Here is a 55,905-nt window from a genome sequence, read left to right on the forward strand (position 1 = left end):
ATTCGGGTTGGAACGAAGCATAAGACCACCGCCTTTACAGTATAGTTATATTATATCATATTAACGCGGTAATTTGATAAAGATATTAAAGATAAAAGTAGCCTGTTGAAGTTTTTCAACAGGCTGAACAAACATCCCGAACGTAACGGTTCGGGATGTTTGTTGTAAAGGGACGGTACGGCAGAGGGTTGTCTCATAAGGGAGACAGCGAATGAATTCGTTCCCAATCGACAGCGTATTCTTGGAGTTGGACAGCCTCGCGAGCTTACGCCGGCAATGGGGATTTAGCTGCTAGTTTGAATCCGATGCGGTGCCGAAGCGTTTGGCCGATCGCATGCGGGCGCGTTCGATTTCGACTTCACGGTTGCGCGGCTCGGCGTTCGTGACCAGAGAACTCATCAACTGCCGGGCAGCGGCGGCCACCTCTTCAACGGCGCGGTTGAACGCTTCCTCATTGGCCTTCGACGGCTTGGTAAACCCGGAGAGCTTCCTGACAAACTGAAGCGACGCGTCTGTAATCTCATTTTCGGTAGCCGGAGGGTCGAAGTTGAACAATGTTTTAATATTTCGGCACATAACAATCTCCTTTCAAAGCGCTTTTCTTATGTTCATCTTACTACAGACGAATTCCCCCATGCCAGCGAAAAGACCGACATTGAAATATTAGGCAACACCTAATATAATTAGTCAATAACTAATGAACTCGAGGTGACTTGCCGCATGTTGATATGGATGCTGCGAAACGTAATGGCGGAGCGAGGGATATGGACCGGTGCAGCGCTAGCCCGTCTGCTGAAGGAGAAGGCGAACTACAGCTTATCCGCGCCCTCGATCAGCGCTTTGCTCACCGGCCAGCCGAAGCAGATGAAGTCGGATACGCTGGATGCGTTATGTACGGCGCTGGAGTGTACGCCAAGCGATTTATGGGTACATACCCGTCCAGAGCAAGTGAGAGGAGCATAAACCGATGACAGTAAAACAAATTTTGCCTTTCGGCGATACCGTGCTGCGAAAGACGGCCAAAACGGCCGACCCCGTTTCGCCGAAGACGCACAAAATCCTTGATGACATGGTAGAGACGCTATATGACAAAGAAGGGCGGGCAGGGCTCGCCGCGCCGCAAATCGGTCTGCTCCGAAGGCTGATCGTGATGGACTGCGGAGACGGGTTGATCGAGCTCATCAATCCGGAAATATTGGAGATGAGCGGAACCCAGACCGGGTCGGAGGCTTGCTTGTCTTTCCCGGGTTACTACGGGACGGTCACAAGAGCGAATGCGGTTCGCGTCAAAACCTACAACCGGCAGGGCGAAGAAGTGATTTTGGAAGGCGAAGGCTACCTTGCCCGCTGCATGCAGCATGAGATCGATCATTTGAACGGCGTCTTGTTCGTCGATCATGTCAAGGAACCGTGGCTGTACCATGAGCAAACGAACGATCGCATCGGCCTTCTGGACGTCATCCGCCTCAGCAACCAAGGGTAGCGGGGATCGCCGGGAAAGTCCGAGCGAAAGTAACGATAATTTGCGAAGCGGAACAACTCCGAGACTCCGGTCAGGAGTTGTTCTTATTTTATCAGGGTAGTTTATGGAATTCGGACGAATGTGATGAAAACGAATGAAAACTGTGCTACGATAGGGGAATTGAAATTTCAGCGGATGATTAAACGGATAGAAAGGTGACATCATGAGTACCACTGCATCGAAAAACGCGGCAGCCGCTCGCGAAACCGAGGGCTTTAGCTTGTTTGCGCTCACTTGGCCGATTTTTTTGGAGTTGTTTTTGTTTATGCTGATGGGTACCGCCGATACGCTCATGTTAAGTTCCGTATCGGATCAGGCGGTGTCTGCGGTAGGCGTGGCGAATCAATATATTTTCATTGCAATCCTCGTCCTTGAGGTGATCGGCAACGGCGCGTCGATTGTCGTCGCGCAATATATCGGCGCGAGAAAGCCGATAGAAGCGGCTCGCATTTCGGCGATTTCCGTTACGCTCAACCTGATGATCGGCTTAACGTTAAGCGCCTTGTTTATCGTGCTCGGCAAGCCGCTGCTGAGAGCGGTCCACTTACAGGGAGACGTGCTGGCCTATGCCGAGTCGTATCTGGTCATTGTCGGCGGCGGACTGTTTTTGCAGGCGTTGATCAATACGCTCTCCAGCATTATTCGAACGTACGGATATACAAGACAATCGATGCTCGTTTCCCTGGGGATGAACGTCATTCATGTCATCGGCAATTATTTGCTCATCTTCGGCCACATGGGATTCCCGGAAATGGGCGTCACCGGTGCGGCCATATCGACGATCGTCAGCCGCGGCATCGCGCTGCTCGTGTTCTTCTGGTTGTTTTACCGGCTGATGGAAGTTCGGATCGCGCTCGCGGATTACTTCCGCATGTCACGCGAATATATTCGCAAAATATTGAAAATCGGCATTCCATCGGCATTGGAGCAGGTCACTTATCACAGCTGCCAATCGGTGTTCTTGTATTTTGTAACGTTTCTTGGGGTGGAGGCGCTCGCTTCCAGGCAGTACGCCATGAACATATCGACGTACATTTATTTGTTTAGCTCGGCGGTCGGGATCGGCACGGCGATCATTACGGGACGGTTGATCGGCGCGGGGCGGAAGGAAGAAGCTTATAACCGCGTATGGAAAAGTTTGAAGTGGGGGCTGGGCATCACTGTCTTGATCGATGCGGCTGCCGTCGTGTTCCGCGAGCCTTTGATCGGCTTGTTTACGAACGACCTGGTGATCGTTCGGCTTGCTTCGCAGGTCATCGTGCTCAGCATGCTTCTGGAGACCGGGCGAACGTTCAACCTGATCCTGATCAACTCGCTGCGGGCCGCGGGCGATGCGAAATTTACCGTATATATGGGTTTGCTCTCTATGGTAGGAATGAGCTTGCCGCTCGGGTATTTCCTTGCTTTCCGGCTCGATTTGGGGCTAGCGGGCATATGGCTGGCGATCGCTGCGGACGAATGGCTGCGCGGCGTCATCATGTTTTTCCGCTGGCGAAGCCGGGCATGGGAGAAAAAAGCGCTCGTCGACCATGCGGGGCAAGGCGCGCTCGCCGTTTCCGGCACATGACCTAGCGCCACAATGAAGAAAATATAACGGACGAGCCGTCGGACCGTGCTATAATGATGTCATCATGCACTATATAACGACTCGGAGGGAACCATGACGAACAACGGTTATGCCGTCCAAGACCCGAACGGCAGCAATAAAAAGGCGATCGCAGCCGTCATCGTCTTTATCATTATCGCGATTGCCGGGCTCACTTATGTGAAATGGCTGCCCTATTATCACAAAGCGTTCGATGCGGCAGTCAAGCATTCCATCGGTGCTTCCATCGTGTCCGGCAAAAGCCCGACAGCCCCCGGTCCTTCGTGGAATGCGGCATGGGAGTACGCCAAGGCGTACTATAATTCCGTTTGGAAGGCCGCTGTTCTCGGCATCCTGCTCGGCTCGCTCGTCCAGGTGCTTATTCCGGGGCAATGGCTGCTGCGGGTGCTCGGCAAAACGACGTTCAAAAGCACCGCGATCGGCGGTCTCGCTTCCCTTCCCGGCATGATGTGCACTTGCTGTGCCGCGCCGCTGGCCGTCGGGCTGCGCAAGAAAAACGTTTCCGTCGGCGCGAGCCTCGCGTTCTGGCTCGGCAATCCGACGATCAACCCGGCCACGCTCATCTTCATGACGTTTGTGCTGTCATGGAAGTTCACGCTGCTGCGGCTTATATTCGGACTCATTCTTACGTTCGGCGTGAGCTACTTCGCTAACCGGTTCGCCGGTACTGTAGAGCTTCCGGCGGAAATCGATGCGTATCAGAAGGAAACCGGCACGGAGCAGTCGAAGCCGCTGCTGCACCGATGGCTTCGAAGCATGTGGACGATGACTCTGCACATCGTCCCCGCCTACGTAATCGCCGTCCTCGTTCTCGGTGCCGCCAGAGCGTGGCTGTTCCCGGCGATGAGCGAGGGCATGGCGAGCAGCCTGATTGCCATTGTCGGCTTCGCGATTGCCGGCATGCTGTTCGTCATCCCGACGGCGGGCGAAATTCCGATCATCCAGACGATGATGTCTTTCGGCCTGGGCGCGGGACCGGCTGCGGCTTTGCTGATCACGCTGCCGCCGGTAAGCCTTCCATCCCTGATGATGATCTCCAAATCGTTTCCGCCGAAAGTGATTTGGTTTGTCGCCTCATCCGTCGTTGTCCTTGGTATTGTATGCGGGTTGATCGGGGCGTGGATTTTATAAAATACGGTGTGACGAAAGTCCTGCTGACGGCAGGACTTTTTTGTTGCAAAAAAGAATTGACATTTCTCCTAATTCCGATAAAATAGGTGGGTATAATCCTTTTGCATACAACCTATTATTGAAGGACGAGACCGCTTGACTTCAAGGAGTGATAAACCGGATGATTGAAATTTCGAACGTCTCGAAAACGTTCCACCAGCGAACGGGCGGCAGTTTCACCGCGCTGGATAACGTTTCTCTGACGATAAATAAAGGGGAGTTCGTCTCCTTGCTTGGTCCTTCCGGATGCGGCAAATCGACGCTGCTTAACTTGGTTGCAGGGCTGGAGCAGGCCGAGCAAGGGTCGATCACCGTAAACGGCAAGCCGTGCAAGGGCCCGGGTCCCGACCGTGTCGTCGTGTTTCAGGAGCATGCGCTGTTCCCGTGGTTGACCGTTCTGGATAACGTCGCCTTCGGGCTGAAGCAGAAAGGCATCGCGAAGAAGGAACGCGAAGCGCTTGCGATGGAGCAGATCAAGTCGGTTCATCTGAGCAAATTCGCCGACCGATACCCGCATGAGCTGTCCGGCGGCATGAAGCAGCGGGCGGCGATCGCCAGGGCGCTGGCGATGGACCCGGAAATTTTGCTGATGGACGAACCGTTTGCCGCGCTGGATGAACAAACAAGGCTGATCCTACATCAGGATCTGGAAGAAATTTGGATGCGTACGCGCAAGACGATCCTGTTCATTACGCATAATATCCGCGAAGCCGTCGTTCTGTCCGACCGTGTGCTCGTGATGTCCACCCGGCCCGGGAAAATCAAGAAGGAATTTGCCGTGCAGGCGGCGCGGCCGCGCGACATCTCCGATTCCGTACTGCATCACGTCGAGAGCAGCATCATGGAAGCGTTAGCCGATGAGCTCGATAAAGTGGTAAAGGAGGAGATGGGCGATGAGTACAGCATTAAGAAGAACGCTGTTTCTGATACTGCTTCTGATAGCTTGGGAAGCGGGATTTAGAATATTCGACTGGGGCTGGAAATTCCCGTCCGTCCTCCAAGTGCTACAAGCGTTTTACGACGGGTTCGTTCACGGCCAGCTGCTCGAAGCGACAATCGAAAGCGTTCGCCGCTTGCTGACTGCATTCGTATTATCTATCGTGATCGGCGTGACGCTCGGCTTTTTGTTTGCGCGATACCGGTTCCTTGACGATACGATCGGGTTTCTGGTCGTCGCGCTGCAGACGATTCCGTCGATTGCGTGGCTGCCTTTTGCCATCATTTGGTTCGGCATGAACGACTTCTCCGTTATTTTCATTACGACGCTCGGCGCCACTTGGACGATGGCCATGTCAAGCCGTACCGGGATTAAGAACATCCCTCCGATCTACATCAAGGCTGCGCAAACGATGGGTACGGGCAACGGCTTCAAAATGTTTTACCAAGTCATGGTGCCGGCCGCTTTTCCTCATATGATGACCGGTGTCCGCGTCGCTTGGGCGTTCGCCTGGCGGGCGCTGGTGGCGGGCGAGCTGATCGCCAAGGGCGTAGGTCTCGGCCAACTGCTGCAGGACGGCCGGAACTTGGCGGATACGGCGCTCATGCTTTGCATCGTTATCATTATCTCCGTGCTCGGAACGATATCCGACCATTTCTGCTTCAAGCGGATGGAAGATAAAATCCTGATTCGTTATGGTCTTGCCAATCAAAAGAAATAATAGATTTTGTCATATCAAAAAGGTGGAGAGAAAACATGAGAAAAAAATGGTCATTCCCGATTGCCCTGCTGCTGATCGCATCGCTCTTGCTTGCAGCCTGCGGCTCGAAGAAAGAAGAAGCGCCGAGCGGCGCAGCCGCCGGCAATCAAGCGGCTCCTTCCACGGTTCGTCTCGGTATTTTCAAGAACGTGACGCATGCTCCGGGCTATGTCGCCCTGGAGAACAAGCTGTTTGAAAAATACTGGGGCCAAAACGTCAAAATCGAAGTTACCGCCTTTGACAATGGCTCGGACTTTTCCACGGCGCTGGCAACCGATCAAATCGATCTTGGCTTTGTAGGTCCCGGTCCGTCGACGAACCAATTTTTGAGAAGCAACAACTTCCGCGTGGTCTCCGGCTCCAACAACGGCGGCGCCGTGCTGGTAGCGGCGAAAGATTCCGGCATCAACAGCGTGAAGGATCTCGTCGGCAAAACCGTCGCCATCCCGACCAAAGGCAGCACCAACGAAATTTCACTTCGCCTGCTTCTTGCCCAAAATAACGTAAAAGTGACGACGGACAAGAGCGGCGCGCAAATTATCGCCCGCGCTCCGGCCGATACGCTCATCGCCATGAGACAAAAAGAAGTCGATGCTACGCTCATTCCCGAGCCATGGGGCACGCAAATGGAACAAGAGGGCATCGGTAAAATCATCGTCGACTGGGACAAAATCCCGCCGAACAACGGAAACTATCCGCTTACGATCTTGGTAGCCAGCGACAAGTTCCTGAAATCGAACCGCGAAGCGGTGAAAGGCGCGATTAAGGCGAATATCGAAGCGATCGATTTCATTAAGAAAAATCCGGACAAATCGTACGAATTGATCAACAACCGGTTGAAAGCGCTGAGCGGCAAAGGCATGGATATTAACTTGATCAAAGCCGCGATCTCCCACTTGAACTTGACTCCCGACGTGAGCAAGGAAGCGATTGAAGAGATGGCTCGCGTATCGATCGATGCCGGATATATTAAAGATGTGAAGAAGGAACAGCTGGATCTGAGCAAGTTTTTGGATTTAAGCTTACTGAACGAAGTAAAGCAAGGGAAATAAACGATAGTCCGCTGTTCGAAAGCGGACGCGCTGGAAGGGCAGGAGCATCCGCACCTGCTTTTTCTTTTTGTCCGCACATCGGTTATGATGGAAAATATAGAAGGCACAAGGCAGGTCAGCTTGGAAGGAAGGATGGGAACGGGAACGATGAAGCATAAGGTTTTGCTGGGGGGAGCGCTGCTGCTGGGCGTTTGCGCCGGCATATTCATCTACGAACAGCGGACGCCCGCGGAGGAGCAGGGTGACGGACGAATCGTTGCGGAGAAGAAATCGCCGGTTCGCCGGGAAATGACGGAATTTCGCATGAAAGACTTTGACCGCGGCTGGATCCGGTACGCGGACGGTGGAACGCTTGTCACGGAAGACGGGGGCCTCACATGGCGGGAAGGGGCTGTACCCGAATCGGAAGAAGCATCGGTCGAGCCTGCTGTCTGGAGCGGAATGCTACCGGAAGAGCGGAAGCCGGATACGGTCGTGTTTCAATCCAGGGAGTATCCGGTCAAGCAGTCCCAGTTCATGACCGACCGGCTCGGCTGGGTGCTGCTGCCTCACAGTGCGGAGCTGAAGCATTCCGTATTGGTCACGACTGATGGGGGTAACACTTGGTACAACGAAGTAACACCGAGTATCCGCACGGCCATGCAGGAGGAAAAGAAGCGGCAGCAGCAAATCAAGGACGAAGCCGCGCGCTATGCGTCCGAGGGCAACGCCAAACTGGCCATCGGCTCGCAGTGGACGCTGTTGCCCGATACAGTGTCACCCGGGGATGTTGTGCTTGTGCGGCATAGCGGGCCGGGCGAAGTATCGTGGCAGGGGAAAACATTTCCGCTTGAGCCGTCGGGAGCAGGTTACTTTACCTATGTACCCGTTTCGATGCAGGTGAAGCCCGGATCGTATGCGATCGGCGACCAGACATTGACCGTGAAGGCGAAAAAGTTCGAAACGCAATATTTGCAAGTGACCAAGCAAATGGAAGCCATGAAGCAGGATACGCAGCGCATTCAGGCCGATCAGAAAGCAATCGACGCCGCGCGGAGCAAGTCCGAGCCGGAATTTTTGTTCTCCGAAGCGTTCATTCAGCCGATTGAAGGGATACTGACGACCCCGTACGGCTATACCCGTTACGTGAACGGCAAGCTCGACAGCACCCACACCGCGCTGGATCTCGCGGCCAAGCAAGGGACGCCGATCAAGGCGACGAACGACGGGGTTGTTGCGCTGGCGGACAGCTTGTATTTAACCGGCAATTCGATTTATATCGACCACGGCATGGGACTGTTTTCGCAATATGCGCATTTATTCGAGCTTCACGTAAAAGCCGGGGATCGTGTAAAAAAGGGTGACATTATCGGTACGGTCGGCACGACCGGATTTTCGACGGGACCGCATCTGCACTTTACGTTCTGGGCGCACAATACGCCCGTCAATCCGAACCTGTTCTTTAATACGACGCCGTTTCATTGGCTGCGCAAAGAGACATAAACACTAGTGGGAGGGATAGCGATGATTCAAGTGTATCCGGCAAGCTCGCGCGTGTCGATCGATCTCGGATGGCTGAAGGGCAGCCGCAGCTTCTCGTTCGGGGAGCCTTTCGATCCCGAGAATACGAGTTTTGGCGTCATGAGGGTGTGCAACGACGACCAGGTGGCACCTGGGAGTGGCTTCGGTCCGCATCCGCACAGCGACATGGAGATCGTGTCCGTCGTTCTCAGCGGTCAGATCAAGCACGAAGACGATTTGGGCAATACGGAGATCACCTCCTACGGGGAAGTGCAGCGAATGACGGCGGGCACCGGTGTCATTCATGCCGAGTATAACGCCTCCGAGACGGAGGAGCTCAGCCTGCTGCAGCTTTGGTTTATGCCGCGCGAACGCGGGCTTCCTCCTTCGTACGAAACGGCCGGCTACGACCCGGAGCAATTGCGCAATGCGCTGCTGCCCGTTGTCACTCCGGATGGAGAGGGCGGCACGGCGAAAATTCATCAGGACATGACCATCTATTTGAGCAGGGCGGAGCAAGGAAAGACGATCTCCTTCCGGCAGGAAGCAGGCAGGCGCATCTTCCTGTTCGTCATCGAAGGCCGGGTTGTATTAAACGGAGCCGAAACGCTCGGAACAAGGGATACGGCGCGCATTACCGATACGCCGGATCTAGCGATTCAGGCGGCCGAGGACTCGTTTTACATGCTGATCGACTTGCCATAAAGGAGGAGCCGAAATGAAGGAAACGCTGCTCATTAAGCATGCGGTAGGCGGCAGGACGTTTATCGATACGGGGAAGCAGCCACGCGAATACCGGGTGGAGAGCGACGGCGCATCATTCAAGTTTACGGTGAAGGCGCCGATGGACCGCAGCATGGAAGAGCTGCTGGAGTGGAAGCAGGAGCTGAACGTGTTTTTGTTTCAGGAATTTGACGATCGGCCGACGAAAAAAATATGGTTTTATGTCAACGACGGCTCCGTACATTATAATGCCGAACGGGAGCAGCTGACGATCGTTGCGCAATCCAGCATCGAATACGTGCCTGACCTGTTTGGCGGCAGCATGTAGTCCACGCTCGTTCTATAGCAAATGGTAGAGGTGGGCGGCGAAACCCGTCATCAAAGCCCAAGCCTAAACACAAACGTCCCGTTACACTCCTGCGAGTGAACGGGACGTTTTCGTTATTCGATTTAATGTTACCTTACGTTAAGCCGATGGATGGATTGGCGTTGCTTTGGCGTTTGCGCTAGCGCCGGCACCGGCTTTCAAATGCTCTGGATAGCCGTAGCTTCCATGCTCGCTCAAGTCCAGACCGATGGTCTCTTCCTCTTCCGTAACACGCAAGCCGATAACTGCCTCGATGATAGCTAAGATGACATAGGAGATCACGAATGCGAATGCGCCGCAGACGACGACGCCCATCGCTTGGACACCCAATTGTTCAAAACCGCCGCCGTATAGAAGTCCCGGCTTACCGATGCCCACTTTCTCGACCAGCTCCGGTGTGGCGAAGAAGCCGTTGGACAGCGTGCCCCATACACCGGCCGTACCGTGAGCGGAAAGCGCATAGATCGGATCGTCGATACGAAGTTTTTCGAAGAAGCGCATGCTGGCGAATACGACCACGCCGGCTATGAGACCGATGACGATAGCGGCCCAGGAGTCTACGAATGCGCAGGAAGCCGTGATGGCGACCAAGCCGGCGAGAGCGCCGTTCAGCATCACCGAAATATCTGCCTTGCCGTTTACAGCCCAAGCGATCAGCAAAGCGGCTACCGCACCGGCGGCTGCGCCAAGCTGCGTATTGATGGCAACGAAACCGAAGAAACTGCCGTCGCCAACGGTAATCGTACTGCTTGCGTTGAAACCGAACCAGCCTACCCACAGCAGCATCACGCCGAGCGTCGTAAATACTTGGTTATGTCCCGGAATGTCGTTAGGCGTACCGTTCTTGTTGTATTTGCCAAGACGCGGCTTGAGCAAAATCGTTGCAGCCAGTGCAGCCATAGCACCCGTCAAATGAACGACCGTCGATCCCGCAAAGTCTTGTTTGCCGTGCTCTGCAAGCCAGCCGCCGCCCCATACCCAGTGCGCGATGACCGGATAAACGATAATCGAGAAGAAGATGGCGAAGATCAAGTATGCGGACAGCTTCGCTCTTTCGGCGAAACCGCCGAACGCTACCGCCATCGAGATGGCCGCGAAAGCGAGCTGGAATATAAACATCACCGTCGGAGCCACCGGACTGCCGTCCGGAACATTTTTCATATCAAATCCGAAATAATCACCCCAGCCGATCAGGGAGTTGCCTTGCGAACCGAAGATCAAAGCGTAGCCTACCGCCCAAAAAACCAAGGAAACGATGCCGAGTGTGAAGATTGTTTTACCGGCAATGTGACCGGCATTTTTCATACGAGTGGAACCGGCCTCCAGTAAGACGAACCCGCTTTGCATAAAAATGACCAAGATGGCACCCAGCATGACCCAAATCGCATTCAATCCTAATTCCATGTCGCTCAACCTCACTTTTAATAGTAGATATGATTACGTGTAGTACAGATTACCTACGTCTTTCCCCCTGACTTTCGTTTGGTTTCTTCAATGTTATTTCTTATGTACACATTTTATGACACAAACCACTTATACGTCAATATATCTAACACAATTTTCTTAACATTGGTATCAATTTCTTTTTCCATTGTTCGTTTTCTTGTTGTAGACAACCGAAACCCGGATCAAACATAACATAAATATTACATATGACATTTAGAGCGAATGGGGCTCCATGACTATCTTAAATTTATTAAGGTTCGAACATACTTTGATAACATGTTTTCAATAAAATAGAGGCAGTGCGCTAAGGTTACTGTATCCTATCTATTGCCGAATGGAGGTATACGCAAGCTGTGACGACTTTGACGCAAACAGGTTCGTTTTCATTGAATGATTTTTTCAAAATTCCCGATCTTGATATTTACCAGCAAATGATTTGTATTGTACTTAGCACGTTAACGAGCGAGAAGTCCGGCATGATATCGGTCGCCGATATTGCTGCTTACGGCCGGATGACCAGCAGGCAGGCGACAAGCGCGCTGCAGGGGCTTGTGGACAAAAAGATCGTGACGCATAAAGCGTTCCGCGAAATCGTCGGAGATTTCGGCGATGACCGCTTGTCGTGGACGGCGAAAGGGCTGCTTGTGTATTTGAAGCGCTACCCTCATGTAACTATGGAGGAGCTTGCGGAATTGTCGGGACAATCGGGTGACGACGAGCAAGCGGTGCGGGAAGCGCTGAACGATCTGAAGCTGTTCGGCTATTTGGATGAATTAACAGACAGCGGGGCTTTGTTGACTAGTTGATCGGCAAACGACTCCATCTGCCGTGAAACTAACTTCGCATGGAAGTTTTTCTTTTTACCTTTCCGGTGTTACCGGACATAACTTTGTATGAGGAGGAATGACTTTATGCCGCTTCATTTATTCGTTGGCAACGATAACGGAAACAGCGAACATGATATCGTGATCGACGGGAAGCTGATTCGCCAACCTAACGTCAACTGCATGGTGGACAAGCTTCCCTGGAGCGATGAGCAAGCCCCGGAGAGCTTCATTAAACATTTGCAGGATCAATTGATCGTTACCGTCGACTCGCCCGCCGTACGCCCCGGGATGTATTACATAGGCAAGTTTGCGCTCGACAGCGGCGAGCTGGTCGATGCCATTCAGGTCGGCATCGACGATAAATGCGATGTCGATTTGCCGGTCGTCAACACCTTGGCGCAAATTGCCGCGGCATCCGTTCAGAAATCATATGAGGAAGAAAAACGAATCCCCGAGCAGATCGAAGCGGAGATCGACATGGCGACGGCGCTGCCGGTTACGCAGCATTCCGACGAATCGTCATTGAAATTCGAAAAAAAGTTTATGGACGGCCTTCATCATGTTACGGTTCATCTTGGAAAGCAGCGGGTGTCGGTTCGAATGACGTTCCGCTTCGCAAAGGCAATTCCGGAAGCGACGCCGGTTGCGTTCGCGCTGCAGAAGGATGCGGAGGGCCGCTGGCGGGAAGGAGACATCTTCAGCGAATTTGTCGCCACCTACGGGCTGCCCGCGCAGTTCAACGGCAGCTACTTCAAGGATAAGCGGATCCTGCATACGGACATTGGCGACGGGTCGACGGAATATCCGATCACGGAGGGCAACAAGTTTTTGCGCCAATTCGTGCACGGCAGTCATCACGGGGCCGGACATGCGATTGAGGAAGCGCTCGACGCGTTCAATAAGCTGATTTATTTGCCTGACAGCCCTCGCCAGTTTTTCAGCGACGTCATCAAAAATCCGCAGCATAAATACCATGCCAAGGCGATCCGGACGCTGTCCCGTCCGCTCGAAGGACAAGCCAGACATATTCTGCACAACATTCGTAAGCAGTTGACCAAAGCGCGCAACGAAATCGATGTGATTTGCGTTTACGGCGGGGGCAGCATCTTGATGCGGTCGATCTTATATCCGATGCTCAAAGAATTATGCGACGAACGGGAAATCAAGCTGCTGTACATTCCGACGCAATATGCGGTAACGATGAACGCCGAGGGGCTGGACAATTTTGTGCGCGGCAAAATATATGAAACACTGAAAACGAAAGCGCAGCAGACCGGATAACGGGCGGGTCAGGAGACGCCAGTGAAAAAGAGCAAACAACCCGGCGAAAACATCAGCTTGAAAACGAAAAAATCCGAATCCCCTGCTGTCATGGAATGGATCAACAGCCAGACGAACTTGATGGATTCGATCCGTTACTTGATCGAGAACGAAGTTCGAGCGAATGGCGTTCGCAATTTGCAGCGGTACGTTCCGGCCGACAGGACGGCCGCGCCGGTCGCTGTATCCTACCCCGAAATCGCCCCGGTCTCCTTGCCGGCGAATGCACGGAAGGAAGAGAGGACGGCGGATGACGAGATTGACGAGGACGATATTGAGACGTGGATGTAGCCGTTGGAAAATAGTGAGAGCAACACATTAAAAAATGCGTAAGAAAGCGGGAAATTCCCGCTTTTTTTGTTTCATTTTTCCTGCTTCTGTTCTATTATTATGATAATAAGTATGGGTCAAAAGTCACGATGAGAGGAATGGTCATGGAAATGAGATACCACGGTCTGATTGGGCCCCTTGCTGCAATGATCATGCCGTACCTTTTGTTTGAGTATGTCAGAGGTAACAGTACTCTCGATGTGAAGCTTGATGTGCCGACGGGACATTTTTATATCGTCAGTTCGGTCGCCATTCTGGCAGCCGTCATCGCAGTAGCCGTCGGCATTGCAGGCACCCGGCTCCGGAATATCAAAGTATTATTCCTTTCGTTATCATTCCTGTCTTTGGCATCCAGCTTTGCGGTGCACGGCTTATCGACGCCGAACTTTCTGCTGCACGCAACCCATTTGCCCGGCGTTGCGGCACCGCTCAGCGTAATACTGGCAACATGCTGGCTCGGACTTTCTTCTCTCCCTTCCGATCATCCATGGGTCGGGGCGATTTCAAAGTACGAGAAGCTGCTATTGCCCGTGTGGACGAGCCTCGCGATGGTTATGGGAACCTTAGCCATGGTTTACCCCGACCTTGTCAATTTCATCACGCTGAACTCCCATCCGATGAACTGGGTTGTTTCCGTGACGGTCACGCTCGTCAACGGCTTTGTCATGCTCCGTTATTACCGTTCCTACTTGTATTCGCGGTTTCCGCTGCAGCTTTCGATCGTATACAGCTCCGGGTGGCTCATCGTCTCGCAATGGATTATGGTGCTCGGCGAGACGTGGCGCATCAGTTGGTGGATGTACCACTTTTTATTACTCGCTTCCGTCATCGGCATGCTGTTTGGGCTCATCCGGCAATATGCGGAGAGTGCTTCCCTGGTCGGCGCGGTACGCGCATTATATACGACCGATCCCGTAGAACGGATCACGAATTGCCTTTCGCCGAGCATTAAAGCGCTGATGATCGCGACGGAGAAGAAAGATCTGTATACGGCAGGTCATAATTTTCGGGTCACTTTGTATGCGCTTCAATTGGCGGAAGAGCTGCGGCTGCGTCCCGACCAGCTTCGCGCGGTTGCGCAGGGAACGATCATTCACGACGTCGGGAAGATTAACATTCCTGACGCGATTCTTAATAAACCCGGAAAGTTGACCCCGGAAGAAAGAACGTTGATTGAACAGCACCCGGTGAAGGGGTACGAGATGGCCCGCACTCTTGGTTTCATGAAAGAAGAGCTGGGCATCATTCGTTCGCATCACGAGCGATGGGACGGCCGCGGATACCCGGACCGGCTTCAAGGCGAGCAAATTCCGTTAATGGCCCGCATCGTGGCCGTCGCCGACGTATATGATGCGCTTACTTCCAACCGCTCTTATCGAAGAGCGATGACGCATGCCGAAGCGATAACATTCCTGATCGACAACAAAGGCAGCCATTTCGATCCGGTGTGCGTGGAGGCGTGGGTACAGGTGTGCGGGCGGAACCCGTCCCTTTATCCGTATCCGTCTCACTTAACCAATGAAGAGACGACGCAGTTCGTCCTGGCTCCCATGGCAAAAGCGGGCGGATGAACCGGCGGCAGGAAGAGGATACCCATCGAGGAGGGATCCTCTTTTTTTATAACATCAGAATGAATACATTTTCAGCGAAGCTGAATCATAATGATGTTTCAAGAAAAGCTTTATTTGCAACACGAATGTTTCATCATATAAAAAAGACCTCGTTTGGATGCTTTTCTTTTTGAAAATGTTTCCAATAAAATCATTGACAAAACCGGAAAACAAACTTATCATAGTTCTATGACTATATAAATGTTAGCGGTATAATAAAAGTAAGTTAAAATGGAGGTAATGGCCATGTCGAAAACGAAATGGGCGGTAGACCCAACGCACAGCAGTATCGATTTTACGATCCGGCATATGATGATCGCCAAAGTGAAAGGCACGTTCCACTCGTTCGAAGCGCAGATCGAAGCCGACCCTTCGAACCTGACGACGGCGAATATTTACTTCAGCATCGATATCGTCAGCATCGATACGCGCAATCAGGACCGTGACGCTCATTTGCGTACCGGCGATTTCTTCGATGCCGAGAAGTATCCGAAGATGACATTTCAATCTTCCCGCATCGTGAAAACCGGCGAAGGGGAGTACGATGTCACCGGTGAGTTTTCGCTACATGGGGTTACCCGAACGGAAACGTTCGCGGTTACGTTCGAGGGATCGGGAACGGATCCGTGGGGCAACGAGAAAGCCGGGTTTAGCGGGCAAGGCACGATTAAACGAAGCGACTACGGGTTGACCTATAATGCGGCGCTGGAAACGGGCGGCGTGCTGATCGGCGACGAAGTGAAAGTATCGATTGAGATTGAAGCGGCGAAGCAAGCTTGATTACAGCGGCCGGCACCTCGGGGTGCCGGTTTTTTTTAGTCATAGCGAATAGAAATCGATGAGACTCGGTACGCTTCGCATCATCTGGGCATACAGGGCCGGCAGCGATGCAGTTGAGACTTGGAAATGACCGGTAGGCGTAAAAAAGAGTATCTTGACGCAATCAACCCATGCCACTACAATGGGTAGTGTGAGGTGTGCAAGATGAAAATTCGAAAGTTTAACGTATATGAAAGGGGCTTGAACCGCTTTTTCGGGCCGCTTGAAGCGAAGATCATGAACGTGCTGTGGAACAGCTCAGAGATTGCGATTAAGGACGTTCAAGCACGGCTGGAGCGCGACCAATCGATTAATTTCAACACGGTGATGACCGTTATGAACCGGCTGGTCGATAAGGGCATTTTGACGAAACGGACCGTCGGAAGAACCTCATTGTACCGGCCGTTGTTGTCGAAGGAACATTTTATGGAGAACCAATCCAAAGAATTGACGCATGAGCTGATTGAGGAGTTCGGGCCGCTCGTCGTAAACCATATGATTGAAGCGTTGGAAGAGGCTGACCAGGATTTGCTTGAGCAGCTGGAGCAAAAAATCAAGTCGCTGAAAAAGGACAGGTAACCTTATGTGGAACAACCGGTCAAAAGTGATGTTCGCCTCATCGGTTATTGTTGCGGGAGTTATTCTGACACAGATGGGCATGTATGCCATGCATATGTTTTTCGGTTGGAAGCTCAAATTCAATCTGCTGCAAATGTGCAACAATTGGATGCGGTCGAAAGGCATTTTCTCCGTCGGCCATATGCTTGACGCGCTGGTGGTCTGCACGTTCGTCATGTGTTTCGCGCTCATCATAAGACAAATGCTGCTGGAGCGGCGGGCGCGGCGGAAGCTGATTGCGGCCAAACATCAAGAATTCAGCAAGCAGCTTAACGATACGTATGGGGACGGTAGCCATCCGCTAACGGTTGTACGCTGCGAGCGTCCGGTGGCGTTTACAATGGGGTTTGTTACGAGGGACGTCTATTTGACGACAGGCTTGCTTGCACTGCTGGATGCAAAAGAAATTGAAGCCGTCATCCATCATGAACGGTTTCACGGCCGTCACGGCGATCCGCTCAAGACGTTTGTTTTATCGCTTTTTGCCTCCGCCTTTTGGTACATTCCACTTATGAAATGGTTTCATCTTCAATACAAAATCGCACGGGAGCTGCTTGCAGACCAGTATGCGATTGGAAAGATGGGATCTTCGGCGGAAATCGGCAGCGCACTGCTCAAACTGGTGAAGAAAGGGTTGCCGTCCGGCCCGATGTCGTTCGCCCATGTCTCGTTCGCGGATACCTCGGTCAATTACCGGATCCGGCAAATTCTCGATCCTGCAGAGGAAGCTCCGCTGAAGCTGCCGCTGACAGTGACGATGATTTCCGTGCATATCGTACTTAGTCTGTCGATTTTATTTCTATGGGCGCTGCGCTGATTTTTTTTTTAAATAGTTACACTACATATCTTAGTGTAAATGGGTGTTTATGAGGAGCAGCTGCCAATGGAGGTTCGTCCATAAGCTTCAAGAAGGAGGGGTGGTGGTGTTAATACAGCCGTCAGGCAACAAAAGAACTTTGTAGTCAAGTTGGTTGGCGTCTGGCATCGGCCGTTATTCCGATTGATTACTTGCTCCAACCTCGGAGACGAGCGATCGGATGACATGGGCGGCCAGGGAGCGAGCGACCGTAAGGATCGTTTCGAGAATTGCAATTCAGCGTTTGCTAAGCCTGCAAAGAATGGACCATCACAGAGATACAGCTCCAGCGTTCCTAATTATGATCAAGGGGTGTAGATGAATGCGTATGAAATGGAAGTATGTAATGATCGCGGCGGTTGCCGCATCGATGATGACGATGGCCGCTTGTGCGGCGAAACCGGAGAGCGGCGCAGGTCAGCAGCAAGCTGCCGGAGCGGCGGGCGGAGCTGCGCAAGGAGGTACGGCGGCGGGCAATACGGGACAAGGCGGCGGGACGGCCGCGACCGGAAGTACCGGACAAGGTGCAGCTGCCGGAACAGCGGCGCCGGACGCGGCGAAAACGACCCCTGTCAATGCCGAGGCGATCGTGAAGCAGAGCTGTATCGCCTGCCACGGGGATACGCTTGACGGCAAGGGCAGCCCCAAGAAAGATTTGACGAAAATCGGCGCCAAACTTACCAAGGAGCAGATCATCAATCAAATTAACAACGGCGGCAACGGCATGCCCGGATTGAAAGACAAGCTGAAGCCCGAAGAAGTAAACGCAGTAGCGGAATGGCTGGCGGCGAAAAAGTAAATAGCTTTATGGCAATTATTCCCGGGGGGTGTGCCTCCCGGGTTATTTTTATTTCCATGAATACGAAATTTTCCAGATGATGATCATAAAATCATATTGACAGAGTTCGTGGTTGGAAGTACTATCTTAACATTAACTAATTCCTATGTGAAAAGTAGGTAATAAAGGGGTTGATTGCTTTGAAGAACAACTTATTGACAGCCTTTCAAACGAACTGGATCAGTCTTCTCGTATCCGTTGTCGTTATCGGCATTCTTTACTTTTTAGCAAGAAAGCGCGTCAATTTCGGCTATAGAGTTTTGATTGCATTGGGCCTCGGCCTTGTGGCCGGCATTTTCTTCAATACGTTTAAATTTGACGCGACGAGTGTCGGTACGATCGGTACGATCTACGTGAACCTGGTCAAAATGCTGGTCATACCGCTCGTTGTCGTGCTCGTTATCAACAGCATTTCGTCCATTTCCAGCTTGGGGCATTTGCGCAAAATCGGGGTCAAGACGATTTCCTTGTTCTTGATAACGACGGGGATCGCGGCGCTGATCGGCCTGCTTGTCGCCCTTGCCTTCGATCCGGGCTCCGGTATACATCAGGAAGTTCCGAAAAGCTTTAAGCCGCGGGATATTCCGACGTTCTCGCAAGTCATCATCGATTTGCTGCCGAGCAATCCGGTCGGCGATATGGCGAACGCCAAAGTCGTCCCTGTCTTGATCTTCTCGATCTTCATCGGTATTGCGATGGTGCAAGTAGGTTCGAAGAAGCCGGAAATGATCGCTCCGGTGAAGCAGTTTATCGAGTCGTTCGCGCAAGTGATGCATCAGGTCGCCAAATATGTCATTCGGCTGACCCCGTACGGCGTCTTTGCTTTGATCGGGGCGATGGCCGCGAAGTACGGCTTGGAAACGCTGCTGCCGCTCATCAAAGTCATTGTCGCAACGTACGTGGCGCTCATTCTGCACTTTGTGATTACCTTCGGCGGTATGGTGACTTTCATCGCGAAAGTAAATCCGATCAAATTTTTCCGCAAAGCTTATCCTACGATTGCCGTTGCCTTTACGACAAGAAGCAGCTATGTGACGCTGCCGGTGAATCTTGAGGTCATTACGAAGCGTCTGCGCGTATCGCCCAGAATTGCAAGCTTTGTCGCACCGCTCGGTTCAACGATGAACATGAACGGCTGCGGCGGCGTATGGCCGGCGATTGTCGCGATTTTCGTCGCTCGTGTGTATGGAGTGCCGCTGGGCATATCCGAATATATTTTGATCATCCTCGTAAGCATGATTTCTTCCATCGGCGTGGCTGGAGTACCGGGGCCGGCTTCGATCTCGACGACGGTCGTACTCACGGCGCTGGGGCTGCCGCTGGAAGGGCTGGGGCTGGTGCTGGCGATCGATGCGATTGTCGATATGGGCCGTACGGCGGTCAACGCTACGGGAACAACCGTCTGCTCGCTCATCGTCGCCAACTCGGAGGGCGAATTCGACCGCGATGCGTTCGATCGGGACGAAGAAGACCAAATGGAACTCAATTTGGCGTAAGCCGCCTAAGCATTTGTGCACCAAGCAAAAGAGACAGCCGCAGCATGCTGTCTCTTTTTGTTTTGTTCTATAGCGAGAGCATGGCTTACTGGCAGGCAGGGCTTCCTGATTTGCCATAGCAAAGCGGGCAGCTGCCAGGTCGGTCGGCGTCTGTCAATCGTTAAGGCTACAGCCGCGCAAAGCCTTCCTCTTTCAAATAGTCCACTGCTTCCTCATAGGTATCGAAGGCCATCTCCAAGTTGAGACCGGCATAAACATACCACAGCTCGTCTTCGAGCACCAGCAGCAGCGTCTGGTTGTCCGGCCCGGTCCATCGCTCTTCCTGCGCATCTCCGACAACGGCGAGCTCTTCCGTCGTTTTCGGCGCAAGAGACTGGATGGAAGCTTGAATCAGCGTGCGCAGCGCTTCGGCCGAAAAGTCGCGAATATTGACAAAGCCTTTGTCGTCCGTATCATAGCCGTGCAGCTTTCCGGCGAATACATAGCCGTTGCCGTTCGGGTGCAAATGGTATACGACCGATTTTTTGTCATAAGCGCTTTGTTCATAATGAAAATTGATCCGCCCCAGCGATACGTCTTTCCGTTCCAATTCGGGAAACTTGCTGATGACAGCAAGCTTTTCTTCAAAAGTCAGCATCGATCGCCATTCCTCCGCAGTTCATCATTCGTTATTATTATGGTTCCCAAAATCAAAGTGTACGTACCCATCCTACACGATTATGAAGAAGGAGTAAAACATGGCCCGGCAGCGGCGCCTTTTCGATCGTGCAGTCAAAATGGGCGGATAGGGAAACCCCGGTTATAAAATTCGGACCAGCGGCCGAGAAAATCGCGTTCGAACCCGATATGGTTAAGGAGGCGTCGGCGTTCCGCAGGAGTAATGTTCGTGTTTATGGATAATACGTGTAATGAAAACGTTATTATTGCGTACAAGCGTTTGAAATGACGAACATTAAACACTAAATCGTTGACATTGTCTTTGAAAACGTTTATGATTTCTTTGGCTGCAGAAACCCTCTTCAAGGTTAGACGGAGGGTTTGAAGTTTACAATAGATTGTATGATAGCTACCATTCGTATATCCTTGACGATACGGGTCAAGGGTTTCTACAAGGAACCGATAAATTCCTGGCTACGAAGGGTGTGGATTTTCCGCACCCTCGGACAGCCGGGAATTTTTTGCATTGCGCCCATTCATTGAGACTAACGGGAGGCCGTGACACAAATGAAAAAACGCTATGATGTGATTATTGTAGGAGCAGGACCGGCGGGCATCTTCGCCGCCTATGAAATGACGTTAAAGGCACCGCAGCTGCAGGTGCTGCTTATAGACAAAGGACATGATATCGATCACCGCCGCTGTCCGATCTTGGAAGAAAAGATCAAGCTGTGCCCGCCGCCGGCCGGGAAGAAAGAGTTTGCCGGATGCTTGCCGGCCTGTTCGATCACGGCAGGGTTCGGGGGCGCGGGAGCGTACAGCGACGGCAAATTCAACATTACGACGGAGTTCGGCGGGTGGCTGACGGATTACTTGTCCCCCTCCAAAGTCATGGAGCTGATTCGCTACGTGGATGCCATTAATTTGGAGCACGGGGCCACCGATACCGTGACCGATCCGACCACGTCGACGGTGCAATCGATCGAACAGAGGGCATATGCCGCGGGGCTGAAGCTTCTTCGCGCGCAGGTGCGGCATCTCGGAACGGAGCAAAACCTGGAAATCTTGAAATCGATCAACGCTTACTTAAAACAGCGGATCGATATGCAGTTCAAGACGGAAGTGGCCGACCTGCTCACGGTGAAGACGAAGGAGGGCCACCAGGTTAAGGGGATCGCGCTGCGGAGCGGAGAGGAGATCGAGGCGGACTATGTTGTGGTCGCCCCGGGACGCGACGGATCGGCATGGCTGACAGACGTGCTGCGCAAACGGCGGCTCAAAATGTACAACAATCAGGTCGATGTCGGCGTCCGGGTGGAAACGTCCGATGTCGTCATGCGCGAAATCAATGAACATTTGTACGAAGGCAAGTTCATCTTCAATACTTCGGTCGGTACGCGGGTACGGACGTTTTGCAGCAATCCGTCCGGACACGTCGTCGTTGAAAATCACAGCGGCGTGATGGCCGCGAACGGTCATGCATACAAAGACCCGGCGCTCGGTTCAACCAACACGAACTTCGCGCTGCTCGTATCGCACCGGTTCACCGAGCCGTTCGATAAGCCGAACGAATATGCGAGGGAAATATGCGAACGCGCCAACGATTTATCGAACGGCGGCGTCATCGTGCAAAAGTACGGCGATATTATCCGCGGCCGGCGCTCGACCGAAGCGCGGATCAAAGAAGGCTTCCTCGAGCCGACTTTGAAAGAAGCGGTGCCGGGCGATTTGGGGTTGGTATTACCTTATAATACGATGAAAAGCTTGATCGAAATGGTGGAAGCGCTCGATAAAGTAACACCGGGTATTGCTTCGGAACACACGCTGTTTTACGGCGTAGAGGCGAAATTTTATTCCGCGCGGCCGAAGCTGAGCGAGCGGCTGGAGACGGAAATCGCCGGGCTGTATTGCGGCGGCGACGGCGCGGGGGTGACGCGCGGGCTGGCGCAGGCAGGCGCGGCGGGCGTCTGGATCGCCAGAGACATTGCAAGCAAACGCTTGAGCGGCGAAGCGTAAAATTTTTTTTTTTCAAACCTCTTGTAAAAACTAATAACATTAGTTATTATACTAATATAATTAGTTTTAACGGAGGCGATGTTTTCATGCGTATTACCAAACAAGGTTCGGTTTACCAGCTTGCTTTTATGCCGCGGTTGTTCCCGGTCAACTGCTATTTGGTGGAGGAGGCCGAGGAGCTGACGCTGATCGATGCGGCGCTTCCTTTCAGCATCAAAGGCATTATGATGGCCGCGGCGCAGATCGGCAAGCCGCTGACGCGCATCGTGCTGACTCATGCCCATGATGATCATGTGGGGGCGCTTGACGCCTTGAAGGAGGCGCTGCCGAACGTTCAGGTGTACATCTCACGGCGCGACGCCAAGCTGCTGGGCGGCGATGTCCGTCTGGAGCCGGAAGAACCGGACACCCCGATTAAGGGCGGCGTCCCGAAATCGGTTCGCACGAAGCCCGATGTGCTGCTGGAGGACGGCGACCGTATCGGTTCGCTCAAGGCTATCGCTGTTCCCGGGCATACGCCGGGATCGATGGCGTTTCTCGATGAACGCAGCGGCGCGCTGATTGCAGGCGATGCGCTGCAAACGCGCGGAGGCGTCGCCGTATCCGGGAAAATGCAGTGGCGCTTTCCTTTTCCGGCATTCGCTACATGGAGCGCGGCGCAGGCGCTCGAATCCGCCCGCAAGCTGCAGCATCTGCAGCCGGCGCTGCTCGCGGTCGGTCACGGCAAGATGATCGTTGAGCCGGCCGAGACGATCGCCAGGGCGATCCGGGAAGCCGAGAACGCATTGATGAAAGCGAGGGAGTCCCATGGCCGCTCGGCAAGGTCTTGATCGACAGAGCGTAGTGAAGACGGCCGCCGAATTAGCCGATGAGGTCGGTCTGGAACAGGTCACGCTCGCGTCGCTCGCCGGAAGGCTGAATGTGAAGACGCCTTCCTTATACAACCATATCCAAGGGCTGCCCGGCTTGCGAAGGGAGCTTGCGCTGCATGGCATCGAACAGCTCAATGAAGCGCTAACCCATGGCGTGCTGGGCAAATCGGGAGACGATGCCGTGCTCGCCGTCGGAACCGCCTACGTCGCTTTTGTGCGGCAGCATCCGGGATTATACGAGGCAACGTTAGGTGCGCCCGATATGTCGGACCCGGATATTCAGAAGGTATCGTCGACGGTTGTGAATACGGTGCTGCGCGTACTTGAAGTGTACCGGCTTGAACCGGAGGAAGCGCTGCATACGGTAAGGAGCATTCGCAGCATGGTACACGGCTTCGCCTCGTTAGAAGGGAAAAATGGGTTCCGGATGGAGCTTGAACGGGATGTTACATTGCATCACATGTTGACTACGTATTTAAGAGGGTTGAAAACAAAAGAAGCCGCCGGGATGCAATAAATCCGGCGGCCTTTCTTTATATTCCAATATGCCCCATATTTGTATATAATGGCTTTAATCCAAGCTACTCTTATGCATGATGGGGGGCATTCTTTTGACGATGCTGAAAGACAGTGAACACATTGCAACGATTCGTTCATTGCACGCCGAAATATGGGAACGGCTGCAGCATTGCGAAGAGCAGGAGGCGGAGGCGTTTTTGCGCAGAAGTTTGAGCGAAATAAGCGGAGAAGCCCCGTTCCGGACGCTCCGCTCGTTTCCTGATACGCTCCGCGAGCTTCTAACGATCAGAGGCGTTGTATTTGCCGTGTTGGCCGGCGTTTCCTTCGCCGCGCTGTTTGCCGTCTTCTTCGTGTATGCCGCCCTATGGATCGAGTAACACGGGCCTTGCCGCTACCGGACAAACTCAGCGAAATTCGACGATGACGTGGCTGAGGGAGCCGTATTGATAGCTTTGGTGGATTAGCGCGGCGTCTTTCGATGCTGCTCCGCTGCCCATCGCGATAAAGACCGGTAAAAAATGCTCGTAGTCGGGTGTAGCTTGTGCTCCATAAGGAGCCAGACGCTTGTAATCGAACAAAGCTTTCGTATCCCAAGCTTTTATGCACGCGATGAGCCAGTCGTCGAATTCCTTGGCCCACGCGTCCTCCTGATTTTCGGCATGAAAGTTCATATAGCGGAAATTGTGGATCGTAGAGCCGCTGCCGATCACGACGATGTTGCGTTCCTTGAGCGCCGCAAGCGCTTCGCCAATCGCATATTGCTTTTCCGGCGGGAGAGCGGGGTTGACCGAGAGATTGATCACCGGAATGTCCGCCTCCGGGAACATGTGCTTCAGAATGACCCATGCCCCATGATCAAGACCGCGGGTTTGGCTGACACCGGCCTCTATACCGTGCGATTGAAACAGCTCCAATATTTGTTTGGCCACCGGAACGGAACCTTTGGCCGGATAAACCACCTCGAACAGCTCCTGCGGAAAACCTCCGAAATCGTAAATCGTCTCCAGCGTTCCCTCCGTATACGTTACGGTTTGCCGGGGACTTACCCAATGCGCGGAAAACACGACCACCGCTTCCGGCTTGCCGAGCTTTTCTCCCAGCCGGCGCAGCTCCTGCGTGTAAACATTATCTTGAATAGCCAGCATCGGACTGCCGTGAGCGATAAAAAAAGACGATCCCATAACGTTGCCTCCTTCGTGTATATCGATAGTATAAGCAATATTATCAAACTTTAAAAAAGTAAGTTGCTATAAATTATAATTGAAGTTGGGGCCGAAGTCAAAGCATGATTGCAAGGCTGTCATTGTCTTGTAATACAGTCGCCTGACATGATTGCAAGGCAGGACTGCAAAACGTATCGTCATATGGCTTCCTTGCTGAGCTGCCGCACATCTAACGCAAACACACGCGGCGGGCGAGCCAGGAAGCGCGTCCCGGAATGCGCGGCGAAAAAGCCCGCCTCCCTGCGCCGGGAAGCGGGCTTGCTCATGGATTGTTTACTTGCCTTTCGCGTCAAACGAGCTTTTGAGCGATACGATGCGGTTGAAGACGAGCTTCTCCGCCGTCGTTTGCTTCGGGTCGACGTTGAAATAGCCATGGCGGAAAAACTGGAATTTATCTTGCCCTTTGGCTTCGGACATGTTGCTTTCCACGAAGCCTTGCAGCGTTTCGAGCGAATTCGGGTTAATGTTGTCCAGGAACGATAGGCCTTCCGCCATATCTTCATCCAGGATGAGCGCCTCGTACAGGCGGAATTCCGCCGGACGCGCTTGCATTGCCTCGACCCAGTGAATGGTCCCTTTCACTTTCCGGCCGGTAAAGCCGCTGCCGCTTTTCGTCTCCGGATCATACGTGCAGCGCAGCTCCGTCACGTTGCCGTCCGCGTCTTTTACGACTTCCTCGCATTTGATGAAATAAGCATTCTTCAGCCGCACTTCATTGCCGGGGAACAGGCGGAAGTAGCCTTTGACCGGCTCTTCCATGAAGTCGTCCCGCTCGATATAGATTTCCCGCGAGAACGGAATTTGCCGGTGGCCCATCGACTCGTTCTCCGGATTGTTCTCGGCGTCGAGCAGCTCCGTTTGCCCTTCCGGGTAGTTGGTGATGACCACCTTCAGCGGGTTCAGCACCGCCATCGTCCGCAGCGCCTTCAGCTTCAAGTCTTCACGAATGAAATGCTCCAGCATTTTTTCTTCGACAATACTGTTGTTCGTCTTCACAACGCCGGTTTCGCGAATGAAATCGCGGATCGCTTCCGGCGTATAGCCTTTGCGCCGCAAGCCGGAGATAGTCGGCATCCGCGGGTCGTCCCAGCCGTCCACGACTTTCTCCTCCACGAGCTGCTTCAACAGCCGTTTGCTCATCACCGTATTCGTGAGGTTCAGCCGGCCGAATTCGTATTGGTGCGGCACGCATTCCATTTCGCATTCTTCAATGACCCAATCGTACAGCGGGCGATGGTCGGCAAACTCCATCGTACAGATCGAATGGGTCACGCCCTCGATCGCATCCTCGAGCGGATGAGCGAAATCGTACATCGGGTAAATGCACCATTTGTCGCCGGTGTTATGGTGATGGGCGTGCGCAATCCGGTAAATGACCGGATCGCGCATATTGATGTTCGGCGACGCCATATCGATTTTGGCCCGAAGCACCTTCTCGCCGTCCTTGAATTCGCCCGCGCGCATCCGCTCGAACAGATCGAAGTTTTCTTCCACGCTCCGATCCCGGTATGGACTGTTTTGACCCGGCTGCGTCAAGGTGCCGCGTGTCTCACGGATTTGTTCCGCCGTCAGGTCGCATACGAAAGCTTTTCCTTTTTTTATCAAAACAACCGCCCGGTCATACATTTCCCCGAAATAATCGGAAGCGAAAAACAGCTTGTCCCATTCGAAGCCAAGCCACTGAACGTCCTCTTTAATCGATTTTACATACTCCGTATCTTCCTTGAGCGGGTTCGTATCGTCGAAGCGCAAATGCGTTCGCCCTTTGAACTCGTCGGCCAGCTCGAAGTTAAGGCAGATCGATTTGGCATGACCGATATGGAGGTAGCCGTTCGGCTCCGGGGGGAAGCGCGTAACGACCTCCTGCGTTTTGCCCGTCTTCAGATCTTCCGCAATGATTGTTTTAATATAATTCGTGGATGATGCAGGTGCCGGCTTCGTCGTTTCCATCATATCAACCTTTCTCACGGGCAAGCTCTCGGCTTTCCAAAATTTATATAGTAACTATAATACACCAAATCAAGCGCATTTATAATAGCTTTCCGCCGTTCCCGGGGCGATTGATCGCCATAGAAGGATCACGGCGGCAAGACGTAACGCCATAATTTTTTTAAGTCTAATCTTATCAAATTCATGCATGCAAGAAAAGCTTTTCGGAATCGCTTTAAGTACGAGTTCGTGCGGGACGACTCTCTGCTCCACACGTTCGCCATAAATCGGCATAAGCTGTGAAAGGATGCGTGAAGGGAGGGATAGTCTATGAAAAAGGACAAACGTGCGCCGTCGGATCGATTCGTACCCGTCCGGGTGCTGCAGCGCGTGGCGGCTCGAATGATCCCGTTCTACCGCCGTATCGCCTCGAATCGGAAGTATGCGGCGGCATGGACGGTCGGCGTCCGGCGCGCCAACCTTACGAAGCTGCTGCGATTGCTGCAGGAAGCGGGGATCGTCGTGCCCAGCCCTGGCGTTGGATCGTTCAGTACGAACGGCATCGGGTATTTCGTCGATTTCTCCGCACCTGCTCCAATCGGAATATATACGAACGGCACTTCGCTTCGCCCGGGAACGACGCAATTTTATTTTAACACGCGCGTACATCGGATGATCGCCCGCGCCGTTTTGCCGTTGTATCGGAAAATGGCGTTCGACCGCGTCTTTGCCGCGCGGATCGTCCGCTTGATTCGCACGAACAATACGGCAATGCTGAACCGGGTCGTACGCAACCTCGTGACGACGTCCGCGCTTCGTTCCGTTACGATCTCAAGCTCCGGGTTTAAAATTGGATTCAAATATGCGGCAAGCCCGTTCGTATTTTACAACCAGTTTTTTAGAGAGATTTCAGGCTAAGCTGCGTGGCGAAAACAAAGACCCTTGCGGGGCCAAGGCAAGAAGCCTCTATCCCGCAAGGGTCAAATGATTCGATTCGCATTTATATAATCGACGACGGCTGTTCCTCTTCATACAACTGCAGCAATTCTTCCGCGCGCTCCAGATCTTTGGAATGGACCTGCAGCTTCTTCCGCTCGACTCGGTTCCAATCCGCCGCAGCGGCAGGTTGAACCGCGCCGAGACTTGCGTCGCTGTCCGATTTTAATCGGCATTTGACCTGATTCGACTGAAGGTAAGCGTATTTCGCTTCGAGCTCGCGCGCGTCTTCGCCGGATCTGGCGAGGACGGTTCTCCAATTCGCATTGCGCCGATACATCCAATAAACGACGGCCACAACGACCAACAAGAGCAGTAAGCCTTCCATGGATAACACCGCCTTTTTTAAAAATGTGTGTTGCCGGAAGTCCCTTATTGGGTAATAGAGAGCAGGAACGCTGTCTTATGGACTCATTACCCGCCTGCTGCCGCGTTGAATCAGGATATCCGATAACGGACGATGTTGTAAGCGCTCCGCCCTGAAAAGGGATCGATGCTTACGAACCGTATATGGCATTCCTGCTTCATTACGAAAGGATCAGAGGAGTGGTGAAGATGAATCAAGACACGAATCGTCCTGTACGGCCTGAACAGGAAAAAGAAAGGGACATGACGACAAGGTGGCCGTTTGAGAGCGAGATGCCGCTGCCGCCGCGGGATGGTTATCGTCCGCAGCCTTACGCGCCGCTGCCGGCCGAAACGGAGCCGCGCCGCGGCAAGCCATGGCACAGCCAAGGGTGGCTGTGGCTGATCGTTGCGGTCATCGCTATCGGAGTGATGGGTGCCGGACTGCTTATGTTGGCGGGAGAAATCGGAGGAATCCGCTCCGCGATTCATGAGCAGACGGATGTGATACGCGAGCAGAACGGACTGCTGAACGATTTGAGCGCCGGGTTGGATCGACTGACCGCGGCGGTTAGCAGGGTCGCTGAGGCGGTACGGGATGCGGTGAGCCACTGGCTCGCTTCCATGTGATAATCGAATCGAATCGTTGAGAACGGCAGCCGGATTGCGTCCCGGCTGCCGTTTACTTTTCCTTGCTGTGCTCTTGCGGCGCAGACTCTCCCGAAGGGGCGCTACATAAACGCTCCTTTACGCGCCTCTTGCGATACAGCATCTTCGAGGCTTCGGCCACATCCTGCAGCGTGCTGCGATTGATGACGGCGCCGAATACCATGCCGGCAATCGGGACGAGCTGAAACAGCTTCTTCCAGCCGAAGTTGTCCCGGTACGCATTGACGACTTCCCGCCAGCCCTGCAGCTGGGAGACGACTTCCTTGTGACGGAGCTCGTTGTCGAAGTCGGCAAGCTCGACCAGGATCGCTTTCTTTCCGACGATATCGGAGGAAGCGAACTGCAGGCATTTGACCGTGAATATGCGTTCGCGCTTCTGGTTCGGGTCATACCCATAGATTAGCGCCATCTCCTGGATGACCTTCAGCGACAGGCCGAGGACCGCGGGAATATCGACCGCGAGCGTAAAGAGGCCGCCGATTCCGGTTGTCGCGCCCTGCGCGGCTGCCAGATTGGAGCGATGCTGGGCAAGCGCATCGGCCGTCCGGTCCATCACAGACAGCGGGAGGGTCGGCACTTCCTCCAATGCTAGAAGGCGAGTCCCGGCGTATGGTCCGGCGCCGTTCAACTGCTCCTCCAGGCGGTGCAGCACGCTTTTTTCCGACAGCAAATATTGGCCTCCCGTTTGCACGTAGCTTCCGACCTCATCGAGCGCCTGGCCGATTTTTTCCTGCACGAACCTCGGCGTCAACCGGTCCAGCAGCATGAACGGCAGTCTGCCGAGCTTTTCCCAGAACCACAAGTCTTTCTGGCTTGCTTCCCACGCTTCGATTTCATGGAGCGCTCGCTGCAGCTCCTCCCGGGTCTCCGTGGCGACCGGGTCATGGTTCGTTGGCTCAGACATGGCGTTTCCTCTCCTTTTGAACATATCATACGAAGCAGGCGAAGGAAGGATGCGTTCGCAGGCCGGTCGTTTGGGGCTGATGGATTCAGCGGTTTGTCAAACTTTAACGGCAATCGTTATACTATTTGTAAAAAGAATCGCCGTTATAAGGGGTGGCTTATGATCCGAATCGGATTGGCCGGCTGGGGAGACCATGACGATCTGTACGAGAAAGGACTCCCCGCCCGCGACAAGTTAAAAGTATACAGCCGTTACTTCTCCATCGTCGAAGTCGACAGCTCGTTCTATGCGATTCAAGCGGCCGCCCAGTTCGAGCGTTGGGTGAGCGACACACCGGCCCAGTTCGGCTTTATCGTCAAAGCATACCAAGGGATAACCGGGCATTTGCGAGGGAAAAACCCGTTCGAGAGCACAGAGGCGATGTTCGCTGCGTTTCGCGAATCGATCGTCCCGGTACGGGAAGCGGGCAAGCTGAAGGCGGTTTTGTTCCAGTACCCGCCCTGGTTCGATTGTACACGGGAGAACGTGGCGCTGATTCGCGAGGCGAAGGAACTGATGGGGGATGTGCCCGTTGCCCTGGAGTTCCGCCATCAGAGCTGGTTTGCCGGGGAGATGCGGGACAAGACGCTTGCGTTCATGCGCAAGGAAGGGTGGATTCACAGCGTCTGCGACGAGCCGCAGGCGGGCATCGGGTCGGTGCCGACGGTGCTCGAGACGACCGATTCCAACGTTACGATGGTCCGCATGCACGGCCGCAACGCGTCCGGCTGGAATCAAGGCGGCGGACCGAACTGGCGCGAGGTACGGTATTTGTACCGCTACAGCGCGGAGGAACTGCTGGAGTGGAAGCGGAATGCAGAGAAACTGCTGGAGAGCACGCGGGAAGTTTGCATCGTATTCAACAATAACTCCGGCGGGGATGCGGCCGCGAACGCGACCGAGCTGATGAAGCAGCTCGGCATGCCGACGCAGGCGTTTGCACCGAAGCAGCTCGACTTGTTTGAGTAGCGATCGGCCTGCGAATCAAGGAGCGGGCCCTTTCGAGAAGGTGTAAAAAATTGGATGACTGGTCTCGTACCTCCGCTCCCGTCAAACGGCCATGCGCCGCCGAACATTGTAGAGACAAACATCTCATTCGGGAGGCGGCATCATGGCAAGAAAGTCACTGCTCTATTCGGCGCTCGGGCTTGTTGTATTTGCGGGAGGGCTCGGCTCGGGCATATCCCTCGCTTCAGGCAAATTGCAGCAGGTGACGACCGATCTGGCGCCATTTCAATGGAAGGCGGGAGGCAAACAATTTTCCTCGGCAGACGGTTACCACGACGGGACGGAACAGCTTCCCGGCAGCATGAATTATAAAGGAACGACCTACATTCCCGTTCGGCTCGTAGCGGAGACGCTCGGATACGAGGTCGGTTGGGATGACGCAACGAAAACGGCTACGATTCTCGATCCGGCTCGCAGCGACGACCCTGCGTCGGATATGCCGACTCCCTCGAAAATCGATTACTCGCCCGGCGCAGCCGAAATGAAGACATCCGCCGTTATGCTGGCGAAGGCGGATCAAAGTGCACCGGTGCTCGAGACGCTGGCCGCCGGTACGAAGCTGAACGTCACGTCGGAAGCGAGCCGGGACTGGCTTGCCGTTACCGTGAACGGACGCAGCGGCTATATCGCCGCTGCGGCGACGGACTACCGGTTCAAGGCGGATCGTCCGGCTTGGGAGCGCAAGGCGGACGATGCCATAGCCACCGGGCTGAAGTATTTGGGTACACCCTACGAGTTCGGCGCTTCTTCGAAGCAAACCGACACGTTCGACTGCTCGTCGTTTACAAGGTACATATTTGCACAGAACGGAGTTACGCTCCCGCGTGATTCGCGGCAGCAAAGCCAGACCGGCCTAGAGGTAAAAGTCGCGGATGTACGCAAGGGCGACCTGCTGTTCTTTACGACGCCGCAGCGCAAAAATGAAAAGGGGCTGCAGCGTATCGGGCACGTCGCCGTTTATTTGGGCGATAACAAGGTGCTGCATACGTTTCGCGTCGGGATCGGCGTGACGGTCACCGAGCTCGATGCCAACTGGAAGGGGCGCATCGTTTCCGCCAAACGCGTCATCTCTTCTTAATGATGGATTCGTAATGCCGGCATTACCGGAGCGTTCGACAGGGTCTTTCATCCGACAGCCGCATAAAAAGGTTCGCTTTTTCCCACATTAACAGCGACCCTGTATGTGGAAAGGAGGACTTATGATGCCTCGGTATGAGTATGATTCCAGCCTTCAATCGCAAAATCCGATTTCCCAGGCGCAAAACTCGGTGGAAACCGCCCATAACGCCGTAACGCAAGCGCAAACCCACCCTTCGAGCCAGCTGATCGAGCAGGCGAATACGGCGGTGGAACGCGCGGAACGGGCGATCGATCAAGCCGGCTCCAGCGAGAATGAGGAGGCGGTGCATCAAGCGGCGGAAGCGCTGGAAGAAGACAAGGCGGCCCTGCAAGGACTTACTCCTTCGGACGAACAATAGCTCCACCACGAAAGAGACCGGCGCATCGACGACATGCTGCGGGTCTCTTTTTATATAGTGATGGAAAAACATGATCTCCCCTATCATGGAAGCGTGTGCCTAGCGCATCTCTGTATGATACAATGGGATTATATGGATTATAGGGGACGAAGCGTTTCAAGAACGAGGAGGTTGGATGTGTGGTGCGGAAGCTGGAGCTTGTCTGGGATGGGAAGGCCGAGTTAGGCGAGGGACCGGCCTGGGATCATCGAAGTGCCCAATTGGTATGGGTCGATATATTGGGAAAACGGGTGCATTGGTACGATCCGGCGCGGGGGACCAACCGGACGATCCAGCTTGCTCAGCGTGTCGGCGCAGCCGTACCGAGAGTGCGAGGGGGGCTCGTGCTTGCGCTGGAGAACGGGTTTCATACGCTCGACCTGGAGACGCAGCGGCTCACGAAGCTGATCGACCCGGAAAGCGGCAAGCCGGGCAATCGGTTTAACGACGGCAAATGCGATGAAGCCGGTCGTTTTTGGGCCGGTACGATGCATATGGAGGAGAATTCGCCTTCAGGCGCGCTCTACTGTCTGGAGCCGGACGGCACGCTGCGCATGGCGGCGGACGGGATTACAACGTCGAACGGACTCGCCTGGAGCCCGGACGGACGTACGATGTATTATATCGACTCGCCGACCCGCCGGGTCACGGCTTACGATTACTCGCCCGAGACCGGAGCAATCGACCGTCCTAGGACGGTCGTTACGATACCCGAAGGGGAGGGCTTGCCGGACGGGATGACCGTCGATGAGGAAGGCATGATCTGGATTGCTCAGTGGGACGGTTGGCAAGTATCGAGATGGGACCCGGCGTCCGGCGTCAAAATCGACTCGATTCGCGTCCCTGCGGCACGCGCTACGTCCTGCACTTTCGGCGGCTCGAATTACGATGAGCTGTATATCACAACGGCCCGAACCGGCCTGAGTGAGCAGGAACTGGCGGAGCAGCCGCATGCAGGCGGATTGTTCCGAGTAAAGCCGGGCGTGAAAGGAAGGCCGACTTGCTTTTATGGGGGATAACGTTGAACTTCAGCAGTTGATCGACGAAATCGAACGGAACCTGCTCGGCAAGCTGCTGGTGGTAAGCGAGGACCCTCACGAGCCCGTCGTTGTGAAAAAGATACCTAAACCGTGGCGTTTGATCGGCGCAGGCAATTATGCGGCCGTCCTGGCTCATGCGGAATACCCGGATCGCGTCGTGAAAGTATACGCGCCGGGGCGCCCCGGCCTCGAAGAAGAGGCGGAAGTATATAGGCGGCTTGGCCGGCATCCGGCCTATTCCGAATGCCTGCATTACGGCCTACGGTATTTGGTGCTCCGCCGGCTGAGCGGTATTACGCTGTACGACTGTATCCGCCGGGGAATTCCGATTCCGCGTCAAGTGATCGAGGATATCGACGACGCGCTCGCGTATGCCGCCTCGAAAGGGTTGAACCCGCACGATGTGCACGGCAAAAATGTCATGTTGAAGGATGGGCGTGGCATCGTTGTTGACGTCTCCGATTTCCTGAAGCCGGATCGCTGTACGATGTGGGACGACTTGAAGAAAGCATACCGGCTGCTCTACATCCCGCCGCTGCGCCGCTTGCCCGTGCCGGATTTCATGCTCAATGCGATTCGCAAAGGCTATCGTTTCTTCAAGAAAAGATAGGACGGCCCGGACACCGAAACCGAATTCCCGCTTGCTGCGTAATGTACCGCAGAACCAAGACTGAATACCAATATTTCGGGAGGCGTTGATTCGTGTCGTTCTTTAAAAAAGTGCTTGCCAGCGTTGGCGTAGGATCCGCCAAGGTGGATACGCAGCTGGAATCCGGACAGATAGCGGTAGGCGAAGAGCTGCGCGGCGTGGTGCACATTCAAGGCGGGCAATTGGAGCAGCAGATCGACAGCATTTATTTATACATCAAAACAAGCTACGTCAAGGAAGAAAACGACCGCAAAGTGACGGTCGTGGCCGATGTGGCCAAATTCCGGATAACCGACGAATTTCTGCTCGCCGCGGGGGAACGGACGGAGATTCCGTTTGCCTTCACGGTACCTGAGTATACGCCGGTCTCGCTGCGGAATAGTGCGGTTTGGCTTGAGACCGGCCTTGATATTAAGATGGCCGTCGACCCGACGGACAGGGATTATGTCGATATCCTTCCGCATCCCCACATGCAAGTCATACTCGACGCCCTGGATGAGCTCGGTTTCCGGTTGCGGGAAGTGACGAATGATTACGCGCCTCGTATCGGCGGAAAGCTGCCCTTCATCCAAGAATTCGAATTCGTACCGACGACGCATTTTCGCGGCGCGCTTGACGAGCTTGAAGTCGTCTTTTTTTTGAGGGGCGACGAGCTGGAGCTGTATTTGCAAATTGACCGCAGAGCACGCGGAATTCGCGGCTTGTTCTCTGAAGCGGCCGGCATGGACGAAAGCTTCGTCCGGGTGGCGATTCCGGGGGATGAACTTCGGCGCGGCCCCTCTGTTGTGGCAAGGAACCTGAAACAATTGATTTCCAACTATAGCTAAAATCGCTTCCAAACAAGCCCGTGTTCGCTAAAGGGCTTGTTTTTCATTTTACCAGCGGCAGGAATCAAATGGCATATGATCGAAATAACATAAGATGCGACCGAGATGCGACAACATAATTACCTTAATAGGAGAGTTTTCGCTATGCCCCAGAAGCAAGTGAACGTACTGATCGTTGATGATCGGCCGGAAAATTTGCTCGCGATGTCTTCCACCCTGCAGTCGCCGGAATACCGGATCGTGACAGCCGGATCGGGGGAAGAAGCGCTCCGCTGCGTTCTTCAGGAGGAGTTTGCGCTCATTCTGATGGATGTGCAGATGCCGGGTTTGAACGGTTTTGAGACGGTCCAAATGATCAAATCCAGGGAACGGTCCCGGCAAATTCCCGTTATCTTCGTCACGGCGCTAAGCCATGCCCCGGAACATATTTTGCGCGGTTACGAAGCCGGCGCGATCGATTTTATATTTAAGCCGCTGCAGCCAGCAGCGCTGCAACATAAAGTGGAGCAATTCGTGAAGATGTATTTGGATCGTATGCAGCTTGAGGAGCAGAAGGAGCTGATCAGCCAGCGCACGGAGGAACTGGAGAAGGCGCACCGGCAGCTGCTGCTGACGACGCAGGAGCTGCGCCGGGCGGAAGCGATGGCCCGCGTGATCGGAGAAACCGCCGTCAATTCGTTCCTGACTGTGGATCATCGAGGCTCCATACTTGCGGCCAATCCTGCGGTAGAGCGGATGTTCGGATTTAAGCCGGAAGAGCTGAGCGGGCTGCCCGTATGGCGGCTGCTTCCCGATACGGAGCCGCTGTTCGGCAAAGGAACGGCCGGCATCGACGAATCGGACATTGGCGTTACGACCGAGAAGGCGGCCGTGCGCCGGGATCTCAGCATCTTTCCCGCCGAGCTGCAGATCGGCGTCGCTTGTATCGGAGAGCAGTCGATCTACGTTTGCGCCGTACACGATATTACGGAGCGCAAGCTGCAGTACATGCGGCTGGAGCGCGCGGTAGAGAAGCGGACGCAAGAACTGCGCGAAGCAAATATGCAGCTGAGCCGGGAGATGCTGGAACGATCCCGCATTTCCGAAGAGCTGCAAACCTCTTACGATCGGATTAACTGCATAGTCGAGAGCATTACGGATGCATTTTACGCCCTCGATTTCGAATGGAACGTACTTTACATGAACGGGTCGGGGGAAAAGCGGCTCGGCGTATCGCTGAAAGAAGCGCTCGGGAAGTCGATGCTCCATTTTATTCCGCTGGAGAAAGAATACTGTTATGCCTTGATCAGCAAAGCGATTCGGGAGCAAACATCGGTGCAGGAAGAATTTTATTCGCTCGTTACGAACAGCTGGATCGAGGCCAGAGTGTTTCCTTGGCCGCAAGGGGTAACGCTCTATATACAGGACACGACCGAACGCCGGCAAATGGAGAAACGGATGCGCGATTCCCAGGAGCGGTTCTATAAAATATTCAAAGCAAGCCCGAGCCTGATGGCCATCCAATCGCTCGCCGATCAGTCGTACCTCGATGCCAACGAAAGCTGGCTTCGCCACAGCGGCTATTCGTTCAAACAACTGCTGAGCGGCAAAGCCGATTTGAAAATTACGGTAGAGCCGTCGGAGCATGGGCTGCATCTGGTGCCGTACGGCTTCGGGGACGCCGTTACGGATGTGAAAATATCGTACGTGACCTGCTCGGGGGAAGTGCGCACCGGCCTGATGTCCACAGAAATTATCGAATCCCCAGAGGATCCTTGCGTACTTACAGTCATTACCGACATTACCGATCGGGTTGAATTGGAGCGGGAAATCGCCCGATTGGACCGGCTTCATATGATCGGCGAGATGGCCGCAGGCATTGCGCATGAAATCCGCAACCCGATGACGACCGTCAGAGGTTTTCTGCAGCTCATGCGAACGAACAAGAGCACGCCGCCGGAGGAGATTATCGATGTCATGGTCGAGGAGCTGAACCGGGCCAACGGCATCATAACCGAATTTTTGGCGCTAGCCAAAAACAAGACGACCGATCGGAAACGAAATCATTTGAATGAGATCATCGAAGCGATCCATCCGCTGATTCAGGCGGAAGCGATTTTGTCCGGCAAGTCGCTCAAGCTCGATTTGAAGCCTTGCCCGGAGCTGGAGCTGGATGAGAAAGAAATTCGGCAAATGATCTTGAATTTGGCTTTGAACGGGCTGGAAGCAATGGAGGCCGGAGGCAGTCTCGGCATCGCGACTTCCTGGGACGGAACGGAGGTCGTGCTTGAGATTAGCGATGAAGGTGCGGGAATGGAGCCGGAAGTGCAGGACAAGCTCGGCACCCCATTCTTCACGACGAAAGAACAGGGGACCGGGCTCGGGCTTGCCGTCTGCTTCAGCATCGCCTCCCGCCATCAAGCGAGGCTGACATGGCAGACCGGGCCGGAGGGAACCGTCTTTAATGTTCGTTTCTCCGCCGGGAAGTGAGCACGGTTACCTAAGCGATAAGCGGCGGGGCACCCGTTCGTGAAGCAGCATCGCGCAGCCTGCGTAGTGAGATTGATTGTGCGGGGCTCAGCCGTTTACCGCTTTTTCTCGACAAATTGTTCCACGTGGAAAAACACGATTCGTTTCACGTTTTGTCTGCTATTGTCGCAACGAGCAAATTTCTATTTTGCACACATGAAGACTTCCGTTTTTGCAAAAGATAGGTAATGGTCCGGAAGAACGAGGAGGATGAATCCATGTCTAAGAGCATAACGGAAGTGCTGAACACCCAAATCGCCAACTGGAGCCTGCTGTTCATCAAGCTCCACAACTATCATTGGTACGTGAAGGGGCAGCAGTTTTTCACGCTGCATGCGAAGTTCGAAGAGCTCTATAATGAAGCGGCACTGCATGTGGACGAGCTTGCGGAGCGGTTGCTCGCGCTGAAGGGCAATCCGGTGGCGACGATGAGCGAGGTGCTGGAAAAGACGACCTTGCACGAAGCGTCCGGCAGCGAGAACGCCGAGCAAATGGTGCGCGCTATCGCGAACGATTTCGGAACGATCATCGGCGAGCTGAAGGAAGGCATGGCGGTTGCGGAAGAAGCAGGCGACGAAACGACCGGCGATATGCTGCTTGCGATCCACAGCAGTCTGGAGAAGCACGTGTGGATGCTGGAGTCGTTTTTGGGCAAATAACAAGAAAGCACGGCGGCAGGAGTTGTTCTGTCGCCGTGCTTTTTTCGTTTAAGACGATCATCGGCTAATCTTCATGGTTCATGGCGAGAGTACCGGAACGCATCAGCGATTTGATTCCGTACGGACGCATCCGATCGATCAAAGCATCGATCCGATCGGAACGGCCTGCCGCTTGCAGAAGCATGGAATGCCGGCATACTTAAAAATTACTCAAGTGCAGTAGATCGTCCCATGCAACAGGGCACCGAAGTATAAAACGACCTATACCCCGGAATATTTCGATAGTATACTTTACATAAAAGAATGATTGGGGATATGTTTACGGAAAGCGTGATGACGGTAGCGTTGAAGCAGAGTGACCGGTGAAGCTAATCGAGCTGGATCATTTTGCGGGGAGAGAGAAGGAAACGGGCGTCTTTGCGGGATTGGTGGGACGATGCCGGCCTGCATCGACAAAAGCTTGCTTAAGCGGTTCCGGCGGACGGACAAGCAGCGTAGGGGAGCGTCCCTTCGCCCGCGCTTGATTTCGCCTAGCCGAATCCGGGTATAATGGGATAAAAAGGAACGGAGGAGACCCGGTCATGGTATTAACCAAACCCATCGGAATGATTCTTAGCTTAATGAGCTTACTCTGGTTCGGGGGCTGCGAAGCGGCGCCGAAGCAGCAGCCTGCTGTCGGGAAGGAGGCGCCCGCCGCCCCGGCCCCGGCGGAAAAGCCGGGCGTGAACGCGGCGTTCCCTTACGAGCGCGAGATTGTGGCGACGGGGCTGCAGGTGCCGTGGGAGATCGATTTTGCGCCGGACGGGCGCATCTTTTTCACCGAACGGGGCGGAGCGCTGCGCGTGATCCAGCAGGGGAAGCTGGCGGCTGATCCGGTGTTTCGCTTTGACGACGGGCTCTTCAAGAAAGGGGAGGCCGGTCTGCTCGGCTTTACGCTGGACCCGAGCTTCTCGCAGAATCATTATATTTATGTGTACCACAGCTATACGGAAGGCAGTCAGCCGTATAACCGCATCGTCCGGCTCGTGGAAAGCGGCGGCAAGGCCAAGCTGGATAAAGTGCTGCTCGACAAGCTGCCGGCCGCACAAATCCATGACGGCGGGCGCGTCAAGTTCGGTCCCGACGGCATGCTCTACTTCACTAACGGCGATGCGAGCGCGCCTTCGGTAGCGCAGGACGTCTCGAAGCTGGCAGGAAAAATTTTCCGCATCAAACCGGACGGCTCCATCCCGCAGGACAACCCGTTCCCGGGATCGCCGGTATACAGTCTGGGTCACCGCAATCCGCAGGGGCTTGCATGGCATCCCGAGACGAAGAAGCTGTACAGCTCGGAGCACGGGCAGACGGCCCATGACGAAATCAACCTGATCGAGCCCGGCGCCAACTACGGCTGGCCGCTCATTCAAGGCGATGAAACGCAGGTCAAGCCGGCCGACGCCGCGAAGAAAGGCCCCGGCCCGCTGAAGCGGCCGATCGTCCACAGCAAAGACGTCACCTGGGCGCCGTCGGGCATCACCTTTGTGACCAAAGGACCGTGGAAGGGCAGCTTGCTGGCCGCCAATTTGCGAGGCACGCAAGTGCTGCGAATCGTGCTGACGGAAGACGGCGCGGGCGTGCATGCCGTGGAGCCTCTGCTCAAAAACGAACTCGGCCGCATCCGCGACGTCGTAGAGGGGCCGGACGGGTCGATCTATGTGCTGACCAACAACCGGGACGGCCGGGGGACGCCTGCGGCGGACGACGATAAGATTATTCGGCTGAAGCCGATGTTTAAATAAAGACAGGAATTGGGGAGTTTCGTTATGTCAGAACGTAAAGAGCAGCCGTCCGTCTCGCCGGAACGGCAACCCGGGCAGGAACAACAAGATGGCGAGCTTGCCGCTTTAGCGGGACGAATTTTGCGCGAAGAGCGTTCGCTCATCCAGGCGACGCTTAGCCAAGTGCGCCAGAGCGATCCGAACGGCTGCACGAAAGTGACGGTCAAACCGGTGGAGCTGAAGGGGATCCTCCACTATCAGTTCAGCTCCTTTTGCGGACCGAAGGTGCTGCACGACAATGCGCTTCCGGAGGAGGCGGCCGCGAGGCTGATTTCGCTCATGTCCGAACAGTTTCGGCAAGCACTGCTGCAGACGGGCGAAGCGGATTACCAGGTGCTCGTCTCCAAAAAAGGCAAGGTCGGCATTCTGAAGAAGCAGGCGACCAAATCGTCCGCTGCCGCTCAGCCGCTGGAGCATAACCGGAAAAAAAATTACGTCCTTGAAGAGGGCGAACCGGTGCCTTTTCTCGTTGAACTCGGCATCATGAACGCAGAGGGTAAAGTGCTGGCGAAAAAATACGACAAATTTCGCCAGATCAACCGTTTCGTGGAGATGATCGCCGATGTCGTACCGCATCTTCCGCAAGGAAGGACGCTCAACATTATCGACTTCGGCTGCGGCAAATCGTATTTGACGTTCGCGATGTACCACTATCTCAAAGAAGTGCGCGGGCTCGATATTCGCGTCGTCGGCCTCGATCTGAAGGAAGACGTCATCCGGCATTGCAGCGCACTGTCCGCCAAGTTCGGTTATGGCGACCTGCGGTTTCTCGTCGGAGACATCGCGAAGTATGACGAGCTTCGGCAGGTCGATATGGTCGTGACGCTGCACGCCTGCGATACGGCTACCGATGCCGCATTGGAGAAGGCGGTGCGTTGGGGCGCTTCCGTTATTTTATCGGTACCCTGCTGCCAGCACGAGCTGTTCCGTCAAGTGGAAAGCGACGTGCTCGGACCGCTGCTGCAGCACGGGATATTGAAGGAGCGCTTCTCGGCGCTGGCCACCGACGCGATTCGGGCGAAGCTGCTTGACATCGTCGGGTACAAGACGCAGATGCTGGAATTTATCGATCTGGAGCATACGCCGAAAAACTTGCTCATTCGCGCAGTCAAAAGTCCGAAGCCGCTGCCGGCGGACGAACGGAACCGGCTCGTGCGAGGCTATGAGGCGTTTCGCGATCTTTTGCAGGCCAAGCCTTATTTGGAACGGGCGCTTGCGCCTGAACTGGAGAAGGCGGGCTTAGAGAAAGCGTAGTGGCAATACGGAAAGCGATGAGGCAAGGCGGGAATCTAAAGGGCGGGAAGCCCGGATTCCCGCTTTATTGCATGCTTGGCGGAACACTCGGCAGCGAGGCCAATGCGCGTGCGCATCAGTTCACTCGAGTTTGCAGGACTGGTAAGCTTTCGAAGGAGACCGTTTCATAACCGGGATACAATCAGCCTCGCGAAGCAGGAGGCTTCTTTTGTTTTTTCTGCAGCAGGCAGTGCCCGGGGGTTGAAATTGAAATAATTTATATGCCGATGAAGCATTACTGCATGTTCAAGAACGCATGGTTCTTTATACAATAAAAGCTGTAAATATCATTAGAGTAGCGGACGCGGGGCCGCCCCTATGCGAGTAGGAGCCGGCCCCGCTTGTTTATAGACGGTATTTCTATGCTTATTCCGCAGAAGAGCATCTTGCGAAGATTCGAATATTCGCAAGATGCGAAATGGCCGTCAGACATCACGAGTCCGTAAGCGAGGCCTCGGAAGTTCGAATCAACGGCTCTCGCTTCATAGGAGCAAAAAAATAAAGGAGGCTTTGCCGGATGACTACGATTACATTTGTAAGGCACGGAAATACAGATCATAACCTGGAAAATCGGGCCCAAGGCCACCTGAACAACTCGCTTAACGAAACGGGTTTCCAGCAGGCTGAGGCCATTGCCAAACGGATTGCAGAAGAAAGCTGGGATGTGTTCATCTCCAGCGATCTGCTTCGCGCCCGCCAGACGGCGGATATCATTTCTAAGGCTTTGGGGATGCCCATTACGGCGTTCGACGTCAGACTTCGCGAGATGGACCGGGGACAAGTGGAAAATACGATCGAATCGGAACGGATCGCTAGATGGGGTCCGAACTGGAAAGATCTTGAATTGGGCCAGGAGAGCATCGAATCGATTCGCGCGCGAGGGCTGGACTTCATCAACGATACGGCTGTCCGGTACGCCGGACGGAAGGTGCTGGTGGTCACGCACGGGTTTTTCCTCGGACAAACGTTAAAGGCATTAATGCAAGACGAATCGACCGGCAATCATTTGAAGAATACTTCAGTTACGACGATCGCTCATAAAGGAGATCGCTGGGAATATACGCTGTATGACTGCGTCCGGCATCTTGAGCCTGCCGAACCTTCCGGTGCCGACCGCACGGGCGCGAAAGCATGACCGTTGCGTGAAGACTCAACATATTTTCAAATAAAGAAGTTTTTGCAAGAGGTCGCCGATGGCTTGGATCGGCGGCCTTTGTCATTTGAGGCAACTGCTTTGCGCCGGTCTGCGGATCGTCCGGGGTTCATGAAATTGTCATATTTTGTATCCGGAAGCATGCCTTTTTTCCTATACTCAATAGTAAAATAGGGTACAAATTCGTAAGAAGTGAACAATTGTCCGTAACCATTACGATATACTACGATGGGGGAGGCCAGACGATGAGAAATCCGTTCCATTCTTTGACGGGCCGCTTTATGATTTACAGCAGTTTGCTGCTGCTTGCGCTCATGGGGGTGGTATACGCATACCAATCGGCGCAAATCCGCAAGGATGTCGAGCAGCAGCTGCTGGATAAAGGCCGAACGATGGCGATTTCGCTGTCGCGCAGTTTGCAGAGCATCACGGAATCGGATTTTCAGACCGGTGCGGTGCTGAAGGACGGTGCGAAGCTGAGTGGGGAAGAGCTGCGTCAGCGGATGTTCGACGACAAACTCCAACTGGTCGGCGGCAGCGAGCAGGAGGCAGCCAAGCGATCGCAGGATGCGAGCTATGCGGACGGCAAGCAGAAGCTGTTCAACGGCAGCGAAATTCCGATGGCCAAGTACGAGCTGAAATATACAAGCGCTTACGATGCGTACACGGATGACCGCTGGCAGGCGGTGATGGACGGTTTCCTGACCGATGATCAGGTGGTGTTCGCCATTGCGGCCGCTTATTCCGACAACCCCGAAGCCGCCGGGTTTATTGCGACGCACAATAGCAAATACAGCCCGACAGGGGAAGGCTCAAAAGACGAGTGGGGAGCTACGGGGCTGCTCAGTCAAAAGTACCGCGCCAACCGCGTATTTAACGACGAGACGGGCTATCGGGCGGCGGCTAATCAAAATACGGCCGATGTGCTGCTGCAAAAATATCCGCGGGTGCTCGAAGGTAAAATCGTGGAGACGTGGGATGTATCATACCCGCTCATGATCGGCGGAAAGCATTGGGGCGGCGTCAGGGTGGCCTTGTCCAAAGAGGCGTCCGATGCGCTTATCGCCAAGCAGGAAGCGACGATGGGGGCGGTGCTTGCTTTGCTGCTGATCGGCATGCTGGCGATGTTGTATTTGCTATCGGAAGTTGCGGTCGCCCGCAAGCTGCGGAGGCTGCTGGCGGCGACGGCCAATCTGAATTCGCAGGAAGCCGATTTGACGTACCGTCTTCCGGACAAGGGCAATGACGAGCTCGCCCGGCTGTCCACGGAGTTCAACCGATTTATCGTTCACCTGCAAGCGATGATTGGAGCGGTCCGGGGCGTATCGGGGCGCGTCGGCGGCACTTCGCGGCAGCTGGCGGAGCAGGCCGGGCATTCGCTGACCGCGGCGAATCAAATCGCGCAGACGGTGCGGCAGGTGGCCGCAGGCGCCCGGAGCCAGGCGGCGAGCGCCGAAGAGAGCGCCCGGGCGATGGAGGAGATGGCGTCGGGCATACAGCGCATCGCCGAAGCCGCATCGCAGGTGACGGAAGCGTCGCTCGCCATGGTACGGGAAGCGGAAGCGGGCAATCGGACCTCGCTGACGGCGACGGAGCAAATGCTGGAGCTCAGCCGGTCCGCTCAGGACGTGGGCGAGGCGATTCATCAGCTGAACGAGCGCATGCAGGCGATCAGCGAGATGGCCGGCGTCATTTCGGGCATCGCGTCGCAGACGAATCTGCTTGCGCTGAACGCGGCGATCGAGGCTGCTCGCGCCGGAGAGCACGGCAGAGGGTTTGCGGTTGTCGCCAGCGAGGTGCGCAAGCTCGCCGAGCAGTCCGAAGGCTCCGCGCAGCAAATTCACGTGCAGGCCGCAGAAATATTGGACTCCATGGCCGAGGCGGTGAGCGCGATCGAACGGAGCGCCGTCGAGGTGGAGAAAGGCGTCAGCGGCGTGCGGGACGCCGGCGGTTCGTTCGAGACGATCTTGGACATGGCGCAGCAAGTATCGGAGCAAATCCAGGAAATCTCTTCGGCGTCGGAAGAAATATCGGCTGGCGCCGAAGAGGTGACGGCGGGCATCGAGGAAATGGCGCGCATCGCCTCCGGCGCTTCCGAGCAGCTCATCCGCACGGCCCAGGCGACAGAAAGCCAGGCGGCGGCGGCCGCCCAGTCGTCGGGCCAGTCGGAGGAATTAAAGCAAGCGGCCGGGGAACTGCAGCAGGCCGAAGGGCGGTTCAAGATTTGACGGCGCCGGCATGCGGCTAACCAAATGCAATTTCCGCCGATGTTTGGACATAAGATTGTACTGCATTTCGACTGCCCCCTCTTTGAAGAGTGTGCTACAATAGTTTTTGTGCTTTGAAAAATCGGGGTGGGCAGATGGGATACGTACTCTTGCTGCTGGCTACGCTCTCCTGGAGCTTTGTCGGCATATTGGTGAAGACCGCATCGTCGATGGTGGACAGTACCACGATCACGTTTCTTCGCTTTTTTCTCGGGATCGTTTGCTTGGGGCTTTTCCTGTGGGTCAAAAACCGCAAAGTGCTGCTGCGCTATGATCTGCGTTGGATATGGCTCGGGGCGCTCGGGAAAAGCTGCAATTATTTTTTCGAAAATTTGGCTTTATCGATCGGTTATTCGTACGGCAATATTTTGGTCGGCCCGATTCAGACGGTCATCCTGCTGCTGATCTCCGCTTTTTGGTTGAAGGAATCGGTTTCGGCAAAAGGATGGACGGCGGCGGCGCTTTGCATCGGCGGCGTTCTGATCATTAGCTGGAACGGCATGCCGTTGTCGGTCCTGGCATCGGGCGGCGCGCTGACGACGCTCTTGTTCGCGCTTTCGGCGTTCGGGTCGTCGTTCCATGTGCTGAGCCAGAAGGTGCTCATTAAAGAGATGGATGCGGGGAACATGAACTTCTCCGTGTTCGTCTGGTGCTCCGTACTGATGGCGCTTCCGCTGCCGGCGAGGGCGCATTGGACTGGGGATATTCATATGCCGGCCGTGCTTGCGCTGCTGGCACTCGGATTGATTACCGGTTTAAGCTTCTACTGGTTCTCTCAAGCGCTTCAGCGGGTATCGTTTCCGGTCGCCGTTATCGTCAGCAACAGCGGCGTGCTGTTTACGATTTTATGGTCGTATTTGTTTTTTCACGACCCGATCACGGTATATATTCTCGTTGGTGCGGCCGTGTTCATGATCGGCCTGGTCCTGCTCAATTTGCCGGTACGGCGGACGGTCCGCATGAAGGAAGGGTTGTCGTCGCATGGCGAACAAGTATGAAGGAGGGGACGGGCGGCTGGTAACCGGGCTTGCCCCGGTGTATACCGACCGCTGCACGCTGCTCGTGCTCGGTTCGATGCCGGGGGAAGCGTCGCTTCAGGCGCAGCAGTACTACGGCCATCCCCGCAATCACTTCTGGCCGCTGCTTTACGGACTGCTGGAGGGAAAAGCGCCGGAGCCGGATTATGAGTCGCGCATTCGCTTCGCCTTGTCGCGCGGCGTGGCGCTGTGGGACGTGCTTCGCGCTTGCGAGCGGGAAGGGAGTCTCGATTCGGCGATCCGCAGGCCGGAGGCAAACGATTTCCGCGCTTTTTTCGAGCGGTGCCCGCGGATTCGGCACGTGTTCTTCAACGGGAGCGCCGCAGCGCAGTGGTTCGCCCGTTACGCCGCGCCACAGCTTCCCGGCGACGTCCGGGCGTATGTGCCGCTGCCGTCGTCAAGCCCGGCGCGGGCGATGCCGCTCTCCGCAAAGCTGCAGGCATGGCAGCCGGTGCGGGACGCTTGGCTGGAGGCGGGCGGCCTTCGATAAGGCGACCGTGCAAGCGGCGGCAGGTTTTACCCTCGTATAAGCGGTAAAGACATAAAACGGGCGGACCGGAATGGCCCGCCGCTTTTGTTAGTGCTTCAAACGCGAATGTATCTTCCTCGAAAAGCTTCGATCCGAAGCTTTTCCTCATATTACGATTGCTTGTCTTTTTCGATGGCGCCCGTCAAATTTTTGGTCGTTTTCGCTTCTTCTACCGTATCGTTGACGAATTCCATGTCCTGGTTTTCCGCTTCCATGGAAGCGGTGCCTTCATAGTTGCCTTCATGCTTCTTATTTTCCGACATGCGGATCCCTCCCTTCCGGTCTGATCGGATTCCATCTTTTAACATGCGCAGCCGCTGCGGAAAATATTCTTTGAGAAATGGACGCGGCGGAATGGGCGAAGGACGATGAGGCATAATATAGCGTAGCGAACGGTTTCTTTGACCTTGCGAAAGGAGTCGGGATTCATGGGACGCGAACCAATCAAAGTGCCTTACGGCTATCAACCGGATGAAACGCAAAAAGGGGAGCGAGGCAGTCTTTGGGTGTACGACAGCTTTGAGCATTTTACGGCGCAGGAGCTCGCACAGCTGCTGGCTCTTGCAGATGAGCGCGCCTTCGCGAAGATCGTCTTCTACCCGCTGCATGAGGAAACGCTTCGCCGCATGGATAAGCGGCTCGCTGTGTCGCCGCATTATGCGCGGGCGGCCAAGCTGGAGTCGATGCTGGAGGAAACGGGCACCGATCTCGATTGGGTCATCGACGGCTTTGAAGGGAAACGCAAAAAGTATACGCCGATGGACACCGCGTTCCGCTATTTGGACGAAAAGTACAAGGCCCCTCATTTTGTTTATGTGACGGGTGACATGGCGCATATGCTAGCCGGATACGATACGTTCGAGACGTGGATCAAGCGGCTGCGTCTGCTGATTGCAGACGGCGGCCGGGCGCCGGAACATCCCCGCCTGCAGCAATGCGCAAGCCGCTGGGAACGGGTGTAACGTAAGCTTGAGCGAATAAGATGAAGACAGGACGGCAGTGCGCTACGGGGGTCCTGTCTTTTTCTGCATTCGTGCTGCCCTGCCCCGGTTGATCAAGGTGAAAATCTTGTATTGGAGTTTTCGGTGGAAAGGCGTAACACTGGTCTAACGTTGGAATGTTAACGTGTTCATAAACGAAAATTTATTTTAAAATAGAACTATCCGTTGTTTGAGGATGATTAAACATGTAGCCAAGGGGATGCAAATGAATGGATTAAGAGACTCCCAACTGAAACTGTTGTGGACCGCTCGGATTGATTATGCCGCAGGAAGTCACGTAGAAATGCACAAACACGATGATTACGAGCAGCTGCTGGTCGTATTGTCGGGAGAAGGGCGAATTACCGGCGGCGATATGGTCGACGAGGTGAAGGAAGGATCGTCCTATTTGTTTCTTAAAGGGGTTTCTCACAGCTTCAGCTTTACGGGGGAAACGATCACTTTGGATTTCAAGTTCCGGCTGCTGGACCCCTTGGTTCGCGAGGCATTGGCGGCAGTTTCGCCCACCTGCATATGCAAAGGCTGGGAGTTGTCTGAATTGAAGCAGTGGTACAAGGCAGCGCTCCGGCATGCGAGGAATCCGGCCGCGTTCCATCCGATCCGCATCGAGGCAGGGTTTAAGGGGACGCTCGTCTCCATGCTGCTGAACCGGATGCCGGCCGACCAAGAGCAATCTGCTTCCGTTTTGCATGTCGAAGAAAACGATCCGATCGTTCAGTACTTGCGGGCGAATTTTTCGGCATCGATTACGCTAGAGCGGTTATCCAGGCAGTTCGGTTTCAACCCGAACTATTTGATTAAATTTTTTTACGACAAGACGGGGATGACGCCCATTCAGTTTTTGCAGGAGATTCGGCTGGAAAAAGCAAGGGAGCTTCTCGAGTTCACTTCGCTGACGATCTCGGAAGTGGCGGAAAAGGTCGGTTGGACGATGCCATATTTTTCGAAAATATTCAAGAAACGGAGCGGCATGTCGCCTTCTCAATACAGGGAGCTGCTGATCAACGCGATCGGAAAAGACATTATCCTGGAACAAGATTTCTCCAATGAATGGAGAATTTTGCGGTTGTAAGCTTGTCGTCAATGCAGGTGTTGCCATTGTACAAACCGCGGGGGGCGCAGAAAGGGATGCGGGATGCCCCTTGAAAAACAAGATCGGGCCCGAACCTTATAGTGACTCTTCGACTGAATAAAAATCGGCGTACAGCAGAAAAAAAGCCGATGGAGGAGGAAGCATAAGGATGGTCAAAAAGGGTATATGGCTGTTGATGGCCTGTTTGCTCGTATTCGGTTTGATATACGGGATAACATGGATCGGGGATGCGCCGGTGTCCGCGGAAATTTCACAGGAAGCGAAGGGGCAGTTCGTGCGGGTAGAGGAAGGCGGGAAAAAGCTTGTAGCCGCCTATGAAGGAACGGAAAAAACATATCCGATTGCAGACAACGTCTGGGTGTACCGCAATGCGCAGAAGGCGGGTATGTCCGATCTGCATCCGGGCGACACGCTGGAGATCATATTGAACAGCAAGTCGCAGGCCGCATACATTAAAGCGTCCGGCAGCACGGCGGCTGCCGCAGCGTCAGGGACGCCGGCATCTTCGGCCGCGGAGACAACGGTGCCGCCTGCTGCAGCCCAGCCGGAAACGCCGGCGACGAGCAATCCGGCGCCTGCAGCGCAGACGCCGCCCGCGTCCTCGCAGGCAGCGGTGCCGCAGGCAAACACGCCAAGCCCGGTGCCGGTGAAATCGGCGGGCGGGTGGCCGTGGGAGCGGCTGTCGCTGGAGCTGAAGAGCCGCGAGCTGGTGCTTAAGGTGAAGCAGGAGCAGACGGACAAAGGCTCCGAGGCGGACATTTACGTGCAGACGAAGGATCGCGCGGTAATCCATTTGAACGGCGCGGAAGCGGAGCAAATGCTGCGCCTTCTGACGATGGGACTGCCGGCGGATCGCGCCGCATGGGAGAAGGCGCTCAAAGCGCGGCTCGGCGCGGAGTTCAAGCTGAAGGACGCTTCCCCGGACTGGAAGCTGGACATTCGCTGGAAAGACGACGCGAAGCAGGGCATTGTACCGGCGGCGAGCCAGAGCCCGCAATCCGACTCGAAGACGAAAGGGTCCGATAAAGAGAAAGAGAAGGACTCCGGCAAAGGGAAAGAGAAAGAAAAAGAAAAAACCGATGATAAGGGCAAAGGCAAAGGAAAAGGGCATGATGATCATGACCATGACGATTAAATCGACGACCGAACCGCGATCCGCATGAGGATCCGCTGAATCCGGCGAGCAATAGAAAACCGTTGACAACAAGCGTCATTCGGTAAACATTTCAAACCGTCCGCAGGGCTATTCGTCCTGCGGACGGTTTTTTCGCATCCCGGCATTCCTTATTGTTCGGGCGTACGGTCCAAATACAATTTGGTCACGGAGGTAGAGTCGTTGTGCCGCAATTCCTCTTCCGTCGCCTGTTCTTCCAGCGGATCATGCGTATTCATGCCTGGAGCGATTGTCGGTTCATGTTTTTCTTCGTTATGGTCAGCCACACCATTCACCCCTTTCAAGTTTGTCTGGCTACTTCGCTTGTTCCGTTTCGGCATAGGCGATCAAGGTTACGTTCTTTCCGGTCATTTGAGCAATTTTGCTTTCCGCCTCTTTAATGACGTCGAGTGCCGGAACCTCTTCGTTCAGACTGGCGATTTCGTATCGTTCGGTATCGATTTTCACGGGTTTCCCTCCTTTCGCTGTTCAAACGATATCCCCAGTTTTCCCCATTATGTCCAGAGTTAACATCGACAGCCCACTTTCCACATTGCCAAATATGTGTTATAGTCAATTTTATTGCTTTAACAACCAATCATCCGATGTTTGGAGGTTTATCATATGTTGAAAAAGACGACTCGGCATAGTCTAGTAGATCAAGTGATCATCCAAATCGAAGCGCTGATCGAACGCGGGCAGTGGCCCGTAGGCAGTAAAATACCGCCCGAGCCGGAGCTGGTTGCCGAACTTAACGTGAGCCGCAATACACTGCGCGAAGGCATTAAAGCTTTGTGTCATGCCGGAGTGTTATGTACGAAGCAGGGAGACGGCACGTACGTTCGCTCCAACAGCACGCTCGGCGTGGCGATTCAGCGTCGGGTGCTCAAATCGAGTCTGCTGGATACGTTGGAAGTTCGCTATGCGTTGGAGCGAGAAGCCGCGCGGCTGTCGGCGGACCGACGCACGGAGGAAGACGTGCAGCGGATTCAGGGCTATCAGCAGGAATGCAATGCATTGGCCGAGGAAGGCGATATGCACCGTTACGTTGCCGCCGATATGAAATTGCATCTGGCGATCGTGGAAGCGTCGGGCAATCCGATGTTAATGGAGCTGTACGGTCATATCACCGAAGCGATTCAGGAATCGATTTCGATGCATTTGGATAAGACATTCGGCCGGGGGCTGCCGGAAAATAAACACGTTCTCCTCGTGGAGGCGATTATCGGGAAAGATGCGGAAGCGGCCGCTCAAGCGGTGCGGCAGCATATTGACGAATTGAAAAAAGCGATTGAAATGGGTGAAATCTGATGGAATCTGCACGGCTTAAGCCACTTTCGGATACTAAATCGTTGTCGATTGCCGAAGGATGGATGCTTGTATTAGGAATGATATTGATTGCGGCGAATTTGCGCGCGCCTCTCACTTCCGTAGGACCTTTGGTGACTACGATACGGAATGCACTGGGCATATCCAATACGACCGCCGGTATGATTACGACACTGCCTTTATTGGCATTTGCTTTTTTATCGCCGCTTGCGCCCAAACTGGCCCGACGCTTCGGGGCGCCTGCGGTTCTGTTTTGCGCCATGATTCTTCTTGCAGCCGGCATTGCGCTGCGGTCTGCGGCCGGCGCAGGCACACTGCTGGCGGGAACGGTCATTCTCGGCATGGCGATTTCGGTGTGCAATGTGCTGATGCCAAGTCTGATCAAAGAAAAGTTTCCTCATAAAATCGGTATCATGATCGGCGTCTATTCCGTTGCGATGAATTTGTGCGGCGCCATCGCTTCCGGGATTAGCGTTCCGATGGCCGGTCCATTGGGGCTTGGTTGGAAAGGCGCGCTGGGCATATGGACGCTGCCGGCGATACTTGCCGTTATATGTTGGATTCCGCAAATTCGGGGCGGGCAAAAGCAACCGGCGCCGGCGGCAAAGTCAGCGGCAAACGCGAGCCGGACGAATCTTTGGAGCTCTGCTCTTGCATGGCAGGTTGCCTTGTTTATGGGCCTACAATCTCTCGTATTTTATGTCGTCATCGCCTGGCTGCCGGGCATTTTGCAGACATACGGCATGACTTCCGATGCGGCCGGATGGACGCTGTCCGTAATGCAGCTGGCACTGCTTCCGGTGTCTTTTATCGTGCCGATCTGGGCTGGACGCATGAAGAGTCAGGTTCCGCTCGTACTGCTGACGGCAGCCATTCTTTTGATCGGCGTCTGCGGTCTTCTGCTCGGGCATCGGAGCGTAGTCATCGTGTCGGCCATATTCGTCGGCATCGGCGCCGGCTGCTCCTTCAGTCTGGCAATGATGTTTTTCGGTCTTCGCACGAGAACGGCCCAGGGCGCGGCCGAATTGTCGGGGATGTCCCAGTCCGTAGGCTATTTGCTGGCCGCCGTAGGACCTACGCTGTTCGGCTATTTGCACGATGCAACGCAAGGGTGGACCGTTCCGCTGTTCGTTTTGCTGGCGGTCGGTATACTGCTGCTGATTTTCGGATTGGGTTCGGCGCGGAATCGGTATGTTGAAGGGTGAAGTGGAGCACAAATGTATGGATTAATGCAGCTAAAAGGACCGTCCGGTGATTTTGATCGGGCGGTTTTTCTTGCTGTGCCTGAATGGTTAAGTTCATTTTTTGTTATGTAATGGGGGCCAAGGCTCGCAACATCCCCTTGTCGATCGGTCAAAAAATCATATTTACAGACCAAGAAGATGCGCTATAATGAGATTAACGAAAACGTTTTAGTGAAAAGAGGCAAGGGAGGAATTTTATCGATGGGATCAAGAGTCGGCGGCGTTTGTCTGATGCTGCTCGCCCTGGTTGCGCTCACTTCCTGCGCTTCGGCAGGCAGCGGAGGGCTTAAGGACGAAGGGGGCAAGCCCACGGGAACCGCAAGCGATAAAGATACGGCACCGACACTTCGCCAATTGGCGGAGAGGCGGGGGTTTTTCGTCGGAGCGGCAGTCAATTACGACCCTTTCTCCAAGGATGCCGCTTACCGGCAGGCCATCGCCGATCAATTTAACATCTTGACGCCGGAAAACGACATGAAGTTTATGCGGCTGCATCCGGAGAAAGACCGGTATACGTTCGACCAAGCCGATAAGCTCATGGCGTTTGCCGCAGAGCATCGCATCACCGTTCGCGGGCACACGCTCGTATGGCATCGCTCTCTGCCCAAATGGGTGGAGGAGGGGCAGTGGGACAAGGAACAGCTCAAAGCGGTCATGAAGGAGCATATTCAAACCGTTGTGTCCCGGTATAAAGGGAAGATTGCCGTTTGGGACGTCGTGAACGAGGCGTTCAACGATGACGGTTCGTACCGGGACAACATATGGCATAAGGTGATCGGACCGGAATACATCGAGCTTGCTTTTCGCTGGGCGCACGAAGCCGACCCGGGGGCGCTGCTGTACTACAATGATTACACGAACGAGAGCATGACGACCAAGTCGAACCGCATCTACGAGATGTCGCGTGATTTTCGCAGCAGACAGGTGCCGATTGACGGCATCGGCTGGCAAATGCACGTCCGCACGATGAATTACGCGTCCCCGGACAAGATGAAGCAAAATTTGCAAAGGCTCGGAGCGCTTGGGCTGCAGGTGCAAATTACGGAGATGGACGTGAAGGTGAACGACAATAAGGACAATACGCAGGACGACAAAATGAAGCGGCAGGCGGACGTATACGCCGGGACGCTGTCGGCCTGCCTCGGGGAAAAAAACTGTACCGCTTTCATCACATGGGGCGTCGGCGACAAATATACGTACTTGAAGGATCAGGACCCGAAGGAGCAGCCGCTGCTTCTCGACGAGCGCTTTCAGTCCAAGCCCGCTTACCATGCGGTCATGGACGTGCTGAAGCGGTAACGGAACCTGCTCACTGCTATGCAGGCGCTGCGCCGGCGCAAGGTTTGAGCAACACAACGATCATAAATAGACCTGTCCGACCGAAGCGTACCGCTTTCGGTAGGGCAGGTCTTGCTTTTTACTGCGCAGCGCTTCGCCGGACACTGCCCGTTCTCGACGGTCAGCGGCCCGGGTTAGCGATCAGTAACGAGTGAGCGTCATCGGTTCGGGAACCTGCGAACTCCACCGGGCCCGGTGTTCGGCTTCGGCTATAGCTTTGCGGCAGGCGGAGCGACGCTTGCTCGAACAACGACTTTCGACTGCACGAGAATGACATTTCGGTTCTGTGTGGAAGCGGCGCCGGTACCGGAGCCCGTCGTCCCGGAGGCAGCGAGTTCGGGAACAGGAGCGGGCGAGCCCTTCGCCGCCGGCCCCTTCCGCTCGATCAAGTCATGCAGCAGCTGCGCCGCCTGCTGACCGATATATTGCTTGCCCGGCTCTAGCGTCGTCAGCGGCGGATCGATGAACCGGCATGCCTCAATATTGTCGCAGCCGATCACCGAGACGCGCTGCGGCACGGCGATGCCGGCTTCCTTCAGCGCCCGGATCGCGCCGAACGCGAGCAGGTCCGAGCCCGCGAACAGCGCGGTCGGCGGCTCGCCCTGCTCGAGCAGACGGCGGACGGCCTCGTATCCGTCCTGCTCCTGCTGATGCTCGGCGTAGACGATCCATGCGTCGTTCGCGGTGACGCCGCGGCGCTCCATCGCTTGCCGCATGCCGCTTTCGCGGTAGCGGTACACGGGCTCGGCATAGCGCGAGCCGATGTAACCGATCTGCCGGTGCCCGCAGCCGAGCAGATGGTCCGCCGCTGCGGCTCCGGCCGCGATATTGTCTTGGCGGACGCTGGCCGAGCTTTCGCCGAGCAGCGTCAGGTCGATGCCGACGCACGGAACTTCGCTGCGGTCCAAGCTTTTGATTGCGCCCGCAATATCGTTCGCGGCGAAAATCAAACAGCCGTCGACTTTATAATGGCGGCACCTGGCCAAATAATCTTCGCCTTGCGGCTGAAACCGTTCGTTGGAAAACAGCAGCATATCGTATCCGAGAACGCCGATTGCCTGCTTGAACGCGTTCAGTACCTCCGTGTAATACCGGTGGGTGAAATCGTAATTGACGTGATGACCGAAAATAACGCCGATCATATGCGTACGCTTGGAGATTAAGGTCCGTGCGGAAAAATTAGGTTTGAACCCGGTTTCTTCCATGATCGCAAGCACTTTGCGCCGCGTGTCCTCGCCGATGTCGCCGTAGTTGTTGATGCATTTCGACACCGTGGAGACCGAGACGCCGGCCATGCGGGCGATATCTTTAATCGTCATCGTCATGAAAAGTAACCCCATTTCCGAATCGCATCTGTGAGCTGTCTTGTGACCCATTATGAGTCCAATGGGGTTCAAAGGTCAAGCCGAAGCGGGGGGATGGGGCAGTCGGCCCTTTTTCGCGAAAAACATACCGTTTTACTATGAAAGCATTTACAAAATGCCGGGGCATGAATTATAATGAGTTTACTAAAACGTTTTCGTAAACTTTCCGCTGAACAAAAGGGGGCTTTTGTTTTGAAAAAAACGGCTTTTATCTCCATTTCGCTGCTTTTAGCGTGTTCCGCATTATCCGGCTGCGCCACATCGGGCAAACAAGCTGCAGCTCCGTCTGCCGACGCGGGCAAACCGAAGGAACCGGTCGAAATTTCGTTTTACTTGTACTCGATGTCGCAAAAAGATTTTACAAAGTATTATGAGGAGCCGCTCAAAGCCAAATTTCCGCATGTGACGGCGAAAGCCATCGTTCCGCAAAAAGGCCAGTTCATCAGCGAACTGGTGACGGCGGGGACCGTGCCCGATGTTATCATCGGCTCCAAAAAAACGATCGAAGACACGATGATGAAGTTCAAATTGGCGGAAGACATTACGCCCCTGATTCAGAAACACCGCTATGACTTGTCGAAGCTGAACCCGAGTCTGATCGAAGCGATGAAAACGAACGCCGGGGGCCAAACGATCGGGCTGCCGCTGGACGAGAGCCGCACGGTGCTGTACTACAACAAAGATTTATTCGACAAGTTCGGCGTGGCGTATCCGAAGGACGGCATGACCTGGGACGAAGTATATGACATCGCGAGAAAAATGACGCGCAGCGTGGACGGCGTGCAGTACTACGGCTACAGCGACAGGTACCACGATATGCTGCTGTATCAAAATCCTTACGGCTATTCAACGCTCAGCGCGCAGGAAGAAAAGGCGAGCCTGAACAACGACCAGTGGAAAAAGCTGCTGGAAAACATGCTTCGCTTCTATGCATTGCCGGGAATCGCGCTTACGAAACAGACGGCGGCCAGCGAAGAGATGAAAAACTTGTTCCCGAAAGGGCTGTCCGCGATGCAATTGTTTCCGCAGGACATGTCGAACTGGCAGTTCGACTTCGATATCGTCTCGATGCCGACTTACAAAGATGCGCCGGGCGTTGGCACGCCAGTCAGC

At 54.6% G+C, this 55,905-nt stretch carries 59 protein-coding genes and 1 riboswitch (1 of these 60 only partly in view); of the genes, 47 read left to right on the forward strand and 12 right to left on the reverse strand.

Translation table 11 applies throughout. From position 1 onward, the window contains the following. Positions 1–291: 291 nt before the first annotated feature. Positions 292–576 (reverse strand): DUF2277 domain-containing protein, encoded by a 285-nt coding sequence (locus ACFQI7_RS30575; protein WP_218101676.1) that lies wholly within the window; start codon positions 574–576, stop codon positions 292–294. 144 nt (positions 577–720) lie between these two features. Between ACFQI7_RS30575 and ACFQI7_RS30580 the strand changes: the two genes are divergently transcribed. The 10 genes from ACFQI7_RS30580 to ACFQI7_RS30625 all read left to right on the forward strand — a co-directional run bounded on the left by ACFQI7_RS30580 (position 721) and on the right by ACFQI7_RS30625 (position 9,598). Further along, positions 721–963, forward strand: coding sequence for a helix-turn-helix domain-containing protein (locus tag ACFQI7_RS30580; protein WP_218101675.1), 243 nt, complete (start codon positions 721–723; stop codon positions 961–963). Positions 964–967: 4 nt separating this feature from the next. Continuing rightward, positions 968–1,483, forward strand: coding sequence for a peptide deformylase (gene def / locus ACFQI7_RS30585; protein WP_218101674.1), 516 nt, complete (start codon positions 968–970; stop codon positions 1,481–1,483). A gap of 202 nt (positions 1,484–1,685) precedes the next feature. Beyond that, complete coding sequence (locus ACFQI7_RS30590; protein ID WP_218101673.1) at positions 1,686–3,089, forward strand: MATE family efflux transporter; 1,404 nt, start codon at positions 1,686–1,688, stop codon at positions 3,087–3,089. Positions 3,090–3,182: 93 nt separating this feature from the next. Then, positions 3,183–4,259, forward strand: coding sequence for a permease (locus ACFQI7_RS30595; RefSeq protein WP_218101672.1), 1,077 nt, complete (start codon positions 3,183–3,185; stop codon positions 4,257–4,259). A 160-nt stretch (positions 4,260–4,419) separates the two neighbouring features. Continuing rightward, on the forward strand, positions 4,420–5,259 hold the full coding sequence (locus ACFQI7_RS30600) for an ABC transporter ATP-binding protein (protein WP_218101671.1): 840 nt from the start codon (positions 4,420–4,422) through the stop codon (positions 5,257–5,259). Next, positions 5,192–5,956 (forward strand): ABC transporter permease, encoded by a 765-nt coding sequence (locus ACFQI7_RS30605; protein WP_230415434.1) that lies wholly within the window; start codon positions 5,192–5,194, stop codon positions 5,954–5,956. Before ACFQI7_RS30600 ends, ACFQI7_RS30605 begins: the two co-directional genes overlap by 68 nt. A gap of 35 nt (positions 5,957–5,991) precedes the next feature. Next, a complete protein-coding gene (locus ACFQI7_RS30610; protein ID WP_218101670.1) occupies positions 5,992–7,047 on the forward strand; it encodes an ABC transporter substrate-binding protein in 1,056 nt (351 codons plus the stop codon). A 147-nt stretch (positions 7,048–7,194) separates the two neighbouring features. Beyond that, entirely contained in the window at positions 7,195–8,529 is a 1,335-nt protein-coding gene (locus ACFQI7_RS30615; protein ID WP_230415432.1) for a M23 family metallopeptidase, read from the forward strand. Between the two features lie 21 nt (positions 8,530–8,550). Next, a complete protein-coding gene (locus tag ACFQI7_RS30620; RefSeq protein WP_218101669.1) occupies positions 8,551–9,252 on the forward strand; it encodes a pirin family protein in 702 nt (233 codons plus the stop codon). A 13-nt stretch (positions 9,253–9,265) separates the two neighbouring features. After that, on the forward strand, positions 9,266–9,598 hold the full coding sequence (locus tag ACFQI7_RS30625; RefSeq protein ID WP_218101668.1) for a hypothetical protein: 333 nt from the start codon (positions 9,266–9,268) through the stop codon (positions 9,596–9,598). Positions 9,599–9,736: 138 nt separating this feature from the next. On the opposite strand, the gene ACFQI7_RS30630 is transcribed toward ACFQI7_RS30625, so the two are convergent. Continuing rightward, entirely contained in the window at positions 9,737–11,041 is a 1,305-nt protein-coding gene (locus ACFQI7_RS30630) for an ammonium transporter (protein WP_218101667.1), read from the reverse strand. 395 nt (positions 11,042–11,436) lie between these two features. On the opposite strand from ACFQI7_RS30630, the gene ACFQI7_RS30635 reads away from it, so the two are divergent. The 9 genes from ACFQI7_RS30635 to ACFQI7_RS30675 all read left to right on the forward strand — a co-directional run bounded on the left by ACFQI7_RS30635 (position 11,437) and on the right by ACFQI7_RS30675 (position 19,797). Next, positions 11,437–11,889 carry a hypothetical protein gene (locus ACFQI7_RS30635; protein WP_218101666.1) on the forward strand — a complete coding sequence of 151 codons (453 nt, stop codon included), beginning with the start codon at positions 11,437–11,439 and terminating at the stop codon, positions 11,887–11,889. 105 nt (positions 11,890–11,994) lie between these two features. Further along, positions 11,995–13,191 carry a ParM/StbA family protein gene (locus tag ACFQI7_RS30640; RefSeq protein ID WP_218101665.1) on the forward strand — a complete coding sequence of 399 codons (1,197 nt, stop codon included), beginning with the start codon at positions 11,995–11,997 and terminating at the stop codon, positions 13,189–13,191. Positions 13,192–13,212: 21 nt separating this feature from the next. Then, positions 13,213–13,521, forward strand: coding sequence for a hypothetical protein (locus tag ACFQI7_RS30645; protein ID WP_218101664.1), 309 nt, complete (start codon positions 13,213–13,215; stop codon positions 13,519–13,521). 143 nt (positions 13,522–13,664) lie between these two features. Next, entirely contained in the window at positions 13,665–15,131 is a 1,467-nt protein-coding gene (locus ACFQI7_RS30650) for an HD-GYP domain-containing protein (RefSeq protein WP_230415430.1), read from the forward strand. Between the two features lie 285 nt (positions 15,132–15,416). Next, positions 15,417–15,950, forward strand: coding sequence for a YceI family protein (locus tag ACFQI7_RS30655; protein WP_218101663.1), 534 nt, complete (start codon positions 15,417–15,419; stop codon positions 15,948–15,950). Between the two features lie 204 nt (positions 15,951–16,154). Continuing rightward, on the forward strand, positions 16,155–16,568 hold the full coding sequence (locus ACFQI7_RS30660; RefSeq protein ID WP_218101662.1) for a BlaI/MecI/CopY family transcriptional regulator: 414 nt from the start codon (positions 16,155–16,157) through the stop codon (positions 16,566–16,568). A gap of 4 nt (positions 16,569–16,572) precedes the next feature. Next, positions 16,573–17,424, forward strand: coding sequence for a M56 family metallopeptidase (locus tag ACFQI7_RS30665; protein WP_218101661.1), 852 nt, complete (start codon positions 16,573–16,575; stop codon positions 17,422–17,424). A gap of 361 nt (positions 17,425–17,785) precedes the next feature. Then, positions 17,786–18,262 (forward strand): c-type cytochrome, encoded by a 477-nt coding sequence (locus ACFQI7_RS30670; protein WP_218101660.1) that lies wholly within the window; start codon positions 17,786–17,788, stop codon positions 18,260–18,262. A 179-nt stretch (positions 18,263–18,441) separates the two neighbouring features. After that, entirely contained in the window at positions 18,442–19,797 is a 1,356-nt protein-coding gene (locus ACFQI7_RS30675; RefSeq protein WP_218101659.1) for a dicarboxylate/amino acid:cation symporter, read from the forward strand. Positions 19,798–19,963: 166 nt separating this feature from the next. Here the strand turns inward: ACFQI7_RS30675 and ACFQI7_RS30680 are convergent, their stop codons facing one another. After that, complete coding sequence (locus ACFQI7_RS30680) at positions 19,964–20,434, reverse strand: hypothetical protein (RefSeq protein WP_218101658.1); 471 nt, start codon at positions 20,432–20,434, stop codon at positions 19,964–19,966. 416 nt (positions 20,435–20,850) lie between these two features. Beyond that, a riboswitch (purine riboswitch) is annotated at positions 20,851–20,951 on the forward strand. Positions 20,952–21,021: 70 nt separating this feature from the next. Here ACFQI7_RS30680 and ACFQI7_RS30685 point away from each other — a divergent pair. From ACFQI7_RS30685 to ACFQI7_RS30700, 4 genes are all read left to right on the forward strand, one after another. Continuing rightward, positions 21,022–22,470, forward strand: coding sequence for an NAD(P)/FAD-dependent oxidoreductase (locus ACFQI7_RS30685; RefSeq protein ID WP_218101657.1), 1,449 nt, complete (start codon positions 21,022–21,024; stop codon positions 22,468–22,470). An 86-nt stretch (positions 22,471–22,556) separates the two neighbouring features. Then, complete coding sequence (locus tag ACFQI7_RS30690; RefSeq protein WP_218101656.1) at positions 22,557–23,300, forward strand: MBL fold metallo-hydrolase; 744 nt, start codon at positions 22,557–22,559, stop codon at positions 23,298–23,300. Continuing rightward, entirely contained in the window at positions 23,278–23,859 is a 582-nt protein-coding gene (locus ACFQI7_RS30695) for a TetR/AcrR family transcriptional regulator (protein WP_218101655.1), read from the forward strand. The genes ACFQI7_RS30690 and ACFQI7_RS30695 overlap by 23 nt, the downstream gene beginning before the upstream one ends. 94 nt (positions 23,860–23,953) lie before the next feature. Continuing rightward, positions 23,954–24,238 carry a hypothetical protein gene (locus tag ACFQI7_RS30700; RefSeq protein ID WP_218101654.1) on the forward strand — a complete coding sequence of 95 codons (285 nt, stop codon included), beginning with the start codon at positions 23,954–23,956 and terminating at the stop codon, positions 24,236–24,238. 27 nt (positions 24,239–24,265) lie between these two features. Here ACFQI7_RS30700 and ACFQI7_RS30705 read toward each other — a convergent pair whose 3' ends face one another. Both ACFQI7_RS30705 and ACFQI7_RS30710 read right to left on the reverse strand, forming a co-directional pair. Continuing rightward, the gene (locus tag ACFQI7_RS30705; RefSeq protein ID WP_218101653.1) at positions 24,266–25,042 is read right to left on the reverse strand and encodes a DODA-type extradiol aromatic ring-opening family dioxygenase; all 777 of its coding nucleotides are present in this window, start codon (positions 25,040–25,042) and stop codon (positions 24,266–24,268) included. 315 nt (positions 25,043–25,357) lie between these two features. Further along, positions 25,358–27,034: a glutamine--tRNA ligase/YqeY domain fusion protein gene (locus tag ACFQI7_RS30710; protein ID WP_218101685.1), complete on the reverse strand. Its 1,677-nt coding sequence runs from the start codon at positions 27,032–27,034 to the stop codon at positions 25,358–25,360. A 309-nt stretch (positions 27,035–27,343) separates the two neighbouring features. On the opposite strand from ACFQI7_RS30710, the gene ACFQI7_RS30715 reads away from it, so the two are divergent. Further along, a complete protein-coding gene (locus ACFQI7_RS30715) occupies positions 27,344–27,931 on the forward strand; it encodes a hypothetical protein (protein ID WP_218101652.1) in 588 nt (195 codons plus the stop codon). An 82-nt stretch (positions 27,932–28,013) separates the two neighbouring features. Here ACFQI7_RS30715 and ACFQI7_RS30720 read toward each other — a convergent pair whose 3' ends face one another. Next, a complete protein-coding gene (locus ACFQI7_RS30720; RefSeq protein ID WP_218101651.1) occupies positions 28,014–28,337 on the reverse strand; it encodes a hypothetical protein in 324 nt (107 codons plus the stop codon). Between the two features lie 227 nt (positions 28,338–28,564). On the opposite strand from ACFQI7_RS30720, the gene ACFQI7_RS30725 reads away from it, so the two are divergent. Continuing rightward, positions 28,565–28,984, forward strand: a complete 420-nt coding sequence (locus ACFQI7_RS30725; RefSeq protein ID WP_218101650.1) for a hypothetical protein — start codon at positions 28,565–28,567, stop codon at positions 28,982–28,984. A 52-nt stretch (positions 28,985–29,036) separates the two neighbouring features. Here the strand turns inward: ACFQI7_RS30725 and ACFQI7_RS30730 are convergent, their stop codons facing one another. Beyond that, positions 29,037–29,927, reverse strand: a complete 891-nt coding sequence (locus tag ACFQI7_RS30730; protein ID WP_218101649.1) for an EcsC family protein — start codon at positions 29,925–29,927, stop codon at positions 29,037–29,039. A gap of 159 nt (positions 29,928–30,086) precedes the next feature. On the opposite strand from ACFQI7_RS30730, the gene ACFQI7_RS30735 reads away from it, so the two are divergent. The 8 genes from ACFQI7_RS30735 (at position 30,087) to ACFQI7_RS30770 (ending at position 38,174) form a co-directional block, all read left to right on the forward strand. Continuing rightward, on the forward strand, positions 30,087–30,935 hold the full coding sequence (locus tag ACFQI7_RS30735; RefSeq protein WP_218101648.1) for a DUF72 domain-containing protein: 849 nt from the start codon (positions 30,087–30,089) through the stop codon (positions 30,933–30,935). A gap of 142 nt (positions 30,936–31,077) precedes the next feature. Further along, positions 31,078–32,052 (forward strand): C40 family peptidase, encoded by a 975-nt coding sequence (locus ACFQI7_RS30740; RefSeq protein ID WP_218101647.1) that lies wholly within the window; start codon positions 31,078–31,080, stop codon positions 32,050–32,052. Between the two features lie 124 nt (positions 32,053–32,176). Next, positions 32,177–32,452, forward strand: a complete 276-nt coding sequence (locus tag ACFQI7_RS30745; protein ID WP_218101684.1) for a hypothetical protein — start codon at positions 32,177–32,179, stop codon at positions 32,450–32,452. A gap of 179 nt (positions 32,453–32,631) precedes the next feature. After that, entirely contained in the window at positions 32,632–33,510 is an 879-nt protein-coding gene (locus ACFQI7_RS30750) for an SMP-30/gluconolactonase/LRE family protein (RefSeq protein WP_218101646.1), read from the forward strand. Then, positions 33,500–34,141 (forward strand): serine/threonine protein kinase, encoded by a 642-nt coding sequence (locus ACFQI7_RS30755; RefSeq protein ID WP_218101645.1) that lies wholly within the window; start codon positions 33,500–33,502, stop codon positions 34,139–34,141. Before ACFQI7_RS30750 ends, ACFQI7_RS30755 begins: the two co-directional genes overlap by 11 nt. Before the next feature lie 92 nt (positions 34,142–34,233). Then, on the forward strand, positions 34,234–35,007 hold the full coding sequence (locus ACFQI7_RS30760; protein ID WP_218101644.1) for a sporulation protein: 774 nt from the start codon (positions 34,234–34,236) through the stop codon (positions 35,005–35,007). Positions 35,008–35,151: 144 nt separating this feature from the next. Continuing rightward, positions 35,152–37,476 (forward strand): PAS domain S-box protein, encoded by a 2,325-nt coding sequence (locus ACFQI7_RS30765; RefSeq protein WP_218101643.1) that lies wholly within the window; start codon positions 35,152–35,154, stop codon positions 37,474–37,476. 257 nt (positions 37,477–37,733) lie between these two features. After that, positions 37,734–38,174 (forward strand): Dps family protein, encoded by a 441-nt coding sequence (locus ACFQI7_RS30770; RefSeq protein WP_218101642.1) that lies wholly within the window; start codon positions 37,734–37,736, stop codon positions 38,172–38,174. 64 nt (positions 38,175–38,238) lie between these two features. On the opposite strand, the gene ACFQI7_RS30775 is transcribed toward ACFQI7_RS30770, so the two are convergent. Next, complete coding sequence (locus ACFQI7_RS30775; RefSeq protein ID WP_218101641.1) at positions 38,239–38,358, reverse strand: hypothetical protein; 120 nt, start codon at positions 38,356–38,358, stop codon at positions 38,239–38,241. A 178-nt stretch (positions 38,359–38,536) separates the two neighbouring features. On the opposite strand from ACFQI7_RS30775, the gene ACFQI7_RS30780 reads away from it, so the two are divergent. The 7 genes from ACFQI7_RS30780 (at position 38,537) to ACFQI7_RS30810 (ending at position 46,231) form a co-directional block, all read left to right on the forward strand. Next, positions 38,537–38,698 (forward strand): hypothetical protein, encoded by a 162-nt coding sequence (locus ACFQI7_RS30780; protein ID WP_218101640.1) that lies wholly within the window; start codon positions 38,537–38,539, stop codon positions 38,696–38,698. A 57-nt stretch (positions 38,699–38,755) separates the two neighbouring features. Continuing rightward, positions 38,756–39,952 (forward strand): PQQ-dependent sugar dehydrogenase, encoded by a 1,197-nt coding sequence (locus ACFQI7_RS30785; RefSeq protein WP_230415428.1) that lies wholly within the window; start codon positions 38,756–38,758, stop codon positions 39,950–39,952. A gap of 24 nt (positions 39,953–39,976) precedes the next feature. Further along, positions 39,977–41,245, forward strand: a complete 1,269-nt coding sequence (locus ACFQI7_RS30790; protein ID WP_218101639.1) for a class I SAM-dependent methyltransferase — start codon at positions 39,977–39,979, stop codon at positions 41,243–41,245. A 556-nt stretch (positions 41,246–41,801) separates the two neighbouring features. Next, positions 41,802–42,419, forward strand: a complete 618-nt coding sequence (locus tag ACFQI7_RS30795; protein WP_218101638.1) for a histidine phosphatase family protein — start codon at positions 41,802–41,804, stop codon at positions 42,417–42,419. Positions 42,420–42,682: 263 nt separating this feature from the next. Beyond that, positions 42,683–44,665, forward strand: a complete 1,983-nt coding sequence (locus tag ACFQI7_RS30800) for a methyl-accepting chemotaxis protein (protein WP_218101637.1) — start codon at positions 42,683–42,685, stop codon at positions 44,663–44,665. 134 nt (positions 44,666–44,799) lie between these two features. After that, positions 44,800–45,702 (forward strand): DMT family transporter, encoded by a 903-nt coding sequence (locus tag ACFQI7_RS30805; RefSeq protein ID WP_218101636.1) that lies wholly within the window; start codon positions 44,800–44,802, stop codon positions 45,700–45,702. Beyond that, positions 45,686–46,231 carry a DNA-deoxyinosine glycosylase gene (locus ACFQI7_RS30810; protein WP_218101635.1) on the forward strand — a complete coding sequence of 182 codons (546 nt, stop codon included), beginning with the start codon at positions 45,686–45,688 and terminating at the stop codon, positions 46,229–46,231. The genes ACFQI7_RS30805 and ACFQI7_RS30810 overlap by 17 nt, the downstream gene beginning before the upstream one ends. A 149-nt stretch (positions 46,232–46,380) precedes the next feature. On the opposite strand, the gene ACFQI7_RS30815 is transcribed toward ACFQI7_RS30810, so the two are convergent. Next, positions 46,381–46,533: a hypothetical protein gene (locus tag ACFQI7_RS30815; RefSeq protein WP_218101634.1), complete on the reverse strand. Its 153-nt coding sequence runs from the start codon at positions 46,531–46,533 to the stop codon at positions 46,381–46,383. A 165-nt stretch (positions 46,534–46,698) separates the two neighbouring features. On the opposite strand from ACFQI7_RS30815, the gene ACFQI7_RS30820 reads away from it, so the two are divergent. The 3 genes from ACFQI7_RS30820 to ACFQI7_RS30830 all read left to right on the forward strand — a co-directional run bounded on the left by ACFQI7_RS30820 (position 46,699) and on the right by ACFQI7_RS30830 (position 49,499). Then, a complete protein-coding gene (locus tag ACFQI7_RS30820; protein WP_218101633.1) occupies positions 46,699–47,232 on the forward strand; it encodes a hypothetical protein in 534 nt (177 codons plus the stop codon). Between the two features lie 244 nt (positions 47,233–47,476). Then, positions 47,477–48,343, forward strand: coding sequence for a helix-turn-helix transcriptional regulator (locus ACFQI7_RS30825; protein ID WP_268966849.1), 867 nt, complete (start codon positions 47,477–47,479; stop codon positions 48,341–48,343). A 169-nt stretch (positions 48,344–48,512) separates the two neighbouring features. Further along, positions 48,513–49,499, forward strand: a complete 987-nt coding sequence (locus tag ACFQI7_RS30830) for a hypothetical protein (protein ID WP_218101631.1) — start codon at positions 48,513–48,515, stop codon at positions 49,497–49,499. Positions 49,500–49,648: 149 nt separating this feature from the next. Here ACFQI7_RS30830 and ACFQI7_RS30835 read toward each other — a convergent pair whose 3' ends face one another. Together ACFQI7_RS30835 and ACFQI7_RS30840 are read right to left on the reverse strand one after the other, a co-directional pair. Further along, positions 49,649–49,804, reverse strand: coding sequence for a hypothetical protein (locus ACFQI7_RS30835; protein WP_218101690.1), 156 nt, complete (start codon positions 49,802–49,804; stop codon positions 49,649–49,651). A gap of 28 nt (positions 49,805–49,832) precedes the next feature. Next, positions 49,833–49,985 carry a hypothetical protein gene (locus tag ACFQI7_RS30840; RefSeq protein WP_218101630.1) on the reverse strand — a complete coding sequence of 51 codons (153 nt, stop codon included), beginning with the start codon at positions 49,983–49,985 and terminating at the stop codon, positions 49,833–49,835. Between the two features lie 156 nt (positions 49,986–50,141). Here ACFQI7_RS30840 and ACFQI7_RS30845 point away from each other — a divergent pair, with 156 nt between their 5' ends. From ACFQI7_RS30845 to ACFQI7_RS30855, 3 genes are all read left to right on the forward strand, one after another. Next, entirely contained in the window at positions 50,142–50,828 is a 687-nt protein-coding gene (locus ACFQI7_RS30845; RefSeq protein WP_218101629.1) for a FadR/GntR family transcriptional regulator, read from the forward strand. Positions 50,829–50,890: 62 nt separating this feature from the next. Beyond that, the gene (locus ACFQI7_RS30850; protein ID WP_230415440.1) at positions 50,891–52,051 is read left to right on the forward strand and encodes a CynX/NimT family MFS transporter; all 1,161 of its coding nucleotides are present in this window, start codon (positions 50,891–50,893) and stop codon (positions 52,049–52,051) included. A gap of 240 nt (positions 52,052–52,291) precedes the next feature. Further along, on the forward strand, positions 52,292–53,389 hold the full coding sequence (locus tag ACFQI7_RS30855) for an endo-1,4-beta-xylanase (RefSeq protein ID WP_218101627.1): 1,098 nt from the start codon (positions 52,292–52,294) through the stop codon (positions 53,387–53,389). Positions 53,390–53,637: 248 nt separating this feature from the next. Here ACFQI7_RS30855 and ACFQI7_RS30860 read toward each other — a convergent pair whose 3' ends face one another. Continuing rightward, positions 53,638–54,753 (reverse strand): LacI family DNA-binding transcriptional regulator, encoded by a 1,116-nt coding sequence (locus tag ACFQI7_RS30860; protein WP_218101626.1) that lies wholly within the window; start codon positions 54,751–54,753, stop codon positions 53,638–53,640. 231 nt (positions 54,754–54,984) lie between these two features. Here ACFQI7_RS30860 and ACFQI7_RS30865 point away from each other — a divergent pair, with 231 nt between their 5' ends. Beyond that, positions 54,985–55,905, forward strand: the 5' portion of a protein-coding gene (locus ACFQI7_RS30865; RefSeq protein WP_218101625.1) for an ABC transporter substrate-binding protein. It continues 396 nt past the right edge of the window; the window shows 921 of its 1,317 coding nt (coding positions 1–921); the start codon lies at positions 54,985–54,987; its stop codon lies beyond the right edge, outside the window.

It is taken from the genome of Paenibacillus allorhizosphaerae (genome assembly GCF_042659105.1).
In the GTDB taxonomy this organism is placed as follows: Bacteria; Bacillota; Bacilli; order Paenibacillales; family NBRC-103111; genus Paenibacillus_G; species Paenibacillus_G allorhizosphaerae.

Coding starts and splice junctions, on each gene's coding strand:
- ACFQI7_RS30575 (WP_218101676.1), bottom strand. CDS start 576: ATGTGCCGAAATATTAAAACATTGTTCAACTTCGACCCTCCGGCTACC.
- ACFQI7_RS30580 (WP_218101675.1), top strand. CDS start 721: ATGTTGATATGGATGCTGCGAAACGTAATGGCGGAGCGAGGGATATGG.
- def (WP_218101674.1), top strand. CDS start 968: ATGACAGTAAAACAAATTTTGCCTTTCGGCGATACCGTGCTGCGAAAG.
- ACFQI7_RS30590 (WP_218101673.1), top strand. CDS start 1,686: ATGAGTACCACTGCATCGAAAAACGCGGCAGCCGCTCGCGAAACCGAG.
- ACFQI7_RS30595 (WP_218101672.1), top strand. CDS start 3,183: ATGACGAACAACGGTTATGCCGTCCAAGACCCGAACGGCAGCAATAAA.
- ACFQI7_RS30600 (WP_218101671.1), top strand. CDS start 4,420: ATGATTGAAATTTCGAACGTCTCGAAAACGTTCCACCAGCGAACGGGC.
- ACFQI7_RS30605 (WP_230415434.1), top strand. CDS start 5,192: ATGAGTACAGCATTAAGAAGAACGCTGTTTCTGATACTGCTTCTGATA.
- ACFQI7_RS30610 (WP_218101670.1), top strand. CDS start 5,992: ATGAGAAAAAAATGGTCATTCCCGATTGCCCTGCTGCTGATCGCATCG.
- ACFQI7_RS30615 (WP_230415432.1), top strand. CDS start 7,195: ATGAAGCATAAGGTTTTGCTGGGGGGAGCGCTGCTGCTGGGCGTTTGC.
- ACFQI7_RS30620 (WP_218101669.1), top strand. CDS start 8,551: ATGATTCAAGTGTATCCGGCAAGCTCGCGCGTGTCGATCGATCTCGGA.
- ACFQI7_RS30625 (WP_218101668.1), top strand. CDS start 9,266: ATGAAGGAAACGCTGCTCATTAAGCATGCGGTAGGCGGCAGGACGTTT.
- ACFQI7_RS30630 (WP_218101667.1), bottom strand. CDS start 11,041: ATGGAATTAGGATTGAATGCGATTTGGGTCATGCTGGGTGCCATCTTG.
- ACFQI7_RS30640 (WP_218101665.1), top strand. CDS start 11,995: ATGCCGCTTCATTTATTCGTTGGCAACGATAACGGAAACAGCGAACAT.
- ACFQI7_RS30650 (WP_230415430.1), top strand. CDS start 13,665: ATGGAAATGAGATACCACGGTCTGATTGGGCCCCTTGCTGCAATGATC.
- ACFQI7_RS30655 (WP_218101663.1), top strand. CDS start 15,417: ATGTCGAAAACGAAATGGGCGGTAGACCCAACGCACAGCAGTATCGAT.
- ACFQI7_RS30660 (WP_218101662.1), top strand. CDS start 16,155: ATGAAAATTCGAAAGTTTAACGTATATGAAAGGGGCTTGAACCGCTTT.
- ACFQI7_RS30665 (WP_218101661.1), top strand. CDS start 16,573: ATGTGGAACAACCGGTCAAAAGTGATGTTCGCCTCATCGGTTATTGTT.
- ACFQI7_RS30670 (WP_218101660.1), top strand. CDS start 17,786: ATGCGTATGAAATGGAAGTATGTAATGATCGCGGCGGTTGCCGCATCG.
- ACFQI7_RS30680 (WP_218101658.1), bottom strand. CDS start 20,434: ATGCTGACTTTTGAAGAAAAGCTTGCTGTCATCAGCAAGTTTCCCGAA.
- ACFQI7_RS30685 (WP_218101657.1), top strand. CDS start 21,022: ATGAAAAAACGCTATGATGTGATTATTGTAGGAGCAGGACCGGCGGGC.
- ACFQI7_RS30690 (WP_218101656.1), top strand. CDS start 22,557: ATGCGTATTACCAAACAAGGTTCGGTTTACCAGCTTGCTTTTATGCCG.
- ACFQI7_RS30695 (WP_218101655.1), top strand. CDS start 23,278: ATGGCCGCTCGGCAAGGTCTTGATCGACAGAGCGTAGTGAAGACGGCC.
- ACFQI7_RS30705 (WP_218101653.1), bottom strand. CDS start 25,042: ATGGGATCGTCTTTTTTTATCGCTCACGGCAGTCCGATGCTGGCTATT.
- ACFQI7_RS30710 (WP_218101685.1), bottom strand. CDS start 27,034: ATGGAAACGACGAAGCCGGCACCTGCATCATCCACGAATTATATTAAA.
- ACFQI7_RS30715 (WP_218101652.1), top strand. CDS start 27,344: ATGAAAAAGGACAAACGTGCGCCGTCGGATCGATTCGTACCCGTCCGG.
- ACFQI7_RS30720 (WP_218101651.1), bottom strand. CDS start 28,337: ATGGAAGGCTTACTGCTCTTGTTGGTCGTTGTGGCCGTCGTTTATTGG.
- ACFQI7_RS30725 (WP_218101650.1), top strand. CDS start 28,565: ATGAATCAAGACACGAATCGTCCTGTACGGCCTGAACAGGAAAAAGAA.
- ACFQI7_RS30730 (WP_218101649.1), bottom strand. CDS start 29,927: ATGTCTGAGCCAACGAACCATGACCCGGTCGCCACGGAGACCCGGGAG.
- ACFQI7_RS30735 (WP_218101648.1), top strand. CDS start 30,087: ATGATCCGAATCGGATTGGCCGGCTGGGGAGACCATGACGATCTGTAC.
- ACFQI7_RS30740 (WP_218101647.1), top strand. CDS start 31,078: ATGGCAAGAAAGTCACTGCTCTATTCGGCGCTCGGGCTTGTTGTATTT.
- ACFQI7_RS30745 (WP_218101684.1), top strand. CDS start 32,177: ATGCCTCGGTATGAGTATGATTCCAGCCTTCAATCGCAAAATCCGATT.
- ACFQI7_RS30755 (WP_218101645.1), top strand. CDS start 33,500: ATGGGGGATAACGTTGAACTTCAGCAGTTGATCGACGAAATCGAACGG.
- ACFQI7_RS30765 (WP_218101643.1), top strand. CDS start 35,152: ATGCCCCAGAAGCAAGTGAACGTACTGATCGTTGATGATCGGCCGGAA.
- ACFQI7_RS30770 (WP_218101642.1), top strand. CDS start 37,734: ATGTCTAAGAGCATAACGGAAGTGCTGAACACCCAAATCGCCAACTGG.
- ACFQI7_RS30775 (WP_218101641.1), bottom strand. CDS start 38,358: ATGCTTCTGCAAGCGGCAGGCCGTTCCGATCGGATCGATGCTTTGATC.
- ACFQI7_RS30785 (WP_230415428.1), top strand. CDS start 38,756: ATGGTATTAACCAAACCCATCGGAATGATTCTTAGCTTAATGAGCTTA.
- ACFQI7_RS30790 (WP_218101639.1), top strand. CDS start 39,977: ATGTCAGAACGTAAAGAGCAGCCGTCCGTCTCGCCGGAACGGCAACCC.
- ACFQI7_RS30795 (WP_218101638.1), top strand. CDS start 41,802: ATGACTACGATTACATTTGTAAGGCACGGAAATACAGATCATAACCTG.
- ACFQI7_RS30800 (WP_218101637.1), top strand. CDS start 42,683: ATGAGAAATCCGTTCCATTCTTTGACGGGCCGCTTTATGATTTACAGC.
- ACFQI7_RS30805 (WP_218101636.1), top strand. CDS start 44,800: ATGGGATACGTACTCTTGCTGCTGGCTACGCTCTCCTGGAGCTTTGTC.
- ACFQI7_RS30810 (WP_218101635.1), top strand. CDS start 45,686: ATGGCGAACAAGTATGAAGGAGGGGACGGGCGGCTGGTAACCGGGCTT.
- ACFQI7_RS30815 (WP_218101634.1), bottom strand. CDS start 46,533: ATGTCGGAAAATAAGAAGCATGAAGGCAACTATGAAGGCACCGCTTCC.
- ACFQI7_RS30820 (WP_218101633.1), top strand. CDS start 46,699: ATGGGACGCGAACCAATCAAAGTGCCTTACGGCTATCAACCGGATGAA.
- ACFQI7_RS30825 (WP_268966849.1), top strand. CDS start 47,477: ATGAATGGATTAAGAGACTCCCAACTGAAACTGTTGTGGACCGCTCGG.
- ACFQI7_RS30830 (WP_218101631.1), top strand. CDS start 48,513: ATGGTCAAAAAGGGTATATGGCTGTTGATGGCCTGTTTGCTCGTATTC.
- ACFQI7_RS30845 (WP_218101629.1), top strand. CDS start 50,142: ATGTTGAAAAAGACGACTCGGCATAGTCTAGTAGATCAAGTGATCATC.
- ACFQI7_RS30850 (WP_230415440.1), top strand. CDS start 50,891: ATGCTTGTATTAGGAATGATATTGATTGCGGCGAATTTGCGCGCGCCT.
- ACFQI7_RS30855 (WP_218101627.1), top strand. CDS start 52,292: ATGGGATCAAGAGTCGGCGGCGTTTGTCTGATGCTGCTCGCCCTGGTT.
- ACFQI7_RS30860 (WP_218101626.1), bottom strand. CDS start 54,753: ATGACGATGACGATTAAAGATATCGCCCGCATGGCCGGCGTCTCGGTC.